Origin of the sequence: Microbacterium sp. NPDC059771, from assembly GCF_042732495.1 — a bacterium.
GTDB classification, from domain to species: Bacteria; Actinomycetota; Actinomycetes; order Actinomycetales; family Microbacteriaceae; genus Microbacterium; species Microbacterium sufflavum.
Window position 1 is genome coordinate 1011049 of sequence record NZ_JBHWHK010000001.1, and the last position, 54970, is coordinate 1066018.

General features: G+C 71.8%; 55 protein-coding genes and 2 tRNA genes (2 of these 57 running past the window's edge). 36 read left to right on the plus strand and 21 right to left on the minus strand.

What is annotated here, in order from left to right:
• The 7 genes from ACFV3I_RS04800 to ACFV3I_RS04830 all read right to left on the minus strand — a co-directional run.
• Positions 1–499 carry the 5' portion of an alpha/beta hydrolase fold domain-containing protein gene (locus ACFV3I_RS04800; RefSeq protein ID WP_240744484.1) on the minus strand. Its footprint begins 353 nt before the window's first position, so the window shows 499 of its 852 coding nt (coding positions 1–499); the start codon lies at positions 497–499; its stop codon lies beyond the left edge, outside the window.
• Between the two features lie 148 nt (positions 500–647).
• A complete protein-coding gene (gene rhaI, locus ACFV3I_RS04805) occupies positions 648–1814 on the minus strand; it encodes an L-rhamnose isomerase (RefSeq protein WP_136028674.1) in 1167 nt (388 codons plus the stop codon).
• Positions 1811–2194 carry an L-rhamnose mutarotase gene (locus ACFV3I_RS04810; RefSeq protein WP_136028675.1) on the minus strand — a complete coding sequence of 128 codons (384 nt, stop codon included), beginning with the start codon at positions 2192–2194 and terminating at the stop codon, positions 1811–1813. The genes rhaI and ACFV3I_RS04810 overlap by 4 nt, the downstream gene beginning before the upstream one ends.
• 54 nt (positions 2195–2248) lie before the next feature.
• A complete protein-coding gene (rhaS, locus tag ACFV3I_RS04815) occupies positions 2249–3283 on the minus strand; it encodes a rhamnose ABC transporter substrate-binding protein (protein ID WP_136028676.1) in 1035 nt (344 codons plus the stop codon).
• Positions 3280–4389 carry an ABC transporter permease gene (locus ACFV3I_RS04820; protein ID WP_247638343.1) on the minus strand — a complete coding sequence of 370 codons (1110 nt, stop codon included), beginning with the start codon at positions 4387–4389 and terminating at the stop codon, positions 3280–3282. Before ACFV3I_RS04820 ends, rhaS begins: the two co-directional genes overlap by 4 nt.
• A complete protein-coding gene (locus ACFV3I_RS04825; RefSeq protein ID WP_378822465.1) occupies positions 4386–5405 on the minus strand; it encodes an ABC transporter permease in 1020 nt (339 codons plus the stop codon). The genes ACFV3I_RS04820 and ACFV3I_RS04825 overlap by 4 nt, the downstream gene beginning before the upstream one ends.
• A complete protein-coding gene (locus tag ACFV3I_RS04830; RefSeq protein ID WP_247638344.1) occupies positions 5402–6919 on the minus strand; it encodes a sugar ABC transporter ATP-binding protein in 1518 nt (505 codons plus the stop codon). Before ACFV3I_RS04830 ends, ACFV3I_RS04825 begins: the two co-directional genes overlap by 4 nt.
• Positions 6920–7066: 147 nt before the next feature.
• On the opposite strand from ACFV3I_RS04830, the gene ACFV3I_RS04835 reads away from it, so the two are divergent.
• Positions 7067–8071 (plus strand): LacI family DNA-binding transcriptional regulator, encoded by a 1005-nt coding sequence (locus ACFV3I_RS04835; RefSeq protein WP_247638345.1) that lies wholly within the window; start codon positions 7067–7069, stop codon positions 8069–8071.
• 17 nt (positions 8072–8088) lie between these two features.
• Here ACFV3I_RS04835 and ACFV3I_RS04840 read toward each other — a convergent pair whose 3' ends face one another.
• Positions 8089–8793 carry a potassium channel family protein gene (locus ACFV3I_RS04840; protein ID WP_136028680.1) on the minus strand — a complete coding sequence of 235 codons (705 nt, stop codon included), beginning with the start codon at positions 8791–8793 and terminating at the stop codon, positions 8089–8091.
• Positions 8794–8951: 158 nt separating this feature from the next.
• Between ACFV3I_RS04840 and ACFV3I_RS04845 the strand changes: the two genes are divergently transcribed.
• A tRNA-Ser gene (locus ACFV3I_RS04845) sits at positions 8952–9043 on the plus strand.
• Positions 9044–9137: 94 nt separating this feature from the next.
• Here ACFV3I_RS04845 and ACFV3I_RS04850 read toward each other — a convergent pair.
• Positions 9138–9656, minus strand: coding sequence for a hypothetical protein (locus ACFV3I_RS04850; RefSeq protein WP_247638346.1), 519 nt, complete (start codon positions 9654–9656; stop codon positions 9138–9140).
• A gap of 178 nt (positions 9657–9834) precedes the next feature.
• Here ACFV3I_RS04850 and ACFV3I_RS04855 point away from each other — a divergent pair, with 178 nt between their 5' ends.
• The 9 genes from ACFV3I_RS04855 to ACFV3I_RS04895 all read left to right on the plus strand — a co-directional run bounded on the left by ACFV3I_RS04855 (position 9835) and on the right by ACFV3I_RS04895 (position 16730).
• Positions 9835–10698: an AraC family transcriptional regulator gene (locus ACFV3I_RS04855; protein ID WP_247638347.1), complete on the plus strand. Its 864-nt coding sequence runs from the start codon at positions 9835–9837 to the stop codon at positions 10696–10698.
• Positions 10699–10794: 96 nt separating this feature from the next.
• Positions 10795–11430, plus strand: coding sequence for a GyrI-like domain-containing protein (locus ACFV3I_RS04860; RefSeq protein WP_247638348.1), 636 nt, complete (start codon positions 10795–10797; stop codon positions 11428–11430).
• Between the two features lie 67 nt (positions 11431–11497).
• Entirely contained in the window at positions 11498–12301 is an 804-nt protein-coding gene (locus tag ACFV3I_RS04865) for a DUF1206 domain-containing protein (protein ID WP_136035603.1), read from the plus strand.
• A gap of 48 nt (positions 12302–12349) precedes the next feature.
• Entirely contained in the window at positions 12350–13657 is a 1308-nt protein-coding gene (locus ACFV3I_RS04870) for an aminotransferase class V-fold PLP-dependent enzyme (RefSeq protein WP_136035604.1), read from the plus strand.
• On the plus strand, positions 13654–14088 hold the full coding sequence (sufU, locus tag ACFV3I_RS04875; protein WP_378822466.1) for a Fe-S cluster assembly sulfur transfer protein SufU: 435 nt from the start codon (positions 13654–13656) through the stop codon (positions 14086–14088). Before ACFV3I_RS04870 ends, sufU begins: the two co-directional genes overlap by 4 nt.
• 58 nt (positions 14089–14146) lie before the next feature.
• Positions 14147–14788: an NADPH-dependent F420 reductase gene (locus ACFV3I_RS04880; protein ID WP_136028968.1), complete on the plus strand. Its 642-nt coding sequence runs from the start codon at positions 14147–14149 to the stop codon at positions 14786–14788.
• Between the two features lie 79 nt (positions 14789–14867).
• Positions 14868–15530, plus strand: coding sequence for a GntR family transcriptional regulator (locus tag ACFV3I_RS04885; RefSeq protein ID WP_247638349.1), 663 nt, complete (start codon positions 14868–14870; stop codon positions 15528–15530).
• A 94-nt stretch (positions 15531–15624) separates the two neighbouring features.
• Entirely contained in the window at positions 15625–15870 is a 246-nt protein-coding gene (locus tag ACFV3I_RS04890; protein ID WP_136028972.1) for a hypothetical protein, read from the plus strand.
• A gap of 8 nt (positions 15871–15878) precedes the next feature.
• Positions 15879–16730 (plus strand): hypothetical protein, encoded by an 852-nt coding sequence (locus ACFV3I_RS04895; RefSeq protein WP_240745301.1) that lies wholly within the window; start codon positions 15879–15881, stop codon positions 16728–16730.
• An 8-nt stretch (positions 16731–16738) separates the two neighbouring features.
• On the opposite strand, the gene ACFV3I_RS04900 is transcribed toward ACFV3I_RS04895, so the two are convergent.
• On the minus strand, positions 16739–17578 hold the full coding sequence (locus ACFV3I_RS04900; RefSeq protein ID WP_247638350.1) for an SDR family oxidoreductase: 840 nt from the start codon (positions 17576–17578) through the stop codon (positions 16739–16741).
• Positions 17579–17711: 133 nt separating this feature from the next.
• Between ACFV3I_RS04900 and ACFV3I_RS04905 the strand changes: the two genes are divergently transcribed.
• Entirely contained in the window at positions 17712–18296 is a 585-nt protein-coding gene (locus ACFV3I_RS04905) for an asparagine synthase (RefSeq protein ID WP_136028978.1), read from the plus strand.
• 64 nt (positions 18297–18360) lie between these two features.
• A tRNA-Arg gene (locus tag ACFV3I_RS04910) sits at positions 18361–18433 on the plus strand.
• 71 nt (positions 18434–18504) lie between these two features.
• On the opposite strand, the gene ACFV3I_RS04915 is transcribed toward ACFV3I_RS04910, so the two are convergent.
• Positions 18505–19449 carry a LysR family transcriptional regulator gene (locus ACFV3I_RS04915; protein WP_372490570.1) on the minus strand — a complete coding sequence of 315 codons (945 nt, stop codon included), beginning with the start codon at positions 19447–19449 and terminating at the stop codon, positions 18505–18507.
• A gap of 71 nt (positions 19450–19520) precedes the next feature.
• Here ACFV3I_RS04915 and ACFV3I_RS04920 point away from each other — a divergent pair, with 71 nt between their 5' ends.
• Positions 19521–21251, plus strand: coding sequence for an L-aspartate oxidase (locus tag ACFV3I_RS04920; protein WP_247638351.1), 1731 nt, complete (start codon positions 19521–19523; stop codon positions 21249–21251).
• A gap of 63 nt (positions 21252–21314) precedes the next feature.
• Here the strand turns inward: ACFV3I_RS04920 and ACFV3I_RS04925 are convergent, their stop codons facing one another.
• The gene (locus ACFV3I_RS04925; protein WP_136045091.1) at positions 21315–21674 is read right to left on the minus strand and encodes a hypothetical protein; all 360 of its coding nucleotides are present in this window, start codon (positions 21672–21674) and stop codon (positions 21315–21317) included.
• A gap of 148 nt (positions 21675–21822) precedes the next feature.
• Here ACFV3I_RS04925 and ACFV3I_RS04930 point away from each other — a divergent pair, with 148 nt between their 5' ends.
• The 5 genes from ACFV3I_RS04930 to ACFV3I_RS04950 all read left to right on the plus strand — a co-directional run bounded on the left by ACFV3I_RS04930 (position 21823) and on the right by ACFV3I_RS04950 (position 26398).
• A complete protein-coding gene (locus ACFV3I_RS04930) occupies positions 21823–23319 on the plus strand; it encodes an L-serine ammonia-lyase, iron-sulfur-dependent, subunit alpha (protein WP_247638352.1) in 1497 nt (498 codons plus the stop codon).
• 108 nt (positions 23320–23427) lie between these two features.
• Positions 23428–24183 (plus strand): AAA family ATPase, encoded by a 756-nt coding sequence (locus ACFV3I_RS04935; protein WP_136028989.1) that lies wholly within the window; start codon positions 23428–23430, stop codon positions 24181–24183.
• Positions 24184–24232: 49 nt separating this feature from the next.
• On the plus strand, positions 24233–24829 hold the full coding sequence (locus ACFV3I_RS04940; protein ID WP_136028991.1) for a TetR family transcriptional regulator: 597 nt from the start codon (positions 24233–24235) through the stop codon (positions 24827–24829).
• Positions 24830–24884: 55 nt separating this feature from the next.
• Complete coding sequence (locus ACFV3I_RS04945; protein ID WP_247638353.1) at positions 24885–25667, plus strand: ABC transporter ATP-binding protein; 783 nt, start codon at positions 24885–24887, stop codon at positions 25665–25667.
• Entirely contained in the window at positions 25664–26398 is a 735-nt protein-coding gene (locus ACFV3I_RS04950) for an ABC transporter permease (RefSeq protein WP_136028994.1), read from the plus strand. Before ACFV3I_RS04945 ends, ACFV3I_RS04950 begins: the two co-directional genes overlap by 4 nt.
• A 15-nt stretch (positions 26399–26413) precedes the next feature.
• Here ACFV3I_RS04950 and hrpB read toward each other — a convergent pair whose 3' ends face one another.
• The 3 genes from hrpB to ACFV3I_RS04965 form a co-directional block, all read right to left on the minus strand.
• Entirely contained in the window at positions 26414–28963 is a 2550-nt protein-coding gene (gene hrpB / locus ACFV3I_RS04955) for an ATP-dependent helicase HrpB (protein ID WP_378822468.1), read from the minus strand.
• Between the two features lie 254 nt (positions 28964–29217).
• Positions 29218–30828, minus strand: coding sequence for an SPFH domain-containing protein (locus ACFV3I_RS04960; RefSeq protein ID WP_247638355.1), 1611 nt, complete (start codon positions 30826–30828; stop codon positions 29218–29220).
• A 190-nt stretch (positions 30829–31018) separates the two neighbouring features.
• On the minus strand, positions 31019–31447 hold the full coding sequence (locus tag ACFV3I_RS04965) for a MarR family winged helix-turn-helix transcriptional regulator (protein ID WP_136031703.1): 429 nt from the start codon (positions 31445–31447) through the stop codon (positions 31019–31021).
• A gap of 325 nt (positions 31448–31772) precedes the next feature.
• Here ACFV3I_RS04965 and ACFV3I_RS04970 point away from each other — a divergent pair, with 325 nt between their 5' ends.
• Positions 31773–32174: an arsenate reductase ArsC gene (locus ACFV3I_RS04970; RefSeq protein ID WP_136036779.1), complete on the plus strand. Its 402-nt coding sequence runs from the start codon at positions 31773–31775 to the stop codon at positions 32172–32174.
• Between the two features lie 118 nt (positions 32175–32292).
• Positions 32293–32979 (plus strand): GntR family transcriptional regulator, encoded by a 687-nt coding sequence (locus ACFV3I_RS04975; RefSeq protein ID WP_378822469.1) that lies wholly within the window; start codon positions 32293–32295, stop codon positions 32977–32979.
• A 66-nt stretch (positions 32980–33045) separates the two neighbouring features.
• Here the strand turns inward: ACFV3I_RS04975 and aspS are convergent, their stop codons facing one another.
• Positions 33046–34347 (minus strand): aspartate--tRNA(Asn) ligase, encoded by a 1302-nt coding sequence (gene aspS / locus ACFV3I_RS04980; protein WP_378822470.1) that lies wholly within the window; start codon positions 34345–34347, stop codon positions 33046–33048.
• A 357-nt stretch (positions 34348–34704) separates the two neighbouring features.
• Between aspS and ACFV3I_RS04985 the strand changes: the two genes are divergently transcribed.
• On the plus strand, positions 34705–35718 hold the full coding sequence (locus ACFV3I_RS04985) for a TerC family protein (RefSeq protein ID WP_378822471.1): 1014 nt from the start codon (positions 34705–34707) through the stop codon (positions 35716–35718).
• A gap of 94 nt (positions 35719–35812) precedes the next feature.
• A complete protein-coding gene (locus ACFV3I_RS04990; RefSeq protein WP_136031713.1) occupies positions 35813–37099 on the plus strand; it encodes a hemolysin family protein in 1287 nt (428 codons plus the stop codon).
• A 24-nt stretch (positions 37100–37123) separates the two neighbouring features.
• Here ACFV3I_RS04990 and ACFV3I_RS04995 read toward each other — a convergent pair whose 3' ends face one another.
• The 4 genes from ACFV3I_RS04995 to ACFV3I_RS05010 all read right to left on the minus strand — a co-directional run bounded on the left by ACFV3I_RS04995 (position 37124) and on the right by ACFV3I_RS05010 (position 39730).
• The gene (locus ACFV3I_RS04995) at positions 37124–38029 is read right to left on the minus strand and encodes an arginase family protein (protein ID WP_378822472.1); all 906 of its coding nucleotides are present in this window, start codon (positions 38027–38029) and stop codon (positions 37124–37126) included.
• A 58-nt stretch (positions 38030–38087) separates the two neighbouring features.
• The gene (locus ACFV3I_RS05000) at positions 38088–38759 is read right to left on the minus strand and encodes a cation transporter (RefSeq protein WP_378822473.1); all 672 of its coding nucleotides are present in this window, start codon (positions 38757–38759) and stop codon (positions 38088–38090) included.
• Positions 38759–39094: a helix-turn-helix transcriptional regulator gene (locus tag ACFV3I_RS05005; protein WP_136031719.1), complete on the minus strand. Its 336-nt coding sequence runs from the start codon at positions 39092–39094 to the stop codon at positions 38759–38761. Before ACFV3I_RS05005 ends, ACFV3I_RS05000 begins: the two co-directional genes overlap by 1 nt.
• A gap of 84 nt (positions 39095–39178) precedes the next feature.
• A complete protein-coding gene (locus ACFV3I_RS05010; RefSeq protein ID WP_136031721.1) occupies positions 39179–39730 on the minus strand; it encodes a small multidrug efflux protein in 552 nt (183 codons plus the stop codon).
• Positions 39731–39888: 158 nt separating this feature from the next.
• On the opposite strand from ACFV3I_RS05010, the gene ACFV3I_RS05015 reads away from it, so the two are divergent.
• From ACFV3I_RS05015 to ACFV3I_RS05075, 13 genes are all read left to right on the plus strand, one after another.
• Entirely contained in the window at positions 39889–41106 is a 1218-nt protein-coding gene (locus ACFV3I_RS05015) for a sensor histidine kinase (RefSeq protein WP_378822475.1), read from the plus strand.
• On the plus strand, positions 41103–41705 hold the full coding sequence (locus tag ACFV3I_RS05020; protein ID WP_136031725.1) for a response regulator transcription factor: 603 nt from the start codon (positions 41103–41105) through the stop codon (positions 41703–41705). The genes ACFV3I_RS05015 and ACFV3I_RS05020 overlap by 4 nt, the downstream gene beginning before the upstream one ends.
• Positions 41706–41927: 222 nt before the next feature.
• Positions 41928–42707: a 23S ribosomal RNA methyltransferase Erm gene (gene erm / locus ACFV3I_RS05025; RefSeq protein WP_378822476.1), complete on the plus strand. Its 780-nt coding sequence runs from the start codon at positions 41928–41930 to the stop codon at positions 42705–42707.
• A 90-nt stretch (positions 42708–42797) separates the two neighbouring features.
• Positions 42798–44201, plus strand: a complete 1404-nt coding sequence (thrC, locus tag ACFV3I_RS05030; RefSeq protein WP_378803381.1) for a threonine synthase — start codon at positions 42798–42800, stop codon at positions 44199–44201.
• Between the two features lie 112 nt (positions 44202–44313).
• Positions 44314–45027: an ABC transporter ATP-binding protein gene (locus ACFV3I_RS05035; RefSeq protein ID WP_136031731.1), complete on the plus strand. Its 714-nt coding sequence runs from the start codon at positions 44314–44316 to the stop codon at positions 45025–45027.
• A complete protein-coding gene (locus ACFV3I_RS05040) occupies positions 45024–46307 on the plus strand; it encodes an ABC transporter permease (RefSeq protein ID WP_378822477.1) in 1284 nt (427 codons plus the stop codon). The genes ACFV3I_RS05035 and ACFV3I_RS05040 overlap by 4 nt, the downstream gene beginning before the upstream one ends.
• Before the next feature lie 3 nt (positions 46308–46310).
• Positions 46311–46901, plus strand: coding sequence for a TetR/AcrR family transcriptional regulator (locus ACFV3I_RS05045; protein ID WP_247638359.1), 591 nt, complete (start codon positions 46311–46313; stop codon positions 46899–46901).
• A gap of 118 nt (positions 46902–47019) precedes the next feature.
• Positions 47020–48360 (plus strand): cytosine permease, encoded by a 1341-nt coding sequence (locus ACFV3I_RS05050; RefSeq protein ID WP_136031737.1) that lies wholly within the window; start codon positions 47020–47022, stop codon positions 48358–48360.
• Between the two features lie 39 nt (positions 48361–48399).
• Positions 48400–49947: a hydantoinase/oxoprolinase N-terminal domain-containing protein gene (locus tag ACFV3I_RS05055; RefSeq protein ID WP_136031739.1), complete on the plus strand. Its 1548-nt coding sequence runs from the start codon at positions 48400–48402 to the stop codon at positions 49945–49947.
• A 1-nt stretch (position 49948) separates the two neighbouring features.
• The gene (locus tag ACFV3I_RS05060) at positions 49949–51049 is read left to right on the plus strand and encodes a DUF917 domain-containing protein (protein WP_206251762.1); all 1101 of its coding nucleotides are present in this window, start codon (positions 49949–49951) and stop codon (positions 51047–51049) included.
• Complete coding sequence (locus tag ACFV3I_RS05065; RefSeq protein WP_136031745.1) at positions 51046–52146, plus strand: DUF917 domain-containing protein; 1101 nt, start codon at positions 51046–51048, stop codon at positions 52144–52146. The genes ACFV3I_RS05060 and ACFV3I_RS05065 overlap by 4 nt, the downstream gene beginning before the upstream one ends.
• A 10-nt stretch (positions 52147–52156) precedes the next feature.
• Positions 52157–53185 carry a DUF917 family protein gene (locus ACFV3I_RS05070; RefSeq protein WP_378822478.1) on the plus strand — a complete coding sequence of 343 codons (1029 nt, stop codon included), beginning with the start codon at positions 52157–52159 and terminating at the stop codon, positions 53183–53185.
• On the plus strand, positions 53182–54696 hold the full coding sequence (locus ACFV3I_RS05075) for a PucR family transcriptional regulator (RefSeq protein WP_378803386.1): 1515 nt from the start codon (positions 53182–53184) through the stop codon (positions 54694–54696). Before ACFV3I_RS05070 ends, ACFV3I_RS05075 begins: the two co-directional genes overlap by 4 nt.
• A gap of 12 nt (positions 54697–54708) precedes the next feature.
• On the opposite strand, the gene ACFV3I_RS05080 is transcribed toward ACFV3I_RS05075, so the two are convergent.
• Positions 54709–54970, minus strand: the 3' portion of a protein-coding gene (locus ACFV3I_RS05080) for a VOC family protein (RefSeq protein WP_206251759.1). 149 nt of this gene lie beyond the right edge of the window; the window shows 262 of its 411 coding nt (coding positions 150–411); its start codon lies off the right edge, out of view — the gene reads right to left on this strand; it ends in the stop codon at positions 54709–54711.

Genomic DNA, 54970 nt, shown 5'->3' on the forward strand with positions numbered 1-54970 from the left:
GCAGCTCGCGGGTGGGGGCGTCCTGAACGGCCTGGAGCGTCGGGTAGGCCAGGACCGCGAGGCCCGGGACCGGTCCGCCGTCGTGGGTCAGTCGCAGGGCGGCGCCGGCGGCGAGGTTGCCGCCCGCACTCGCGCCGCCGATCGCCCATCCCCGCGCGGCGATCGGGGAGGACACGGCCCAGCGGAACGCGGCGACCATCTCGTCGTGCGGCACCGGGTAGTGGATGCCGCCGCGCTCCGGCGAGCCCAGGCGGCTCGTCCAGTCCGGGGTCATCGGCGCCAGGCGGTAGTCCACGCTCACGACGACGATGCCGTGCGCCGCGAAGGCCCGCGCCACCGCATCCGCCTCCGGCATGTCGAGGTCGCCGCCCGCGAAGCCTCCGCCGTGCGCCCAGACGAGACCCGCGCCGGTCGGCGACGCCGGGGTGTAGAGGCGTACGCGCAGCGCTCCGTGCGGTCCGTCCAGCACCCGGTCGGCGATGTGGAGGTCCGCGCTCACGGCAGCACCGTGTACAGCAGCCAGACCGCGAGCGGGGTGCCGATCACGAAGAACAGCAGACCGATGATCGCGCCGCGGCGGGAGGGCTTCTCGTCGGGGGAGGACATGCGTCGAGCATGGCAGACGAGCGACGGTTCGCGCCGGTGGGTCAGGCTCCCCAGCCGGCCTGCACGCCGCCCACGCGCTCCTCCGCGATGCGCTGCTGGTACCCGGACGCCGCGTAGGCGGCCATCGGGTCGGCCGGCAGGCCGCGCGACTCGCGCCACTCCGCGAGCGCCGGGCGCACGTCGGTCGAGAACGCGTCCATGAACACGGCGTTCGCCGTCAGCACGTCGCCCGAGCGCTGCGCGGCAGACAGCGCCTCGCGGTCCACCAGCAGGGCACGCGCGGTCATCTCCTGCACGTTCAGCACGGAACGGATCTGCCCGGGGATCTTGTCCTCGACGTTGTGGCACTGGTCCAGCATGAAGGCGACGTCGGGGTTGTTCAGGCCGCCGCCGCGGATCACCTCGAACAGGATGCGGAACAGCTGGAACGGGTCGGCCGCGCCGACGATGAGGTCGTCGTCGGCGTAGAAGCGGGAGTTGAAGTCGAACGAGCCGAGCTTGCCGAGCCGCAGCAGCTGCATCACGATGAACTCGATGTTCGTGCCCGGCGCGTGGTGACCGGTGTCGAGGCACACGAGGGCCTTGTCGCCGAGCGCGCTCACCTGGGCGTACGACGTTCCCCAGTCCGGCACATCGGTGTGGTAGAACGCGGGCTCGAAGAACTTGTACTCGAGCACGAGCCGCTGGTCGTCGCCGAGGCGCGCGTAGATCTGCTGCAGCGAGTCGTGCAGGCGGTCCTGACGACCGCGCAGATCGGCCTGCCCGGGGTAGTTGGAACCCTCGGCGAGCCAGATCTTCAGGTCGCGGCTGCCCGTGGCGTCCATGACGTCGATGCACGCGAGGTGGTGGTCGATGGCCTTGCGGCGGATCGCGGCGTCCTCGTGCGTGAGCGCGCCGAACTTGTAGTCGTCGTCCTGGAAGGTGTTGGAGTTGACGGTGCCGAGCGTCACGCCGTGGTCTTCGGCGTGACGGCGCAGGTCGTCGAAGGAGTCGACCAGGTCCCACGGGATGTGCAGCGCCACGGTCGGCGCGAGGGCGGTGTGCGCGTGCACCTGGGCGGCGTCGGCGATCTTCTCGTAGGGGTCGCGCGGGGTGCCCGGCGTGCCGAACACCTTGAACCGGGTGCCGGAGTTGCCGAAGGCCCAGCTGGGCAGCTCGATGCTCTGCTTCTCGAGCGCGGCGAGGATGTCGGGGGTGAGGATGCTCACGATGCACGGCCTTCGGTGTCGGTGGTGGCGGAGGAGTCGGTGGCGCTCGCCGCGGCGAGCTGGTCTTCGAGGTGGAATACCTCGGTGAGGGAGGTGGCGGCCTGATCGGGGCGGCCGTCGAGGCCCACGAAGAAGCGGCTCATCTCGGCCTCCCACCGCGCGGCGACGGGCGACGCGGCGAGGTACGCCTGGGCCGCCCGGTCGTCGTCGGTCTCGTAGTAGCCGAAGAGCGTGCCGCCGGCGCCGAGGAAGAGGCTGTAGTCGCGTCGTCCGGCGGCGGCGATCTCCGCCAGCATCTCCGGCCGCACGGGGGAGTGCCTGGCCACGTACTCGTCGAGCAGCTCGGGGCGCACCTGGAGCTGGAAGGCCACGCGGGTCATGAGGGTCCTTTCGGTGTCCGGCCGGTGCCACGCGGCACCGGCCGGACGGGCGACTCAGAAGTCGAAGTCGCCGATGTTGTCGGCGTCGAACACGAACGGGTCGCCCAGCAGCACGACGCCGTCGGCGCCGACCGTGTACTCGCCGAGGTCGCCCGCGTCGAACGTGTCGCCTTCCTTGCCGGTGATGTCGCCGGCGATGAGGGCGTGGGCGGCGAACGCGGCGAGGTAGCCGAGGTCTTCCGGGTTCCACAGCGCGAACGACGTGACGGTGCCGTCCTCGACGTACTCGCGCATCTGGTTCGGGGTGCCGAGCCCGGTGAGGGCCACGGTGCCCTTGTAGTCGGACGTGGAGAGGTAGCGCGCGGCGGCCGCGATGCCGACCGTGGTGGGCGACACGATGCCCTTCAGGTCGGGGTGGCTCTGCAGCAGTGCCGCCGTCTTGTCGAAGGACGTCTGGTCGTCGTCGTCGCCGTACACGGTCTCGACGATCGTGATGTCGGGGTAGTCGCTCGCGACGTACTCCTTCATCAGGTCGATCCACGCGTTCTGGTTGGTCGCGTTGGCCGAGGCGGAGAGGATCGCGATCTCGCCCGCGCCGCCGATCTGCTCGGCGATCTGGTCGATCTGCACCTTCGCGATGCCCTCGGAGTCGGCCTGGTTGATGAACAGGTCGCGGCACTCGGTGTTGGTGTCGGAGTCGAACGTGACGACCTTGACACCCGCGTCGCGGGCCTCGTTCAGGGCGTCGCAGATGGCCTTGGGGTCGTTCGCCGAGACGACGAGCGCGCCGACGCCCTGCTGCGTGGCGGTGTTGATGTAGCTGACCTGGGCGTCGGGCGTGGCCTCGGCCGGTCCCACCTCGGAGAACGTGCCGCCGAACTCCTCGACGGCCTTCTTGCCGCCCTCGCTGGACGTGTCGAAGTACGGGTTGCCGAGGTTCTTGGGCAGGAAGGTGATCGAGGCGTCGCCGCCGCCTTCTCCGCCGCTGCCGCTGCCGCCGTCGCCGGATCCGGCGCAGCCGGTGAGGGCGACCGCCGCGGCCACCGCGAGGGCGGCGAAGGCGGTCACGCGCTTGCGTGCAAACGTCATTGTTCGTTCCTTTCGTCGGGGGATGCCGCGGTCGCGGCGTCCATCGGTGCCCCTGGCGCTGTGGTGCCGGCACCGGCGGGGGTTCTGCCCGGTCGGCGGCGTGCTTTCTGCAGCCAGGCCAGGACGCTTGCGGCCACCACCGAGATCACGAGGAGCGTGCCGGTGATGATGTTGATGACGTCGGAGGTGACGTTCACCAGGCGGAGCGCGCTCGCGAGCGCCCCGATGAGGAAGGCGGCGGCGATGACGCCGTAGATCTTGCCGCGACCGCCGAAGACGGACACCCCGCCGAGGACGACGGCGGCGATCACCTGGAGCTCGAGGCCGGTGGCGTTGTCGCCGCGGGCGCTGCCGTAGCGGAGCGTGTAGAAGATGCCGGCGAAGGCGGCGACCGCGCCGGAGAGCACGAAGAGCACGAGCTTGGTGCGCTCGACGTGCACGCCGGAGAAGTGCGCGGCGTCCTTCGACAGTCCCACCGCGTACACGCCGCGACCGAACGGGGTGAAGTGCAGCAGGACCGCGAACACGGCCACCAGCACCAGGAACGGGATGGTGATGACGGGGATGGGGGTGCCGGCGATCTTGGCTTTCGCGAGGTCGCTCCAGAACTCCGGGAAGTCGGTGACGGCGGCCGTGCCGAGCAGGCCCACCGCGAGGCCGCGGTAGAGCGCGAGCGTGCCGATCGTGACCGCGAGCGAGGGGAGCCCGACGACGGTCACCAGGAAGCCGTTGAACGCGCCGCCGACGATGCCGACCGCGAGCGCGGCGAGCGCGGCGACCTCGAACGGGAGGCCGCCCTGCACGAGCGCTCCGGTGACCACGCTGGACAGTCCGACCATGCTGCCGACCGAGAGGTCGATCTCGCCCGTGATCATGATCAGCGTCATCGGCAGCGCGATCAGCAGGATCGGGGCGATGTCGAGCAGCAGGTAGGTGAGGGTGATCGGCTGACCGAAGCCGCGGATGCTCGTGGCGGCCACGACGGCCACGACGATCAGCAGCCCGACGATCGCGGCCTCGCGCGTGAGGAGCAGCCGGCGCCACAGCGGCTTGTCGTAGTCGCGGATGACGCGGGCGCTCGCGGTGGTGGTGGTCGCGGTGGTCATGACTGGTCCCTCGCCTCGATGAGCCGCCGTCTCTGCCGGACCGCGAGCACGCGGTCGAGCACGATGGCGCCGATGATGAGCAGGCCGACGACGGCGCGCTGCCAGAAGTCGGGGATGCCGAGGATCGGCAGGGCACGGTTGATGGTGAGCAGCAGCACGGCTCCGATCGCCGCACCCCAGACCGAGCCGATGCCGCCCGTGATGGCGACGCCGCCGATCACCGCGGCGCCGACCGCGTCGAGCTCCCATCCGGCTCCGGCCTGGGAGTTGATGGTGCCGTAGCGTGCCGCGTAGAACACCCCGGCGAGCCCGGCGAGGGCACCCGACAGGACGAACGCGGTCAGCACGCGGCGCGTGACGCGCAGGCCGTACAGCTCGGCGGCTGCGGGGTCGGAGCCGATCGCGTAGAACTCCCGCCCGCCGCGCGTGTTCTTCAGGTACCAGGCGGCCGCGGCGAGCACGATCACCGCGACGACCGCGAGGATCGGGATGCCCAGGAGCTGTCCGGTGCCCAGCGCCAGGAAGTCGCGGGGGAGGTCGGAGGCGTTGACGCGGTCGCTGCCGGTCCACAGCACGTTGATGCCCCGGTAGGCGTAGAGCGTGCCGAGCGTGATGACCATGGCGGGCACCTTCGCGTAGGCGACGAGGGCGCCGTTGACGAGTCCGAGGAGGGCGCCGAGCACGACGGCGGCGATCACGACCAGCACGATGGGGATGCCGGGCACGTCGATGAAGAGCCGTCCGGTGAGGTAGGCCGTGAGGCCCATGACCGAGCCGACGGAGAGGTCGACGTTGCGGGTGATGAGCACGATGGCCTGACCGACCGCGACGAGCACGAGGATCGAGGGCGTGAGCAGCAGGTCGCGCCAGCCGTCGGCGCTGAACAGGAACTTCGGGTTGTTGAGGGTCGCGGCGGTGATCACGAGCACCAGGGCGAGCAGGATGCCGAACTCGCGCGCCCTGCCGAGGCCGGAGATGCGCGTGGTGAGCGCGGAGACGGGGATGGCGGTGGTCACGAGGAGAGCTCCGATGCGTGCGTCGCGGCGAACATGACGTTCTCGGAGGTGGCCTCCGAGCGGGGGATCTCGGCGGTGATGCGACCCTCGCGCATCACCAGCACCCGGTCGGCCATGCCGAGCACCTCGGGCAGCTCCGACGAGATCATGAGGATGCCCATGCCCTGGCCGGCGAGCTGGGAGAGCAGCCGGTGCACCTCGGACTTGGTGCCGACGTCGATGCCGCGGGTGGGCTCGTCGATCAGCAGCACCCGGGGCTGCGTCGCGAGCCACTTCGCCAGGACGACCTTCTGCTGGTTGCCGCCGGAGAGGGTGGCGGCGACCGTGTCGAGCGCGTGCGTCTTCACCTCGAGGCGCGAGGCCCACTCACGGGCGGCCCGGTTCTCCATCGCGGTCGTCAGCAGGCCGAGCCGGGCCAGACGCCGGCGGATCGCGAGGGTGATGTTGCCGCCCACGCCGGACTCGATCACGAGGCCCTGCTTGCGACGGTCCTCGGGGACGAGCGCGAGTCCCGCCCGCATGGCGTCGACGGGGCGCCGCGGCGGGATGCGCCGGCCGGTCATGCGGACCGTGCCCTCGCGGTAGCCGTCCACGCCGAACACGGCCCGGGCGACCTCGCTGCGTCCCGCGCCGACGAGCCCGGCGAGTCCGACGATCTCGCCCGCGCGCACGGTGAAGGAGATGTCGTGGAAGAGCCCGGGGCTGGTGAGGCCCTCCACCTCGAGCAGCGGTTCGCCGATCGCGGCCTCCTGCTTGGGGAACAGCTCGGCGACCTCGCGGCCCACCATCTGGCGCACGAGCTCGTCGACCGTGGTGTCGGCCACGGCGGAGGTGGCGATGTACGCGCCGTCACGCATCACGGTGACGGTGTCGCAGAGGGCGAACACCTCGTCGAAGCGGTGCGAGATGAAGATGAGGCCGCGCCCCTCGTCGCGCAGGCTGCGCGCGATCGCGAACAGGCGCTCGACCTCCACGCCGGACAGGGCGGCGGTGGGCTCGTCCATGATGAGCAGTGCCGCGTCGAGGGAGACGGCCTTGGCGATCTCGATCACCTGCTGGTCGGCGATCGAGAGCCCCTCCGCGGGGCGGTCGGGATCGATGGTGACGCCGAGGCGGGTGAAGAGCCGCTCGACCTCGTGCCGCATGGCCTTCCGGTCGATGCGGCCGAAGCGTCCGAGGGGCTGGCGGCCCATGAAGATGTTCTCGGTCACCGACAGGTCGGGGAAGAGGGTCGGCTCCTGGTAGATGACGGCGACACCGGCTGCCTTGGACTGGGCGGTGGAGGTGAAGTCCACGTCGGCCCCGTTCAGGCGGAACGTTCCGGCGTCGCGCTGGTAGAGGCCGGCGACGATCTTCACGAGCGTGGACTTCCCGGCACCGTTCTCGCCGACGAGCGCGTGGATGGAGCCGGGGTCGACCGTGATCGTGCCGGAGCGCAGGGCGATCACCGAGCCGAAGGCCTTCTGGACGTCGGCGAGCTCGAGCACGGGCGCCGTCGCGGGTGAGGACATCATTTCTCTCTCCATTGAGGGAATGAATCGTTTCAAACCCTGTCGGAGATGAGATTAGGCGATGTGTTGACTGCTGTCAAGACGGCGTGAGAGTGTGAGTCCCGAGCGGAATGTGAGTCGTTTCACACGCCGGAGGACGGGAGGTCGCGGATGGCGGTCAGCGTGCGCGAGGTCGCGGAGGACGCGGGTGTCTCGGTCGGCACGGTGTCGAACGTCCTCAACCGGCCGGAGAAGGTGGCCGCCGAGACGGTGGCCAGGGTCCAGGCGTCGATCGATCGGCTCGGCTTCGTGCGCAACGACGCGGCCAGGCAGCTCCGCGCCGGACGCAGCCGCACCATCGGACTGGTCGTGCTCGACATCCGCAACCCCTTCTTCGCTGAGGTGATCCGCGGCGCCGAGGAGCGCGCCGATCAGCACGGGCTCTCGGTGCTGGTGGCCAACAGCGACGAGAAGCAGGAGCGCGAGGCCATGCACCTCGACCTGTTCGAGGAGCAGCGGGTGACGGGCGTGCTGGTGACGCCCGTGGCCGAGTCGCTGCCGCGCCTGGCACGCATGCACGAGCGCGGCACGCACGCGGTGCTCGTCGACCGGGAGTCGCAGGACGAGCGCTTCGCCTCGGTCGCCGTGGACGACGTGGAGGGCGGCCGCATCGCCATGGAGCATCTGCTCGCGGTCGGCCGTCGGCGGATCGCCTTCGTCGGGGGGCCCGTGTCGCTGCGGCAGGTGTCCGACCGGCTCAGCGGGGCACAGGCCGCGGCCGCCGACGCCGGGGTCGCCCTGGAGTTCCTCGCGACCGCCGCTCTCACGGTCGAGGAGGGGAGGCAGGCGGGGTCGCGGATCCTCGGCCGCGCCCCGGCGGATCGTCCGGATGCCGTGTTCGCGGCGAACGACCTCGTCGCGCTCGGCCTGCTGCAGAGCCTCGTGATGACCGGAGACGCCCGGGTGCCCGACGACATCGCGATCATCGGCTACGACGACATCGACTTCGCCGCGGCCGCCGTGATCCCGCTCAGCTCGGTGCGTCAGCCCGCCGCCCTGATCGGCTCCACCGCGGTCGATCTGTTGCTGCAGGGTCAGGGGGAGCGGGCGCCGGAGCCCGAGCACGTGCTGTTCCGCCCCGAGCTGGTGGCGCGGCGCTCCACGACCGGCGCGTGACCCCGCCGGCGATGCCGTCAGGCTGAGGCTGACGACCGGTGCTGGGCGCTCGCGCCGCGCATGATGCGGGCGACCGCCGTGATCAGGAACAGCTGCCCCGTGATGCCCTCGGCCACCGCGACGGCCTGCATGCCGGCACCCCGGGGGATGAGGTTGCCGTAGCCGGTCGTGGTGAGGGCGGTGAAGGAGAAAAACAGCTGATCGCCGAGCGAGTCGGTCTCCGCTCCGATGAAGAGCGGTTGCGACAGGAACTGCGAGGCGAGGTTGTACGCGAAGGCGAAGAACATCCCCACCAGGATGTACGCCGTCACCGCGGCGAGCAGCGCCTCGATGTCGAGCCCGCGTCGCGTGACCTGATGCGCGATGATCGCCCACGGTGCGACGAGCAGTGCCACCATCGAGGCCGCAGACAGCCCGACCGCCAGGGCGGGACTGCCGGTGCCGAAGAAGGTCGCCAGCAGGGCCGCCGCGCCCGCGGTGGACAGCACGACCCACGTCACCCGCTGCACGAGCGCACGGGCGCCCGTCACGCGGAACACGATCGCGACCGTCGCGAGCATGACCAGGAACGCCCACGGGCTCGGGTCGGCGCTCGGCTGCGCGGCGCACAGGCCGTACGAGACGCCCAAGAGCAGCAGCACGATCGCGTAGCCGACCGCCCGGTAGCTCCAGGCGCTGTCCTCGGTGCCCAGGGAAGCGCCGACGTGCGGGTGCGGATTCATGGCGATCCTCTCCGTCGCGGTGGTGTGACTCCCGCGCGCGGCCAGTATCCCAGCCGGTCGCGCGCGGGTCGGGAGGCGCGGCCGTGGCCGCGGTTCGTCAGGGCGCGTCGAACCCGTTACACTGGTCGAGTGCATCCGCGCTCTCGGGCCGGATGCCTGGAGACGTCGCATAGTCCGGCCTAGTGCACCACCCTGCTAAGGTGGAGTCCCCTTACGGGGACCAGGGGTTCAAATCCCCTCGTCTCCGCCAGTTCTTCCCCCTCGAACCGCGATCACGGTACGGCGCTCGATCTCGAGCGATCGCGCAGCGCGAGTAGCCTGCGGTCCGCCCGTGCGGTCGCCGCTCAGTGGCGCGGGAACGGTGCCGAGGAGCGCAGGTGCGCGGCGCCGAGCGGGTCGCACACGGTGGACTCGTCGACCACGCCGAACCGGAGCAGGGCGGCGGGATCGGTCGAGGAGGGCGGCGTGCGATCGGGTCGCGCGGAGAGCAGCACGAAGTCCGCCGCGGTCCCGGTCAGGTGCAGCGACCCCGCCGGCAGGCAGTGCAGGGCGATGCGGATCGCGGTGAGGTCGCGGTCGACCGCAGCGTCCGTGATCGACCACGCCGTGAAGCGGTTGGCCGACGCGGAGCCCGTCCACTCCTGGCGCACCGCCCCGGTCACCCGCAGCAGGGCCGTCGTGCCGCGGAGCCGGGTCGACTGGCGCAGTTCCAGCAGCACCCCGACCACGCCGGCCGGGATGTCGACGATCACGCGCGTGACCTGAGCGTCCACGAGAGCCAGGGCGTCGGCGAACGGATCCTCGGTGTCTGCGAGCGGCGGGAGGCCGGAGGGGACGCCGAAGAGGAGGTCTCTCACCTGCATGCCGACTCGCTCCCCGTGCTCCCCCAGAAACTCCGACGATACGGGATGCGTGTTCACACAGGGTCTGAACGGGGTGTGAACGGTGCACGGGGAGCGGCGGCACACGACCGGAACGGACCAGAATGATCGGGTGCCGCACCCCGATGGACGGACACGCTGGTGGGGAAAGGAGGAACCCATGATCGGCACCCTCAACGCCCTGATCGACCGCGTCGAAGCCGCGCCAGACCAGGAGCTCGACGTCGCGGCCGTCGCGCGTGCGCACGGCACGACCGAGTACCACCTGCGGCGGATGTTCTCCGCCCTCGCGGGCATGCCCGTGTCGGAGTACGTGCGCCGTCGGCGGATGACGATCGCCGCCGCGGAACTGGTCGGCGGTGCGCCGAGCCTGCTCGACGTGGCCGTGCGGCACGGCTACGGCTCGGTCGAGGCGTTCGGCAGGGCGTTCCGCGCCGTGCACGGCATCGGTCCGGCCGAGGCGCGCCGTGACGGGGGTCCTCTCCGTACACAACCCACGCTCCGGTTCCGCCTGAGCGTCGAAGGGAGCACCCCGATGGACGTCACCATCACCCCCCGACCCGCCCTCCAGCTGGTCGGTCATGCCACGCAGGTCCCGCTGATCCACCGCGGCGAGAACCCGCACATCCAGCAGCACATCGCGGCCATCCCGGCGGAGGAGCACGCGCGGCTCAAGCGTCTGAACGACGCGGAGCCCTCGGGCATCCTCGCCGTGACAGCCGACGTGGAGCCGGACGCGCCCGAGGGCACACCGCTCACGTATCTCCACGGCGTCGCGCTGGAGGAGACGACCCCGGTGCCGGAGGATCTCGACGTGCTGCGGCTCGAGGCGGGCACCTGGGCCGTGTTCGCCGCCGACGGCCCGTTCCCGCAGACCCTGCAGGACCTGTGGGCGGCCACCGCGACCGAGTGGTTCCCGTCGAACCCGTGGCGACTGCGCCCCGGTCCGTCGATGGTGCGGTATCGCGAGTTCCGCGGAGACACGGCCTCGTGCGAGCTGTGGCTGCCCGTGGAAGCGGAGTGAGTCACCGGGGCGGGGCGGCCGAGCCGTCCCGCCCCGGTGTCGGAGGCCCCTGGCACACTGTGCCGCACCGGGCAGTCCCACCCAGAGAGGCAGGCGATGGCGGCCATCGACCCCAAGAAGACCCTCGACTCCTACCGCGCACGACGCGGAGAGTTCCGCGTGCTCGAGGTGCCGCCGCTGCGGTACCTCATGATCGACGGCGCGGGAGACCCCAACACCTCGCCCGTGTATGCGCAGGCCGTGGCGGCGCTGTTCCCCCTGGCGTACACGCTCAAGTTCGCGAGCCGTGAAGAGCTCGGCATCGACACCGTCGTGATGCCGCTCGAGGGGCTGTGGCACGCGGCCGACATGGCGTCGTTCACGTCGCGCCGGGACAAGTCGCAGTGGGAGTGGACGCTGCTTCTCCTGGTGGGCGACCACGTGACCCCCGACCTCTTCGCGCGGGCGGTCGATACCGTCGAGGCGAAGAGCGCGAAGAAGCGCGAGCCCCTGCCGGCCCTGCGCTCCGTGCGGCTGGAGACCCTGCACGAGGGGCTGTGCGTGCAGACGCTCCACGTCGGCCCCTTCGACGACGAGGCCCCGGTGCTCGATGAGCTGCACCACCGCTTCATCCCGGAGCACGGACTGCGCATGACCGGTCGGCACCACGAGGTGTACCTGAGCGACATCCGCCGCACCGACCCCGCGAAACTCCGCACGATCCTGCGGCAGCCGGTCGCGCGGGTCGAGTGAGTTCACCGCGGGCGCGGACGAAAGCAACCCCCTCTTCGGCTCGGATGCCGAGCGATACGCTTCCCCCATGAGCAGCGTGAAGCATGCGGCGCGCGCGGCGAAGGACTCGACCGCGTTCCGGAGGACCGCCCGTGTCGGCTTCGTCGTGCTGGGGCTCATCCACGTCGTGATCGGCGCGATCGCCCTCAGCATCGCGGTGGGCGGTTCGGGCGACGCCGACCAGGACGGGGCGATGGAGCGCATCCGCGACAACCCCATCGGCGGGTTGCTGCTGCTGTCGATCGCGGTGGGCCTCATCGCGCTCGCCGCCTGGCAGATCGCCAGCGCCTTCCTCGCCGCCGACCCCGCGGAGACGAAGAAGTGGGGCCGCCGTATCAAGCTCGCCGGGATCTCGGGCTCCTATCTCGTGGTCGCGGTCCTCGCGACCATCTACGCGGTGGGCGGTCGTGCTGAGTCGGAGGACGCGTCGCGCACGCTCAGCGAGATCGTGCTGTCGGCGCCCGGTGGCGTGGCGCTGCTGGTGATCCTCGGCTTGTCGGTGGTCGGCGTGGGCCTCGGCTTCATCGGCAGCGGCATCACGCGGTCGTTCGAGAAGCTGATCGAGCTGCCGACCGGCGCGGGGCGCGCGGGCATCGTGGTGCTCGGGGTGGCGGGCTACCTCGGCAAGGGCGTCGCGGTCGCCGTGACGGGGGTGCTTTTCGTGGTCGCCGCGGTCACCCAGGACCCGGAGAAGGCGGCGGGACTGGATGCGGCGCTGCACAGCCTGCTCGCGCTGCCGCTGGGCGGGCTGGTGCTCGGCGCGGTGGGGGTGGGGTTCGCCCTGTACGGCGTGTTCTGCATGGCCAGGGCCCGGCTCGCGCGCATGTCGTAGCCCCAGACCCCCGCGCCGGCCGCGTCCGGGAGATGGGAGACTGGAACGATGAGCGCTTCTCCCGGAGTCGACGTGATCGCACCGCTGACCGAGACCGAGGTGCAGCGGATCCGCGGGGACTTCCCGATCCTGCGCGCGCAGGTGAACGGCCATCCGCTGGTGTACCTCGACTCCGGCGCGACGTCGCAGCGACCGGACGCCGTGCTCGACGCCGAGCGCGACTACGCGACCACGATGAACGCCGCGGTGCACCGGGGTGCGCACACGCTGGCGGCCGAGGCGACCGAGCTGTTCGAGGATGCGCGGGCCGCCGTCGCCCGCTTCGTCGGTGCCGACGACGACGAGATCGTATGGACCTCGAACGCGACCGAGGCGATCAACCTCGTCGCCTACTCCCTCTCGAATGCCTCGCTCGGACGCGGCGGCACGGCCGCGGAGCGCCTGCGCCTCCGCGAGGGAGACGAGATCGTCACCACCGAGATGGAGCACCACGCCAACCTCATCCCGTGGCAGGAGCTCGCGGCGCGCACGGGCGCCACGCTGCGGGTGATCCCGCTCGACGACGACGGCGCCCTCCGGCTCGACGTAGCCGCCGAGCTCGTCACCGAGCGCACGAAACTGATCGCCTTCACGCACGTGTCCAACGTGCTCGGCGTGATCAACCCGGTCGACGAGCTGGTCGCGCTCGCCCGCGGGGTCGGTGCCCTGACGCTGCTCGACGCGTGCCAGTCCGCCCCGCACCTGCCGCTCGACGTGCGGGCGCTGGGCGTGGACTTCGCGGTGCTCTCCGGCCACAAGATGCTGGGGCCGACGGGCATCGGTGCGCTGTACGGCCGGCGCGAGGTGCTGGCCGCGATGCCCCCGTTCCTCACGGGCGGCTCGATGATCACGACCGTCACCACGACCGAGGCCGAGTACCTGCCGCCGCCGCAGCGCTTCGAGGCGGGCACGCAGCGGGTGTCGCAGGCGATCGCGCTCGCCGCGGCGGTCGGCTACCTGGACGAGGTGGGCATGTCGCGCATCGCCGCGCACGAGGCCGCCTTCGGCCGGCGCCTGGTGGACGGGCTCCGCGCGATCGACGGCGTGCGCGTGCTCGGAGCCGGCATCGATCTGCCGCGCGTGGGACTCGCGAGCTTCGACGTGGCGGGCATCCACGCGCACGACGTCGGACAGTTCCTCGACGACCTGGGCATTGCGGTGCGTGTCGGGCACCACTGCGCGCAGCCGCTGCACCGGCGGCTCGGGGTCACGTCGTCGACCAGGGCCAGCACGTACCTGTACACGACCGAGGCCGAGGTCGACGCCGTGATCGCGGGTGTCGCCGGGGCGATCGACTTCTTCCGGAGGGGCGCATGAGCGACCTGCAGAGCCTGTACCAGGAACTGATCCTCGACCACTCGCGCACGCCGCACGGCTACGGGCTGCGCGACGAGATCCCGGCGCAGTCGCACCAGCTCAACCCGACGTGCGGTGACGAGATCACCCTGCAGGTGCACCGGGGCGACGACGGGACGATCGATGCCATCGCGTGGGAGGGGCACGGGTGCGCGATCTCGCAGGCGTCCGCGTCGCTGCTGGCCGAGCTCGCCGAGGGGCTCAGCGTGGCGGAGCTCGAGGTGCGCATCGCGGCGTTCCGCGACGCCATGCGCTCGCGCGGCACGATCGCACCCGATGAGGAGCTGCTCGGCGACGCGGCCGCGCTCGGCGGGGTCTCGAAGTACGTCGCGCGCGTGAAGTGCGCGATGCTCGCGTGGGTGGCGACCGAGGACGCACTGACGCGCCTGTGAGCCGTCCCCGATGACCGATTCACGGGAATAGAGTCGCCCGCTCGGCGTTGGGCCGAACATGACTACTCTCGGAATCATCGGTGCAGGCAACATCGGCAGCCAGGTCGCGCGCGTCGCGGTGGCGAACGGCTACGACGTGGTGATCGCGAACTCGCGCGGCCCGGAGACGCTGGCCGACCTCGTCGCGGAGCTGGGCCCGAAGGCGCGGGCGGCGACCGCGGAGGAGGCGGCGGCGGCCGCCGACGTGGCGGTGGTGACCGTGCCGCTGCACGCGATCGACCAGCTGCCGACCGAGCAGCTGGCGGGCAAGATCGTGCTCGACACCAACAACTACTACTTCGAGCGTGACGGTCACATCGAGGCTCTCGACCGGGGCGAGACGACCACGTCCGAGCTGCTGCAGCAGCAGCTGCCGACCTCGAAGATCGCCAAGGCGTTCAACCACATCTACGCGAGCGACATCACGACCGGCGGCACCCCGGCCGGCACCCCGGACCGTCGCGCGCTGGCGACCGCGGGTGACGACGCCGAGGCGGTGGCGTTCGTGACCCGGTTCTACGACCAGGCGGGCTTCGACACCGTGAACATCGGCCCGCTGAGCGAGTCGTGGCGGGTCGAGCGCGACCGTCCCGCGTACGTCACGCGCCAGAACGCCGAGGAGCTGACGGCGAACCTGGCGAAGGCGAACCGCCTGCCCTGAGTCGCCGCGGGCGAGCCCGTCCACCCCGGCTGGGATACCAAAAGTTGAGGAACCCCGGCCGGGGTGGGACAATGCCCGGATGGCGGGGGCTATGGGGGCGGGCGGCGAGCTCGAGTCGGTCAGGGTCACGAGGATCCTGCGCGACGACATCGTGCTGGGCCGGCGACCCCCCGGCGCCCGGCTCGTGGAACGCGACATCGCGGCCGAGCTGCACGTCTCGCGGCTTCCCGTCCGCGAGGCCATCCGTACCCTGGTCGCGGAGGGCGTCGTGACCGCTCGACCGCGTTCGTGGGCGGTGGTGCGGGAGTTCACGCACGACGACATCCGCGCGTTCGCCGAGGTGCGAGAGGCCATCGAGACCCTCATCTTCGTATTCGCGGCGGAGCGTCACGACGAGGTCGGCCTCGCCCGGCTGCGTCACACGTATGAGCGGGAGGCGGCGGCGGCCCGAGACGGTGACGCGGAGACCGCGCGCCGCACGGCCGCCGAGTTCCACGAGGTCGCGGTGGACCTGGCCGGGAACGAGATGCTCGGCGAGCTCATCGCGGTGTTCCTCACCCGGCTGCGCTGGCTGTTCGGGCAGCACGACGACCTGGTCGCGATGGCCGAGGAGCACCGGGTGATCCTGGAAGCCGTCGCCGCGCGCGACGTCGAACGGCTGCGCACGCTTCTGCCCGCGCACCTGGCCAGCGGGCATGCGGCCGCCGAGCGGCGGCTGTTCCGCGCCGACGTCGCACTCTGATCCGTCGCGCGACCGGCCCACGAAGCGCGGGACCGCGGCTGTATATTGGTGCGGTCGGAACCGGTCCGGTCACTGTCGCTGTCTGGGGAGCGGGATGCGCCGTCTTGCTGTCGTCATCGGGGGCCTGCTGCTGCTGGGCGGTGCCGCGCTCGTGGTCGTCGCCGATCAGGAGCGCGCCGCCTCCGTCGCCGCGGTGAAGGCGGAGATCGCGCGCGTGGAGGATGCGCTGGAGGCGTCGCGCGGAGACAACCTGGAGCTGGCCGCGCAGCTCACGGCCCTGCGCGCCCAGATCGCGGAGCAGGATGCGAAGATCGCCGACACCACGGGGTTCCTGAAGTGATCCGGCGCGTGCTCGCGGTCACCCTGTCTGCCGCCGTGCTGCTCGCCGTCGGCGTGCTCGCCCGCGCCGACGCACTGGAGCACGAGCGGCTCGACGCGATCGCCGAACTGCGCGCCCTCACCGGGCAGTACCGCGATGCCACCCAGCGCACCGACTATCTGGCCGCCTCGATCGAAGGCGCCGAGCAGACGACGTCCGATCGGGCAGCGGTGCTGGAGGTGCGCCCGGCGTTCCTCACCGAGCTCGCGGCGCTGAACACCGCCCTGCAGGGCGCCGACGGCAAGGTCGACACGGCCACGCATCGCGCTTCGGCGCTGTCGGTGCAGCAGACCGTGCTCGCCGAAGACGACGACCCCGCCACGGTGGTCGCGGCCACGGCCACGATCCATGCGATCACGGCCAAGATCGGCACCGAGGTCGCGTCGTGGCAGGCGTCGCAGAACCCGGGCCCGGGCGGCCCCGCCTGGAGCACGAGCGGGCCGGACGGCTACGCGCGCGTGCGCGCCGCCCTCGACCGCGTGGGCGGTGGCGGCGTGGGGCTGTACGAGTCGTCGTCGTGCGCCGGCGGCAACGCCCCCGCGTGCGCGAACAGCAACGGGTACATCAAGTACCGCGCCGACATCGCGGGCTGGAGCACCGGCCGCCTGAACTGGGCGATGGCGCACGAGCTGGCGCACATCTATCAGTTCCGCGTGTGGGGCGCCCTCACCTCGTCGGGCTCCTACGGGGCGCTGTTCGGCAACGATCCGGAGTTCCTCGCCAACTGCATGGCCGTGGTGCGCGGCTTCCCCGGATCGGTCGGCTGCAACGGGGAACAGCAGGCCTGGGCGTCGGGCATCTGGGTGGGCGCGGTGCGCTGAGGCTCCGCTCAGTCGACCGGGGTCCTGGTGTCGATCGCGGCACGCAGCGGCCGGCGCAGGGCCCGCCAGTAGGCGGTCGGGGCGAGCCGCACGAGCGCGTCGATCAGTCGTGCCTCCCGTCCGACCATCGTGCGGGCGGCTCGGCGCTCGGTGGCGCGGACGATGCGCGCAGCCGCGTCGGCGGGGTCGGTGTGGTACATCGCGGCCTGCGCGGCGGCGGCGCGGGCGGCGACCGCGGGGTCGATCGCGGCGGCGTACCGCCCGTGCAGGATGATGCCGGTGCGCACGCCCGCCGGGTAGACCGCGCCGACCGAGACGGTCGTGCCCTCGAGCTCGTGGCGCAGCGCCTCGGAGAAGCCGCGGACGGCGAACTTGCTCAGCGCGTACGGGATGCGGCCGGCGGGAGCGGCCAGGGCGTACACGCTCGCCAGGTGCGTGATGTGGGCGGCCGGCGCGGCACGGAGCGACGGCAGCAGGGCCTTGGTGATCGACACCGTGCCCCAGAGGTTCACGTCGGTCAGCCAGCGCATCTCCTCCATGGTCAGCTGGTCGAGGTCGCCGAGCATGGACGAGCCGGCGCACGTGATCAGGGCGGTGATCCGCGGATGCACGGCGGCGATCTGCGCGGCGGTCGCGAAGACCGCGTCGTCGTCGCGGAGGTCGACCACGTGCGTCGTGACGGTGGTGCCGGCCAGCTCGGTCGCGAGGGCGTCGAGCGCGGCACGGTCGTGGTCGAGGAGGGCCAGGTGCACGCCGCGGGGAGCGAGCAGCCTCGCGATCTCGGCCCCCATGCCGTTCGCGGCGCCCGTGATGACGGTGGTGCTGCCGACCAGGTCGAGATGCTTCATCGCCGCCTCCCTGCGCGTGCGATCCGGGCGGTCGCCGACCGATGTCGGACGCCTGCGAGATGCTGGATGCCGAACCATTCTGGCCGAGACCGGGCCGCATCGATACCGGTACGCTCGTGGAGAGGAGGTGCCGGTGGGACGGACTGCGGATGCCATCGCCGAAGGCGTCGCGATCGCGACGGCCGCCGCGCGCCTCGCCGTGAAGAACCACATCCTCATCGGCACCATCGCAGAGGGCGGCGTGTTCGATCTCGACCGCTACGTCGACGACGCGCGCGAGGCCCTGCGCGCGATGGCCGAGGAGTCGGAGGAGGCGGCGGCCACCGTCACGGCGCTGCGCAAGCGGGCCAGGGGGCGGCACTCCGATCCGGTCGGCACGCACGACTACCGCGACCGCGATGTGCGCAACCTCCGTCGCCGCGCGAAGCAGTCGACCGGGGTGGCCCAGCGGCTGCGGGAGATGATGGACGACCGGCAGCAGCTCGAGGCGATCGTCGAGGAGGCGAGGGCCGCGGCATGGGCCGACGTCCGCCACAACCTCGACCGGCGGCTGCGCGTGGAGGGCATGCGACCGGAGCAGGACCCCGACTACGCGCGGATGCGCGAGGCCCGGATGCAGGCGCTGCGCCTGGTGGACCTGCAGGCGCTGTCGTCGGCGCAGCGGGCGAAGGAGAAGCGCCGCAAGAAGCAGGAGAAGGCGGCGGCGAAGGGCGACTGACCCCTCGTTTCGCTTTCGTCTCGCGACTGTTGTAGGCTGTTCTACGGCCCGCTGAGCGGGCTGGGCGCCCGTAGCTCAATGGATAGAGCATCTGACTACGGATCAGAAGGTTAGGGGTTCGAGTCCCTTCGGGCGCACACTGTGTTGAGACAGTGACGATACGGCCTCCGCTTCGGCGGGGGCCGTTTCTGCATCCCGGCCGGATGTCTCAGTCCGTGTCGAGCAGGCTCGTGATCGCGGGGTCGCGGCGGGCGACGTCGGACGCCGTGGTCAGGATGACCTGCCGCATGGCGGCGACCGCGACGGCGGGGCTGACGTCGGACCGGTGGGCCAGGCTGACGGTGCGGGTCATGGCGGGGTGGGCGAGCCGCACGGACCGCAGCGTCGGCCGGTCGAACAGGACCATCGCGGGCACCACGGCGACGCCGAGCCCTCGTTCGACGAAGCGCAGCACGGAGTCCATCTCGCCGCCCTCCAGCACCAGGTTCGGGGTGAGGTCGGCGGCGCGGAAGGCGGCATCGGTCGTGGCCCGCAGCTCGTAGCTCTCGTCGAAGGCGATGAGCGGCAGGGTCGCCAGGTGGCTGAGCGGGATCGCGGGGGTGCGGGCGACCGGCGGGCGTGCGGCCGAGGAGACCACGACCAGTTCCTCCGCGAGCAACGGTGTGCGGGTGAGGCTGACCCCGGCCGGCGGCGGACCGTCGGACTGGGTGATGAGGGCCATGTCGACGGCGCCGACCGCGAGCTGCTCGACCAGGAGGCGGGAGCCGCCCTCGATCAGGTGCAGGTCGACCTCGGGGTAGGAGTCGTGGAACGAGCTGAGGGCTTCGGCGACGAGGCTGATGCACAGCGTGGGCGGTGCCCCGAGCCGCACACGGCCGCGCCGGAGCCCCGCGAGTTCGCCCATCTCGTCGCGGATGGCGTCGGCTTCGGCGAGCATGCGCTGGGCGCGGGGGAGCAGTGTCTCCCCGGCCGCCGTCAGCGCGATGTGGCCACGGGCGCGGTGGAACAGCTCGGCGCCGAGCTCGCGTTCGAGCGTGGAGATCTGTCGGCTCAGCGACGGTTGGGCCAGGTGCAGGTGCTCGGAGGCGCGGGTGAAGTGTCCGAGGCGGGCGACTTCGACGAACCCGCGGAGTTGCTCGAGGTTCATGGCCATAGCCTACCCGTATGGTTTCCACTCGAACTATGCATTGGAGTTATTAGGTTGTCCTAACTAGCGTCGAGATCATGACTGCACCCGAACGACAGATCTCCACCACGGTCCTCGTGATCGGCACCGGCGGCTCCGGCCTGCGGGCGGCGATCGAGGTCGCCGAACACGGCGTCGACGTGCTCGCCGTGGGCAAACGCCCCCGTCAGGACGCCCACACCTCCCTCGCGGCGGGCGGCATCAACGCGGCCCTCGGCACGATGGACGCCGACGACAGCTGGCAGCAGCACGCCGCCGACACCATCAAGGAGAGCTACCTCCTGGCCAACCCGCACACCGTCGAGGTGGTGACGCGCGGCGCCGAGCGCGGCATCCGCGACCTCGAGCGCTGGGGCATGGACTTCGCCCGCGAGGACGACGGTCGCATCTCCCAGCGGTTCTTCGGCGCGCACACCTACCGTCGCACCGCGTTCTCGGGCGACTACACGGGGCTCGAGATCCAGCGCACCCTGGTCCGCAGGGCCGAGCAGCTCGACGTCCCGATCCTCGACAACGTCTACATCACCCGCCTGCTCGTGCGCGACAACGTCGTGTTCGGCGCGTACGGCTTCGACCAGGCCGACGGCACCCGCTATCTCATCCACGCCGACGCCGTGATCCTCGCGGCCGGAGGCCACAACCGCATCTGGCGGCGCACCTCCTCCCGACGCGACGAGAACACGGGCGACTCCTTCCGGCTCGCCGTCGACGCGGGCGCGCGACTGCGCGATCCCGAGCTCGTGCAGTTCCACCCCTCCGGCATCATCGAGCCGGAGAACGCGGCAGGGACGCTCATCTCGGAGGCGGCGCGCGGCGAGGGCGGCATCCTGCGCAACGCGCTCGGCGAGCGATTCATGGAGCGCTACGACCCCGAGCGGAAGGAGCTCTCCACGCGCGACCGCGTCGCGCTCGCCGCGTACACCGAGATCCAGGAGGGGCGCGGCACCGAGAACGGCGGCGTGTGGCTCGACGTGTCGCACCTGCCGCGCGAGACGATCATGACCCGGCTGCCGCGCGTCTACCAGACGATGATGGAGCTGCAGATGCTCGACATCACGACCGACCCGATCGAGATCGCCCCCACCGCGCACTATTCGATGGGCGGCGTCTGGGTGCGGTCCGAGGACCACGGCACCGATGTCGAGGGCCTCTACGCGATCGGCGAGGCGTCGAGCGGGCTGCACGGTGCGAACCGGCTGGGCGGCAACTCGCTGATCGAGCTGCTCGTGTACGGGCGGATCGTCGGTCAGGCGGCGATGGCGCACGCCGCGGGGCTCGACGCCCAGCGGCGGTCGGCGGGGGCGGTCGCGGCGGCCCGCGCCGAGATCGACGACCTGCTCGCGGCCGAGGGGCGCGAGAACGTGCGCGCCCTGCAGCGCGCGATCCGCAACCTCATGACCGAGTACGCCGGAGTGGTGCGCTCGGAGGAGGGGCTGCGGGCCGGGCTCGCCGATCTCGACCTGATCGAAGGGCGCATGGAGGACATCGGCATCCACCCGGACATCGCCGGGTTCCAGGACCTCGCCCACGCGTTCGATCTGAAGGCCTCCGCGCTCGCCGCCCGTGCCACGCTGGAGGCGGCGCGGGAACGGCGCGAGACGCGTGGCTGCCACAACCGCAGCGACTACCCCGACACCGATCCGACGCTGCAGGTCAACCTGGTGTGGTCGCCCGCGACCGGCGTCACCCGCGAGGAGATCCCGCCCGTCCCCGCCGAGATCGCCGAGCTGATGCGCGACGTCGACACCGCCGGGAAGCTCGTGGAGTAACCATCTGGCCCGTCGCTCCTCCCGTTGTTCGTCAGAGCGATCCAGGGAGGAGCGACGGGGGCGTCACTGCCCCGAGGGGTCGTTCTCGCCGACCTGGGGCTGTCCGATCACGCCGATGCCGACCGCCTCGTGGTCGGGTTCGGGGTCGCCCTTCCGCTCCGGTGCCTTCGGCTCCTGGCCCGGGGCCTTCTCGGTGCTCGGCTCTTCGAGCTCCTCCGTGCTCGGCACCTCGGACGGGTCGGCGTCCTCCGGCGACTCGGCCTCCGGCGGAGTGCTCGCCTCGCCCTCGTCCGCGTCGGCGGTGGGGGCGTGCGTGGTCTGGCCCTCCGACGCCGGGGTCGGGGTGGGCGTCTGCGCCTCGGCCGAGAGCTCGTCCGTGGACTCCGGCTCGGGGGCTTCGGGTTCGGGAGTGCTGGTGGTCATGATCGTCCCTTCCTGCGCTGTCGTGCCTCCAGCGTGCCCCGCCGAGCGGCCGAGCTGAAGGGGCTTGACGGGCGGGCGGCCGGGTCCCCGACGCGCTCGGGTTAACCACGATGAACCGAGATGCCGGAACCCGGCGTAGCCTGGAGGGGTGACTGCGTACGTCTCGGCCTTCGACCTGTTCTCCATCGGAGTGGGGCCGTCGAGCTCGCACACCGTCGGCCCCATGCGCGCGGCCGTCGACTTCGCGCAGCGGCTCACGGCGTCGGGCGAGCTGGGCCGCGTCACCCGCGTCGGCTGCACGCTGTACGGCTCCCTGGGCGCGACCGGCATCGGCCACGGCACGCCCGACGCGGTGGTCGCCGGGCTCCGCGGCCTCCGCCCCGAGACGTGCGACCCGGCCGCCGTGCGGGCCGCGTGGCAGGAGTTCCCCGACGGCGCCGCCCTGCGCCTCGGCAGGGTCCACGACGTGGCGTTCGCGAAGGACGACATCGTGTTCGCGCCGCGCACGCGTCTGCCCGGTCACCCCAACGCCATGACCCTGACCGCCACCGCCGCGGACGGCGCCGTGGTGGCCGAGGACACCTACTACTCCATCGGCGGCGGGTTCATCCGGCGCGACGGCGAAGCGGCGAAGATCTCGACGGGCGCGTTCCCCTACCCGTACGCCGATGCCGCGTCGCTCCTGGCGCTGTGCGACGAGGAGGGCCTGTCGATCGCGGAGGTCGCGCGCCGCAACGAGATGGCGCTGCGCAGCGAAGCGGAGGTGGCGGCCGGGCTCGACGCCATCTGGGATGCGATGTCGGGGTGCGTCGATGCGGGGCTGCACGCCGACGGTGTGCTGCCGGGGATCCTCAAGGTCAAGCGACGGGCGGGCACGATCCGCGGCCAGCTCGAGGCGGTCGAGGCCGAGGGGCACCGCGAGCTCCCGGGCGAGTGGCTCGGGGCGTTCGCGCTCGCGGTGAACGAGGAGAACGCGGCGGGCGGCCGCGTCGTGACGGCACCGACGAACGGCGCCGCGGGGATCCTTCCGGCCGTGGCGATGTACTGGTGGCGGTTCCTGGCGGACTCCGGCCTCGGCGCCGGCAACGCCGTCACCCCGTACGGCGAGCTCGTCGGCAGCGCACTGCTGGGCTTCGAGGGCACGCCGCCACCGGTCACCGCGGCCGAGGAACGCGAAGACCCGGCGGTCGCCGAGGCCAACCGCCGCCGCGGCATCCGTCGCTTCCTGCTCACCGCGACCGCGCTCGGCTCGCTGTTCAAGGCCAATGCCTCCATCTCCGGCGCGGAGGGCGGGTGCCAGGCCGAGGTCGGCTCCGCGTGCGCGATGGCCGCCGGCGGGCTCACGGCCGTGATGGGCGGCACGAACCGGCAGATCGAGAACGCGGCCGAGATCGCCATGGAGCACCACCTCGGCCTCACGTGCGACCCGATCGGCGGGCTGGTGCAGATCCCGTGCATCGAACGGAACGCGATCGCCGCCTCGACCGCGGTGACCGCGGCCCGCCTCGCCCTGCGCGGTGACGGCAGCCACTACGTCTCGCTCGATGCCGTGGTCGAGACCATGCGGCAGACGGGGGCGGACATGTCGACCAAGTACAAGGAGACGAGCGAGGGCGGTCTCGCGGTCAACGTCATCGAGTGCTGAGCGGGCGGGTGTCGGAGCCGACGGATAGCCTCGGAGCGGACGTCGACGCGCGGCCTGTCGGACCCGGCGGATACCCTCGTGGCGGGGCCGGAGAGCGGGAGGGTGCGGATGGACTCGTTCTGGGAGCCGACGTCCACACGGCGAAGGCAGCAGCCGGTCGTCTCGGTCCGGGCGTCCTCGGATGCCCCGCCCATCGATGGCCGCTGGCCCACGAGCATTCCCGCGGTGGCGCAAGTGCTGCGGGAGGGCATCGACCTCGACCCCGGTGTGACCTTCCTCGTCGGTGAGAACGGCAGCGGCAAGTCCACCCTGGTGGAGGGCATCGCGATCGCGTACGGCCTGTCGCCCGAGGGCGGCTCGCGGCAGGCGCGACACCGCACCAGGGCGACCGAGTCCGAGCTGTCGAGCTGGTTGCGGCTGCAGCGCGGTATCGGCGCCGATCGCTGGGGCTTCTTCCTCCGCGCCGAGACGATGCACTCCTTCTACACCTACCTGGAGGAGAACCCGTCGACGAGCGGCGCCGAGGTGTCGTTCCACGAGATGAGTCACGGCGAGTCGTTCCTGGCCGTGCTCGAGAGCCGGTTCGACGATCCCGGGTTCTACTGCCTCGACGAGCCGGAGGCCGCGCTGTCGTTCACGTCGACGCTGTCGCTGATGGCCGTGCTGCGGCGCATCGCCGACGAGGGAGGCCAGGTGCTGTGCGCGACGCACTCCCCGGTCCTCGCCGCTCTTCCGGGAGCGACGATCCTGGAGGTGGGGGAGTGGGGTCTGCGCCCGGCGGCCTGGGAAGACCTGGAGCTCGTGCGGCACTGGCGCTCGTTCCTCGGCGAGCCCGGCCGGTACCTGCGACACCTGCTGGACTGAGCCGCGTCCGGCGGGAGGCCGCCGTCGTGCGGGTCGTAGGCTGGCGGGCATGACCGAGCACACCGCACCCCGCCGACGCGGTCGCCCGCGCGGGGGGACGGACTCGCGCGAGCGCATCCTGGCGGCCGCGGTCGACGAGTTCGGCGAGCAGGGGTACGACGGCTCGACGGTCCGCTCGATCGCGGGGCGCGCCGGGGTGGACTCGGCACTCGTGCACCACTACTTCGGCACCAAGGCCGACCTCTTCGCGGAGGCGGTCGGGATACCGCTGCGACCCGACATCGACGTGCCCGGCATCGTCGCGGGGCCGCGGGACGAGGTGGGCGAGCGGCTGGTGCGCTACGTGCTGGAGGCGTTCGAGCGCCCCGAGGTGCGGCGCCGCGGTGTCATGCTGATCCGCACGGCGCTCGGCAGCCGCGTCACCTCGCCGCTGCTCGCGGGCTTCCTGGCGCGCGAGCTGATCGGGCGCATCGCGAAGCTGCTGGCCGTTCCCGATGCGGAGCTGCGCGCGACGCTGGTGGCCTCGCAGATCGCGGGACTGATCGTGACGCGCTACGTGCTGGCGCTCGGGCCCCTCGCGGCGGCGGACATCGGCGACCTCGTGCACCGCGTCGGTCCCACGGTGCAGCGGTACCTGTTCGACTGAGACCGCGGCTCCTCGCCGTTGACCGTGGGGGCACAGCGGGCGCATAATTCATCGCATGATGAATAACGCGGCGGTCGCGATCGCGCAGCTCCGGGTGCGACGGGGAAAGGTGCGGGTGTTCGACGGCGTCGACCTCACCATCCCGCGCGGACAGGTCACCGGACTGCTGGGTCCCTCCGGCTGCGGCAAGACCACCCTCATGCGCTCGATCGTGGGGGTCCAGCGCGTCGAATCGGGCGACGTGACCGTGCTGGGCGAGCCGGGCGGATCGCGACAGCTCCGGAACCGGGTGGCCTACGGCACCCAGGGTGCGGCGGTGTACGGCGACCTCACGGTGCGGCAGAACCTCGTCTACGTCGCCGCGCTGCTCGGGGCTCCCCGGGGCGATGTGGAGCGCGTGATCGACGAGGTCGGGTTGCGGGGCCAGGCGGGCCAGCTGGTCGAGTCGCTCAGCGGCGGGCAGTCCACGCGCGTCTCCCTCGCGATGGCCCTCGTCGGCGCGCCGGAGCTGATCGTGCTGGACGAGCCGACCGTCGGCCTCGACCCCGTGCTGCGCGCCGACCTGTGGACCCTGTTCCGCGGCCTGGCCGACCGCGGCGTGACCCTGATCGTCTCCAGCCACGTGATGGACGAGGCGCTGCGCTGCGATCGGCTGCTGCTGATGCGCGACGGGCGGATCATCGCCGACACGACGCCCGCGTCGCTGCTGGCCGACACGGGCGCCGCGGATCCGGAGGCGGCCTTCCTCACGCTGATCGAACGGGACCGTGCGGCAGAGCACATCACGCGCCGATCCCGACGCGGTGCCCGGGAGCACGGAGAGGAGCAGGGGGAATGAACGGCCGCCGCATGTTCGCGACCGCGGCCCGCGTGCTGACGCAGCTGCGGCACGACCCTCGCTCGATCGCGCTGATGCTCGTCGCCCCCAGCCTGCTGGTCGGACTGTTCGCCTGGCTGTTCGCGGAGCAGGAGGGCGTGTTCGACCAGTTCGGCGGGGCGATCCTGGCACTGTTCCCGTTCATCGTGATGTTCCTCATCACCTCGATCACCACGCTGCGCGAGCGCCGCTCCGGCACCCTCGAACGGCTCATGACCACCCCGCTCGGCAAGGCCGACTTCATCCTCGGGTATGCCCTGGCCTTCGGGCTCATGGCACTGCTGCAGGCGGTGATCACGGTGTCGTTCGCGGTGGGGGTGTGCGGGCTCGACGTGGAGGGCGAGCTGTGGCAGCTGGGCCTGGTCGCGGTGGTCGACGCCCTGCTCGGCACCGCGCTCGGGCTGCTCGCGAGTGCGTTCGCGCAGACGGAGTTCCAGGCGGTGCAGTTCATGCCGGTGCTGGTGTTCCCGCAGATCATCCTCGGCGGGCTGTTCATGCCGCGCGACCAGATGCCCGACGTTCTGCACACGATCTCGGACTGGCTGCCGCTCAGCTACGCGATCGACACGATCAACGCGGTCGCCGCGGGCGACGGCGGGTGGGACGTGTACCGCCCGCTGCTCGTGGTGGTCGCGTTCTGCGTCGGAGCGCTCGTGCTCGCGTCGCTCACGCTGCGGCGTCGCACGGCCTGACCAGGCGGCCTCCGCTCAGCGCGGCGTGCGGTTCTTCGTGTGTCGGGTGGGGGCGGCCGACCACGGGTCCTCCGGCCAGGGGTGCTTGGGGTAGCGTCCGCGCATCTCGGCGCGCACCTGCGCGTACGGCCCCGACCAGAACGACGCGAGATCGTCGGTGACCGCGAGCGGACGCCCGGCGGGGGACAGCAGGTGGAACAGCACGGGCACGCGGTCGTCGACGAGTCGGGGAGTCTCGGCCCAGCCGAAGCACTCCTGCAGCTTCACAGCCACAACGGGGCGCGCGGACGTGTCGTCCGCGTCGGGATAGCCGATCCGCACGCGCGAGCCGCTGGGCACCTCGAGCCGCTCGGGGACGAGGGCATCGAGGCGCGACGCCTCGGGCCAGGGGAGCAGCCGGCGCAACGGCGAGGCCAGGTCGATCCGTGCCGCCGGAGTGCCGGCGGCGAGGGCGTCGAGCTCGGGCCCGAGCCACGCGTCGAGGGTCGCGAGCAGGCCGGCATCCGACACGTCGGGCCACGGGTCGCCGAGCTCGCGCCGCACCAGCGACAGACGACGACGCAGGGTGTCGGCCGCCTCCGACCACGCGAACACGCCGAGCCCGTCGCGTTGCAGCGCCCGGCGAACGGCATCTCTGCCCTCGTCGGCGGAGGCACGCACCGGCACCGAAGCTCGCAGGATCGCGCCGATGCGGCGCTCGCGCCTGGCCTGCACGCGTCCGTTCGTGAACGCGGCCTCGACCCGGTCGGTCATCAGGTGCTGTGCGGCCCGCTCCATCTGCGCCTCGGACAGCGCCGCAGCGGCACGGATGATCGCTCCCGACCCTGCCGCCGCACGCCCCGCGGCGCGCGTGACGTCGGCGACCGCGATCCACTCCGACGCCGCGAGCGGTCCGCGCATCCCCGCCCTGGTGCCGGACGCGAGCAGGAACGTCGCCCCGTCGGCCGTGCGCTCGACTCGCTGCGCGATCCGCTCGGGGAAGGCGAGGGCGATCACGAGACCCGTGCCGTCGAGACCGGAGCGGACGCCCGGCGTCGCGGGGACCAGTCGTCGGAGGCGATCCGCGTCGGTGCGCCACCGGGCGTCGGGAGTGCGTCCGCTGCGGAGAGCGACGAGCGCCTGCGCCGCGTCGGCATCGGCGATGCGCACGTCGCCGCTCAGCAGGGCGACGACCTCGGCCGCCAGCGCCGCACCCACGAGCGGACTGCCGTCGCGGAGCGCGCGGGCGAGCCGCGGGTCGGTCGGGATCCGCGCCAGGTCACGGCCCTCGACGGTGGCGCGTCCTTCGTCGTCGATCGCGCCGAGTGCGCCCAGCACCGTCAGGGCGTCCGCCAGGCTGTCGGCCGGCGGTGGGTCGATCAGGCGCAGTCCCGCGCCGCCGGGCGCACCCCAGCACGCGAGCAGCAGTGCGGCATCCGTCAGATCGGCCACCGCGATCTCGGGGGCGGGGCGGGCGGGTGCCGCGGCGTAGGTGCGTTCGTCGACGCAGCGCACCACGATGCCCGGTCCCTGACGCGTGGCGCGGCCGGCGCGCTGCACGCACGAGGAGCGGGGTGCGGCGGTCGTGACGAGTCCTGTCATCCCGCGGGCGGCGTCGCGCTGCGGCTGTCGCGCCAGGCAGCTGTCCACCACCAGGCGCACCCCCGGCACGGTGAGCGACGATTCGGCGAGCGACGTCGTGACGATGATGCGCGGCGGCTCGGAGGCGCGCCTCCCGCGGATCACGGCGTCCTGCGCGGCGGCGGGGAGCTGACCGTGCAGCTCGCGCACGTCGTACGACCCGTCGGCGTCACGGACGCGGCGGGCGATCTCCGCCACCTCGCGAGCTCCCGGTGCGAAGACCAGCACGTCGGCGGTCGGATCGTCGCGGGTCAGGTCGCGCGCGGCGGAGACGGTGGTGCGGGCGACGTGATCCAGGAACCCCCACGTCACCCCGCGCTCGTCGAGCCGCGGGCCGGGGCTCGGCGCCCAGCGCTCGGTGAGCGGAAAGGCGGGCACCGCGTGCTCGACGACGGCAGCCGGACGCTCGTCTGTGCCGATGACGCCGGCGATGCGGGCGGCGTCGAGGGTCGCGGACATCGCGACGAGCGTCAGGTCGTCGCGCAGCTGCCGCACCTCCGACAGCAGCCCGATCAGCAGGTCGGTCTCGAGAGCTCGCTCGTGCACCTCGTCGATGATCACGGCGTCAACGCCGTCGAGGCCCGGGTCGTCGAGCAGCCGCCGCAGCAGCACCCCGGCCGTGACGAACTCGACCCGGGTCGACGGTCCGACGGAGCGCTCGCCGCGCACGGTGAATCCCACGCGCTCGCCCAGGGTGGAGCCGTCGAGCTGCGCGAGTCGTCGGGCCGCTGCGCGTGCCGCCACGCGGCGGGGTTGTGTCACGATCACGCGGCCGGGAACGCGAGAGGCGAGCAGGGGCGGGACGAGTGTGGTCTTGCCGGTGCCGGGCGGAGCGCTCACCACGACCGCATGGTCGACGTCGAGGGCCGCAGCGACGTCGGGGAGGGCGGCCGCGAACGAGAGCCCAGCGCCGATCGCGGCGAGGTCGAAGGCGGCGGACGTCATCGCCCCAGTCTGCCGGTTCACGACGTGTCCCCTCCTGCGCCGCCGGCCTCCGATCGGGCCCTCAGCCCACCCGAGGCTCAGGAATCGAGGAGTCGTGTACGTCGCCGGACGCAGACAGCGGATGCCGCGACCCGGTGGGCCGCGGCATCCGCTGTCCTGTCGCGCTTACTCCGTGGTGGCAATCGCTCACTCCGCGGTGGCAATCGCGCTCACTCCGCGGTGGCTGTCGCGCTCACGTCACTGTCCTGTCGCGCCTACTCCGTGGCGGCTGCCGGGGGCGCGGGGGGCGGCGGCGTGGTCGGGGCGGGCGTACGCGGCGCCGACGTGGGCGCGGCGGGGGCACCCGCCTCCGCGACGCCGGCACCGATGCCGCGACCGACGGCCTGGCCCTGGATGATCCCGGCGAGGTCGAGCCCGGTCGCGGAGTGCACGCTGTCGAACACCGAGCGCAGAGCCTTCGCGCTGTCGGCGCCGACGACCTGGGAGGCCCCATCGTCGCCGGAGCCGCCCACGATCGAGACGTTGCCGATCGCGGCGTAGCCCTTGGCGAACTCGGCCATGATCGACGGCAGCACCTCCAGCACGCGCTGCGACAGGAAGGCGTCCTGGTTGGAGGCGATGGCCTTGGCCTCGGCCTCGACGGCGGCCGCGCGCGCCTCACCCTCGGCACGGATGGCCTCGGCCTCGGCGTTCGCGCGCAGGCGGCGGGCCTCGGCCTCGGCTTCGGCCTGTGCCCGCAGCGCATCGGCGTCACCCGTGGCCTTCGCGATGGCGGCCGCGGCCTCACCGTCGGCCCGGGCCTTGTCGGCCTGCGCCTGCTGCTCGGCGATGCGCGTGCGGGCCTCGGCCTGCTTGACCTGCTCGATCGCGGCGGCCTCGGCGGCGCGCTCACGCGTGTAGAGCTCGGCCTGCGCGCGCGTCTCGGCCTCGTAGCGCTGGGCGTCGGCCACGCGCTTCACGTCGGCGTCGAGCTGAGCCTGCTTGTTCTCCGCCTGCTGCTGCAGCACGGCCTGCTCGGCCTGCGCGCGGGCGAGCTGTTCGGCCTGCTCCGCCTCGGCACGCGCTCGTCCGATGCCGGCGTTCGCGTTGGCGGTGTTGGTGTCGAGCGCCGTCTGCTCGACGAGGTTCGCCTCCTGGTTGGCGATGTTCTTCTGGTTGATCGCGCGGTCGGCGTTGGTCTGCGAGATCTCGGCGGCCTGTCGCTTCGCCTGGATCTCCGGCGCCCCGAGCGACTGGATGTAGCCGACCTTGTCGGTGATGCCCTTGATCTGGAAGGAGTCGAGGATGAGGCCCTGCTCCGCGAGCTCCTGCGAGACGTCGGCCGCGATCTGGTCGGAGAACTTCTTCCGTTCCCGCATGAGCTCGACGACCGAGAGTGTCGCGACGATGCCGCGCAGCGCACCCTCGAGCTGCTCGGTGGTGAACTGCTCGATCGCCTTGTCCTGCGACGCGAAGCGCTCCGCGGCACGCCGCACGAGCAGCGGGTCGGAGCCGATCTTCACGATCGCGACGCCGTCGACGTTGAGGGTGACGTTGTCGAGCGACTGCGCCTCCGCGTTGAGCGAGACCTGACGGGAGCGCAGGGAGATGATCTCGTGGCGCTGCGTGATCGGGTTGACGAGGGACTTGCCGTTGACGATCACCGTGACCGGCGACTCCGACAGCTCCGAGCGGCTCGTGCCGTCGGCGGCGATCACCGCGCGCTGCACCTTCTGCTTGCGGCCCGAGATGACGAGCGCCTCATCGGCCCTGGCCACCTTGATCCAGCTGCGGGCGAACAGCAGCAGGATCAGCAGCAGGATGACCGCTGCGACGACGGCGATACCGATGATGATGAGGATGCCGACGATTCCGGCGATCTCCATGGATGACCTCCCTTGGTCCCCCCGAGGGGGCGGTCTGACGGGCCCGCGCGGTGTGCCGGGACTCGGTTCCACCCTGCCAGAAACCCCGGAGGGCCCGCTCTGCGCGGGGGTGATCGCCGACACATCGGGGAGAAGATGCGGCAGAGGCGGGGTGGGGAGAAGGGCTCATGCCCCGTTCACGCGGTCGCGGTCAGCGGTTGCGGAGCTTCTCCGCGAGGTCGCGCAGCTGGCGCAGCTCGTCGTCGTCGAGCCGAGACATGCGTGACGCGATGGAGCGGCCGTGCACCGTGGCGAGGGAACGGAAGGCCCGGGCGCCGGCGTCGGTCGCGCGGATCAGTGCACCGCGGCCGTCATCCGGGTCGGGGCACTTGGCGACCAGCCCGCGGGCGACCATGCGATCGACGAGGCGGGAGACGCTGGGCTGGCTGATCAGCATGTTCGCGGTGATGTCGCGCAGTCGCGCCGTCATGTCGGGGGAGCGGGTGACGGTGAGGAGCACGTCGTATTCGGCCTGCGCGAGCTCGTTGTGATCGAAGTCGGCCATCATGTCCGTGAACAGCTCGTGCTGCGCGCGGAACAGGCTCTCCCAGGCCTCCAGGGCGAGCTTGCGATCGGTCATCCTCACAGCGTAGCGGCCACAGTAAAGGGCCGGTCGGAGAGGCTCCCGACCGGCCCTTGTCCCTTGCACCAAGAGTGTCCTGCAATCACATGCGGTGGATGCCACAGCAAACATTCACCGTGCGATCACTGTATAACGACGAGGTAACGAATGCAACGGTTTGATCACGGAATCTTCGCGCGACGCGTGAGGCCGATCCGACCGAGTCGGCCGGAACCCGCCGCGGGGCGCTCGCGGCTTGCCCTTTATATCGATAGTCATCAATATGGAGTCACGCCCATCTCGCGGTCTCAACCACCCGTTGACCCATCCACCCAGGAGCGCAATGACCGCCACCACCCCCTCCGTCCTCTTCGTCTGCGTGCACAACGCCGGACGCTCGCAGATGGCCGCGGGGTTCCTCCGCGAGCTCGCCGGTGACCGCATCGAGGTGAGGTCCGCGGGGTCGCTGCCCGCGGACCGCATCAATCCCGTCGCGGTGGAGGCCATGGCCGAGGTCGGGATCGACATCACCGCCGAGCAGCCGAAGGTGCTCACCGTGGACGCCGTCAAGGCGTCGGACGTCGTGATCACGATGGGATGCGGCGACGCCTGCCCCATCTTCCCCGGAAAGCGCTACGAGGACTGGACGCTCGAGGATCCGGCAGGGCAGGGGATCGAGGCGGTGCGGCCGATCCGCGATGACATCCGCACGCGGATCGAGGCGCTCGTGGGAGAGCTGATCTGAGCCGAGCTCCGGGCTCACCGTCCGTGGGCGTGGGCGTTCCTCGCCCTTTCCCTCGAAGTGGGATATATTGCTGAAACGTAGAACTTCACTCTCCAATACTCCCCAACTGGAGGAACGCGTGACACTCTCAGGTGGTCCGCTCGAGCGTCGGTCGATGAGCGACGAGGCGTTCGTGCGGCTGCAGGACGCCATCATCAGCGGAGAGCTGCCCCCGGGGGAGCGACTGCGCGACTACGAACTCGCGGAACGCCTCGGCACCTCCAAGACACCGATCCGTCATGCGCTCGACCGCCTGGCCGACAACGGGCTCGTCGAGATGCAGCGCAACCGCTACACGCGGGTCGCCCCCATCGATCTCAACCGGGTCCGCAATGCGGTCGACCTGTTCGGCGACATCTGGATCGGCTCGGTGCGTCACGTGCTGCCGGTGATCCAAGACGACGACGTGTCGTATCTGGTCGAGCTCGCGGACGACATGGCGACGGCGGTCAATTCCCGAGACGTCATCGGGTTCGGCGCCGCGCTGCGCGGTGCAGCGACCGGGTTCGCTCGCATCGAGGGCAACGCGGCGCGGGCGACGGTGATCGAGCGGCTCGGTCCTCAGATCCGCCGCTTCAGCCAGCACTCCAAAGACGTGTTCGACTGGGCGGCGGTGGGCGACGTGGTCGCCTCGATCCGTGACGCCCTCGAGGAGCGCGACGCCGTCAAGATCCGCGCCGTGCTCGTCACGCTGTTCGACGAGGTGCTGCCCTCCATCATCGACCGCGCGGAGGCCGAGGGCCTCGCCGGCACGACGGCCGGGTAGGACGAGGACACCGAACGAGGGCGGCCGCGCGGTGCGGCCGCCCTCGTCGTGTCCGGCGCTCTCGCGCTACGGCGTCAGGCGGTGCAGGTCGCGCGGGAACAGCGTGACCTCGCGGACGTTGGGCGCGTCGACGAGTCGCGCGATCCAGCGCTCCAGGCCGATCGCGAACCCGCCGTGCGGCGGCATCCCGTGCGCGAACGCCTCGAGGTAGCCGCGGTAAGCGTCGGGCGATTCGCCCCCGGCCTCGATCGCGGCGACCAGTTCGGAGTGACGGTGCCGCCGCTGCCCGCCCGTCACCAGCTCCAGCCCCCGGAAGAGCAGGTCGAAGCTGTTGCTCCAGCGCTCGTCGTCGGGTTGCGGGTGCGTGTAGAACGGACGCTTGGCCATCGGGTACCCCTCGACCGCGAGCACGTCGCTGCCGAACTCGGCCATGGCCCACTCGCCGAGCGCGCGCTCGTGCGCCGGTGCCAGGTCGGGCTCGTCGTCGGGCGCCCCCACCAGGCGCAGCGCGTCGCGGAAGTGGATAACCGGGATCTCCTCGGGGATCGTCGGCAGCGGCACCCGGAGCTGCGCCACGGCCGCGGCCGCCTCCGTGCGGATCCCGTCGAGCATTCCTCGCAGCACCTCCCCCAAGAGCGACAGCACGTCGCGGTGGTCGCGGACGAAGCCGAACTCCACATCGAGGGACACGTACTCGGCCAGGTGCCGCACGGTGTCATGGGGCTCTGCGCGGAACACCGGCCCCACCTCGTACACGCGCTCGAACACCCCGACGAGCTGCTGCTTGTAGAACTGCGGGCTCTGCGCCAGGTACGCCGGACGGCCGAAGTAGTCCACGGGGAACACGTTCGCGCCCGACTCCGTCGCGGTCGCCACGATCTTCGGCGTGTGGACCTCGGTGAAGCCGGCGGCGTCGAGCGTGCGGCGGAAGGCCCTCAGGCTCGCGGCCGCCAGTTCCCAGGTCGCCCGGCGGGCGGGGTGGCGCCACAGCACCGGCGCGTGGTCGAGCAGCGTGGGCAGCGTCGCGTCGAGGGTCGGCCGCCACAGGTCCACCACGGGGGTCGCTGCGGGCTCGGACAGCAGCTCGATCCGAGGCGAGGCGACCTCGACGCCACCGGGCGCCTGCGGGTTCGCGGATACGGTGCCCGTAACGCGGACGACGGTCTCCTCGGGCGGCAGGCCGCCGTCGGGCAGCTCTCTCGGCCGCAGCACGACCTGCGCCAGCCCGGAGCGGTCGCGCAGGATCAGGAAGGCGACGGAGGCGAGCTCGCGGCGGCGGTGCACGTGGCCGAGCAGCGTGACGCTCCGGCCCGGCGCGGTGCGGGACAGTTCGGTCGCGAGCGTGCGACCGGGGTCGGGTGATCTCATTCTTCCTCCAGGTTGTGGAAGCCCTGGAGGTGCGGGCGGGGGCTAGGTCGCGGTGCCACCACACCTTCGCCGGTGAGACACCGGCCTCTCGTCGGTACGCCGGACGCGCGGGGACCGCTTGCCGTCGAGGCCGGGGGTCGTCACGCCCCGCAGTCGCCACCGCCAGTCTAGGGGACCGGGTTCTCGGCAGATCCACAGCATTCCGATATGGGCGTCTCGTACTCTGGGACCTCCAAGGGGAGTACTCCGACACGGTCTGGTCGTCATTACGGATGCATCGCATCCCGGCCCACCGGTCCCGATTCGGGATGGAGAAGACTTTGGCGCTGTTCTGCCACGCCGAATCTGGAGTATCCCTTGGACGTCACCCCTCTCATCTGGGTCATCACGATCGCGGTCACGATCGCGTTCTTCGTGTACGAGTTCTTCGCCCACGTGCGCACGCCGCACGAGCCGACCATCGGTGAATCCGCCCGCTGGTCCATCTTCTACATCAGCCTGGCGCTGCTCTTCGGCGTGGGCATCGGCATGGTCTCCGGGTGGACGTACGGCGGCGAGTACTTCGCCGGGTACCTCACCGAGAAGGCCCTGTCGATCGACAACCTCTTCGTGTTCCTGATCGTCATGACCGGGTTCGCCGTGCCGAAGATCTACCAGCAGAAGGTGCTGATGATCGGCATCGTGATCGCCCTGATCCTGCGCGGGATCTTCATCGCGGTCGGCGCGACGCTGATCGAGAACTTCTCCTGGATCTTCTACGTGTTCGGCGCGCTCCTGCTCTTCCTCGCCTACCGGCAGGCGTTCAGCAACCACGAGAGCAACCCCGCGAACGGCCGCTTCATGACCTTCGTGCGCCGTCACCTCCCCGTCAGCGAGGAGTACAACAACGACCGGCTGACCGTCATCAAGAACGGGAAGCGCTTCGTCACCCCGATGCTGCTGACCATCATCGCGATCGGGTTCATCGACCTCGTGTTCGCCGTCGACTCGATCCCCGCGATCTACGGTCTCACCGATCAGGCGTACATCGTGTTCACCGCCAACGCGTTCGCCCTCATGGGGCTGCGCCAGCTGTACTTCCTCATCGGCGGACTGCTGGAGCGCCTGGTCTACCTGGCCCAGGGCCTCGCCGTGATCCTCGCGTTCATCGGCGTGAAGCTGGTGCTGCATGCGCTGCACGTCAACGAGGTCCCGTTCATCAACAACGGCGAGCCGATGCTGTGGGCGCCCGAGATCCCGATCTGGTTCTCTCTGCTCTTCATCGCCGCGACCATCGCCGTCGCCACCGTCGCGAGTCTGCTCAAGACCCGCAAGACCGCTTCTCTTCCCACCACGACCGGCACCACCCCTATCGACAAGGAGCACTCTTGAGCGCGCAGCGCTGTTCTGACTCTTCGGACTCTGACAGTACGGGCGCCCGGTTCATCCCGGGCGCTCACCCCGCACCCGGAGAGGAAGCCCGCTGATGGGCGACCTGCTCCTGAACATCGCCCTCGTCCTCGTGTTCGTGCTGATCGGCGGCGTCTTCGCGGCGACCGAGATGGCGCTGGTCACGCTGCGAGAGAGCCAGATCAACGCGATCGGCCAGCGCGGGAAGCGTGGCGCCAAGGTCGCCGGGCTGGCCCGCAACCCCAACACCTTCCTCTCGGCGGTGCAGATCGGCGTGACCGTGGCGGGCTTCGCGTCTGCCGCCTACGGCGCCACCTCGATCGCTCCGTCGCTCGCGCCCCTGTTCGAGAGCTGGGGACTCGCCCCCGCCGTGGCGCTCACGGTCGCCACCCTCGTGCTCACCCTCGTGATCGCGTACCTGTCGCTCGTGCTCGGCGAGCTCGTGCCGAAGCGTCTCGCGATCCAGCGCAACGCCCAGTTCGCGTATGCCGTCGCCCCGGCCCTGAACGGCTTCGCGACCGTCATGCGACCGGTGATCTGGCTGCTGTCCGTGTCGACGAACGCCCTCGTGCGCCTGCTCGGCGGCGACCCGCACAAGACCAGCGATGAGCTCACCGACGAGGAGGTGCGTGACATCGTCGCGACGCACCAGGGGCTGCCCGACGACGAGCGCCGCATCCTCGACGACGTGCTGTCGCTGCGCGGCCGCCAGGTGAGTGAGGTCATGCGACCGCGACCCGAGGTGGTGGCGCTCGACCAGGCCGCCACCGTGGGCGCTGCCATGCAGCAGGTGCGGGAGCTGCCGTTCTCGCGCTACCCGGTGTCGGACACCTCGATCGACGACATCACCGGGTTCGTGCACGTGCGCGACCTGTTCGAGGCCGCGGCTGACGACCCGGAGCGACCGCTGGCGGCCCTCGTGCGCCAGATCCCCTACATCCCCTCGACCGCCCGGGTGCTGCCGACGCTGACCCGCATGCGCGCGGAGGGCCACCACATCGCGGTCGTCGTCGACGAGTACGGCGGCACGGACGGGCTCGTGACGCTCGAGGACCTGGTGGAGGAGGTCGTCGGCGAGATCTTCGACGAGTACGACGCCGAGGTCTTCATCTCGGCCGACGACGGGCTCGACGGACGCCTCAACCTGCAGGACTTCGAGGAGGCCACCGGGCTGGCCATGCCGCGCGGATCGTCGGACACCATCGCCGGATTCGTCACGGAACAGCTCGGACGCCTCGCGGTGGTCGGCGACACGGTCGAGGTGCCCGGCGCGACCATCCAGGTTGCGGAGGTGGATCGGCGCCGGATCGCCCGGGTGCGGGTGACGCTGCACGCCGAGCCGGAGCCCGCCGCGGAGCACTGAGCGCGGGGCGTCCGGCCGGCATGGTCAGGCCGGACGCACCGCGCTGCCGAGCTCGCTCAGCCCCTCGCTCAGAACCTCGACCAGCAGCCGCGCATAGCGGCCGTCGGGGTCGAGGTCGGGATCGAACACGGTGATGCTCGCACCGATCGCCCGCGGAGCGAGGCCCCGCAGCAGCGCCGTCAGCTCGTCGGCGGAGAGGCCGCCGGGATCGGGGCTGTCCACCGCGGGCATCACCGTGGGGTCGAGCACGTCGACGTCGAGCTGGAGCCAGTACGCCTCACCCGCCGCTGCGGCAGACTCGGACGCGACGGCCTGGGCTCCGCGCGCGGAGACCTCGGCGGCGGGGGTCACGCGTGCCAGGAGGCCGCGAACCTCCTCCTGCTCCTCGTCGTCGTCGCGGTGTCCGACGTGGGCGGTGCGCCCCGCCGGGAAGTAGGGCGACAGGCCGTCGATGTCGGCGATGGCCGGCCAGTGCAGGCCGATCGCCGCCGCCAGGGCCTCGCCGGCGACGGCCGCGCACTCCTCGCTGTTGCCGGGGTGGCGGAAATCGGTGTGGCCGTCGATGTGCACGAGTCCCGCTCCGCCGCGTCTCTTCAGAGCGATCCCGGCCCCGACGAGGATGCCGCAGTCGCCGCCGATCACCAGGGGTGCCTGCCCCGCGTCGATCGCGTCGCCGATGCGCGCGGCCAGGCGCAGGGAGTGGTCGACGAACGCGGCCTCGTTGCGCACCCGAGCGGCCGGACGCACGTCGTCGTCGGCCACGTACCGGCCGGGAAGCACGACGCCGGAGTCGGTCGCTCCCCGGGCGGTGAACCGCTCGTAGAGCCCCGCCTCGCGCAACGCCTCCGGCGCTTTCGCCGAGCCCGGCACGCTCCCGGGCTCGGGCGGACGGAGGCCGAGGTTGCTGGGAGCGGACAGAAGAGTGATCATGCGGTCCACTCTGGCGAGGGCGACCGACATTCGCTCCGCCCGCGCGAGGGGAGTGGATTCAGCGCTCGTGGTCGTGCTCGTGGTCGTGGTCGTGCTCCTCGAGGAGCATGCCGACCGAGGTCGCGCACGCGTCACCGCGCCAGGCCTCGATCCCCTCGCGGACGGCGAAGCCCGCGATGACGAGCCCCGCGACCGCGTCGGCCCACCACCACCCCAGCAGCGAGTTCGCCACGAGTCCGACGAGCACGGCGGCGGACAGATACGTGCAGATCAGCGTCTGCATCGAGTCCGCGACCGCGGTGGCCGACCCCAGCTCGCGCCCCGCCCGGCGCTCGGCGAGGGAGAGGAACGGCATCACGACCACGCTCACCGCGGTCAGCACGATCCCGACCGTGCTGTGCTCCGGCCGCTCCTGCGCGATCAGGGCCAGGACGGAACTCGCCGTCACGTACAGCGCGAGCGCGAAGAACGCGACCCCGATGACCCGCAGCGTCGGCTTCTCCCAGCGCTCGGGATCGGGCCGCGTGAACTGCCAGGCGACCGCCGCCGCCGAGAGCACCTCGATCGTGGAGTCGAGCCCGAACCCGATCAGTGCGGCGGAGGAGGCCACGGAGCCCGCGGCGACGGCGATGATGGCCTCGATCACGTTGTAGCCGATCGTGACGCCCACGATCACGCGGATGCGGCGGTGCAGCGTCTGCCGGCGGGGCTCGGCGACCACGGCCGCCATCAGCAGGTGCACCCCTCGCCGTCGCAGCAGTCCGGGTCGACGATCAGGGTGACCCGCATCAGCATGTCGAGCGCGGGAGCGAGGTGGCGGTCCGACAGGCGGTAGAGGCTGCGTCGCCCGTCGGCCGTGCTCTCGACGAGTCCGCAGCCGCGCAGGCACGCGAGATGGTTCGACATCGCCTGCCGCGAGACGCCGAGCGCCTCCGCGAGCTCGGCCGGGTACCGCGGCGACGACCGGAGGGCGAGCAGGATCCCGGCGCGCGTCGTGTCGGACAGCGCGTGCCCGAGGCGGGCGACGGCGGCGGTGTGCGGAGTCGAGGCGAGCGCAGTGGTCACCCCTGAACAGTACAGAAAGAAGTGAATTCAGAAAAGAGTGAAGCGGGAGGGGCAACGGATGCGACCGCCCCTCCCGCCGCGATCTCAGCGGATCGCGTACACCGCGCCGCCGACGATCACGGCCACCACGGTGGTCCAGCCGATGATCGCGACCGCCTGCCACACGAGGATCCGTCCCTTGCCCACGCCCGACGCCGCGAGCATGGTCGCGGTGAAGTGCGTGGGCAGCAGCAGCGGTCCCAGCAGGCTCACGCCGGGGACGCCGTAGCGCTCGAACGCCCGCTGGAACTTCTCGCGCCGTGCGGAGCCGCGCCCCTGCTCGGCCGCGGGCGCGGGTGCTACGTCATCCTCCAGGCTGCTCCCGCCGCCCGCGAGTGCGGCCTGCCGCGCCCTCGACCGGTCGACGATGGCGCGCCGCGCCCCCGAGCTCGCGAGCACCAGGACGGCCACGCACACGAAGTTGCCCACCATCGCCGCGACGGCCGCCACCACCGGGGGGATGCCGCCGATGATCCCGATGCCCGCGGCACCCTCGCCCTCGATGAACGGCACCGCGCCGGCGAGAGCGACGATGAGGGGCTGCACCAGGTCGGGGACCTGGGCGACGAGGTTCTGGAACGTCTCGACGAGGTTCATGGGAGGGGCCTCCGGGAGTTTCGGCGGACGGGCTCTCCGTCGCCATGACCCCAGTCCACCGGAGGCGGGACGGCTGTGACAGTGCCGCGGCGTCACCTCTCTCCGGGCGCTTCACCCGCCGATCCCGTGACATCTGTCACGGCCCTATCGTGGGGAGCGTGACCCGCATCCCCCCGGCCTCCACCGTCGAACCAGCGCCCGGCTCCCGGCAGCTCGCCCGTGGCATCACCGCCACCTGGTGGTACACGGTGACCGCGGTGCTGTTCATCGAGCTCATGCTCGTCGGGGCATGGACGGGCATCGCGGCCGCGGTCGACCTGCGCGGCGGCGTGCTGCTCGTGGTGGGGCTGGGCGGCGTGGTGTGGTGCGCGTCGACGCTGCTGCTGCTGCTGGACTACCGCCACCGGCTGGAGGCCGGTCCGGGGGTGGAGTGGCGGCGCCTGGTGCTGCCGTTCGCGGTGGCGGTGGCCTACGGGGGCACGGCCGGGCTCCTCGTGGGCAGCTGGGAGCTGGCGGGCATGCCGATCGTGCAGTTCTTCGTGCTGCTGCGGTGGCCGCGCGGTGTCCGCGTGCGGGTGGTCGTCGCGGCGACGGTCGTGCTGGTGGGGCTCGCCGTGATCGACACCGCCGCCGACGGCTTCGGGGTGGGCATCCCGTGGTGGCTGCCGATCGTGTACGCGGCGATGCTGCCGGGGATGACCGTCAGCTCGCTGTGGTGGTGGGACGTGCTGGTGACGCTCGACCGCGCTCGAGCCTCGGAGGCCCGGCTCGCCGCGACCCAGGAGCGGCTGCGGGTCGCCACCGACGTCCATGACCTGCAGGGGCATCACCTGCAGGTGATCGCGCTGCAGCTGGAGCTCGCGGAGCGGCTGCTGCCCGTGGACGCGCCCGCCGGAATGGAGCAGCTGCGAGCGGCGCGGGTGAGCGTGGACGAGGCGCGCCAGGGGACCAGGGACCTCGCGACGCGGTTCCGGTCGGTCCCGCTGGGCGATGAGCTGGCGAACGCGCGCGACCTGCTGGGGGCAGCAGGGCTGGACGTCGAGGCGCGCATCGCGACCGACGCGAATGCGGCGCCCGCGGCCGACCTCGGCCCGGTGATCCGGGAGACGACCACGAACGTGCTGCGCCACGGCGGTGGAGAGCGCGCGCGGCTGGTGCTCGAGCGCACGCGCGACGGGTGGCGGTACGAGATCGCCAACGGGGTCACGGACGGGGACGGGGGCGCGGGCGACGTGGAGGACGGGCACGGCGGCTCGGGGCTGGAGGGTGTACGGCGGCGGATCGCGGACGCGGGCGGCACGCTCGACGTGCGCGGCGACGCGGATGAGTTCGTGGTCGTGGTGACCGTGCCGTCCGCGGGGGAGGGCGCGCGATGATCCGGGTGCTGCTGGCGGACGACGAGGGGATGATCCGGTCGGCACTCGCCGCGCTGCTGCGGCTGGAGGACGACATCGAGGTCGTCGCGGAGTGCGCCGACGGGGAACAGGCCGTGGCGGAGGCGCTGCGGCTGCGACCGGACGTGTGCCTGCTCGACCTGGAGATGCCGGGGCTCGACGGGGTGCAGGTCGCGGAGCGGCTCGGCCGGGAGATCGCGACCCGGTGCGTGGTGGTCACCCGTCACGCGCGACCGGGCGTGCTGCGGCGTGCACTGGCCTCCGGGGTGTCGGGGTTCCTGCCGAAGTCGCGCGGGGCGGACGAGGTCGCGGCGGTGATCCGGCGGGTCGCCGCGGGAGCGCGCTACGTCGACCCGGAGATCGCGGCGGATGCGCTGAGCGACGAGCGCTCGCCGCTGACCGACCGCGAGCTGGACGTGCTGCGGGCCGGGCGGCGGGGTGAGACGACAGGGCAGATCGCCAGGGCGCTCTCGCTCGCACCCGGAACGGTGCGGAACCACATCTCGGTGATCCTCGGCAAGCTGTCGGTGGCCACACGTCAGCAGGCGGTGCTGCTCGCGGAGGAGCGCGGCTGGATCTGAGCGGCCGATATGCTGGCTCGCATGGGAACAATATGCGCCGCGCCCGTGATGGGGCGCACTCTCGTGTTCCGCGACCGCCGCGCCTGACGGCGCGCTCGCTCTCCGCACGCCTCCGCGCGCCGTCCACAGAGATGTCATCGCACCTCGGGACGGGCTCTTTTCGCCGACTCCGCTCGCGCGTCCCTCGCCGAGGTGCTCCGATCCTCTTCCCGGAGCGCACCCATGCCTCGCAACCGTCCTCGTTCGATCCACGGCGGCCGCCACGAACTCGGCCAGAACTTCCTCCATCACGCCCCGACGCTCGACCACATCCTCTCGCTGGTCGAGCGCACGTCCGTCCCCATCCTCGAGCTCGGCGCCGGTGACGGTGCCCTGACGCGTCCCCTCGCCCGCCTCGGTCGTCCCCTCACCGCGATCGACGTGGACGAGCACCGCGTACGTCGGCTTCGATCCGACCTCCCGCAGGTACGCGTCGAGGCCGCGGATGCGACACGTCACCCGTTCGACGCCGAGGTGGTGGTGGGCAACGTCCCCTTCCACCTGACCACGCCGATCCTCCGTCGTCTGCTGGCGACGGGGCGATGGCGACACGCGGTACTGCTGACCCAGTGGGAGGTCGCTCGGAAACGCGCCGGAGTCGGCGGCGGGACCCTGATGACCGCACAGTCCGCGCCGTGGTTCGTGTTCGCCCTGGAGGGCCGTGTTCCGGCGTGGGGCTTCCGGCCGCAGCCGAGCGTCGACGGGGGGCTGCTGACGATCGCCCGGCGCGGGTCGCCGCTCGTGCCCGCGACGGATCGCCGCGCGTACGAGGCCTTCGTTCGGCGCATGTTCACCGGGCGCGGGAGCTCGCTCCCCGCGATCGTGGCCTCCGCAGGCGGCCTGTCGATGCCCCAGGCGCGCCGGGCCGTCGCCTCGGTGCGAGCGCAGGACCGCCGCCTCCCCCGTGATCTGGGCCCGGAGCAGTGGGCGGGGCTGTGGCGCGAGGCGGGGCGGAGGCCATGAGGGGTGGTGGCGCCCCCTCCGTCACGCGTCCGGCGGCGTCTTCGCGGCCTGCGAGAATGGAGGCGCCGAGTCCCGAGCCGAGGAGCCACCGTGCCGTTCATCTCCACCCGTGGCGGCATGCAGCCGCAGTCCTTCAGCGAGACCCTGCTCGAAGGGCTCGCGCCCGACGGAGGCCTGGCGGTTCCCGAGGTCATGCCCGAGGTCGACGGTGAGACCCTGGAGCGCTGGCGCGCACTCACGTACCCGCAGCTCGCGACCGAGGTGCTGGGGCTGTTCGCGACCGACATCCCCCGCGAGGATCTGGCGCGCATGACGGCCGCCGCCTACGCCGACTTCCCCGACGGGGTGGTGCCGCTGCGCCGCATCGACGACGACCTCACGCTGGTCGGTCTCTCCGAGGGGCCGACGCTGGCGTTCAAGGACATGGCGATGCAGTTCCTCGGGCAGGTGCTCGAGTACACCCTCGAGCGTCAGGGATCGGTGCTGAACATCCTCGGCGCGACCTCGGGCGACACCGGGTCGGCGGCCGAGCACGCCCTCCGCGGCAAGGAGCGGGTGTCGGTGTTCATGCTGTCGCCGCAGGGCCGCATGAGCGCGTTCCAGCGGGCGCAGATGTTCTCGCTCGACGACGCCAACGTGCACAACATCGCGGTGGAGGGCGTGTTCGACGACTGCCAGAACCTGGTCAAGAAGCTCGCCGGCGACCTCGACTTCAAGCGCACCCAGCACCTCGGCGCCGTCAACTCCATCAACCTCGCGCGCATCACCGCGCAGACCGTCTACTACTTCTGGGCGTGGCTGCGGGCCACCGACGCGGGCGGCTGGGCCGAGGTGTCGTTCACCGTGCCCTCGGGCAACTTCGGCAACATCCTGTCGGGCTTCTTCGCGAAGCAGATGGGCCTGCCGATCCGCCGCCTCGTGCTGGCCGCGAACGAGAACAACGTGCTCGACGAGTTCTTCCGCACGGGCGTCTACCGGCCGCGCAGCGCCGCGCAGACCCTCGCCACCTCGAGCCCCTCGATGGACATCTCGAAGGCGTCGAACCTGGAGCGCTTCATCTTCGAGCTGGTCGACCGCGACCCGGCGCGGGTGGTCGGCGCGTGGGACGACCTGGAGGCGCAGGGCTACGTCGACTTCTCGGCGGAGCAGGAGCGGTTCGCGGAGGAGTTCGGCATCGTCAGCGGCACCTCGACCCATGAGGACCGGCTGGCCACCATCCGCTCCGTGTACGAGGCCTCGGGCGAAGTGATCGACCCGCACACCGCCGACGGCGTCAAGGTCGCGCGCGAGTACGTGGAGCCGGGCGTTCCGATGCTCGTGCTGGAGACCGCCAAGCCGGAGAAGTTCGCGGAGACCATCCACGAGGCGATCGGCGTCGAGCTCGGCTACTCGCCCGAGCTGCGCGCGATGCTCGACGCCCCCCAGTACGTGACGGAGATGGCCGACGACGAGCAGGCCCTGCGCGCGTTCATCGCGGAGAACGCCCTGCACTGACACCGAGGCCCTTCATCGCGAAAGACCCCCGACCGCCGGCGCGGTCGGGGGTCTTCGTCCTTCCACGGGAACTTATCAGGCAGTAACTGCCAAGAGTTGTTACTGTATCTGCATGAATGAAAGTGCGGACTCCGTCCCGACGGCCATCGAGGCGCGTCATCTGTCCAAGTCCTACGGGAAGGGCGAGAGCAGATTCCTGGCTCTCGACGACGTGTCGTTGCGGGTGCGGCGGGGCGAGTCCCTGGCCATCGTCGGCAAGAGCGGGTCGGGCAAGTCCACGCTGATGCACCTCCTCGCTCTCCTGGACCGCCCCGACGCCGGAGAGGTGCGGGTGGACGGCGCTGATGCGGCGACGCTGTCGCCGCGGGCGGTGAACCGGATCCGCAACCGCCGCTTCGGCTTCGTCTTCCAGCAGTTCTTCGTCACCCCCGGTGCCTCGGTGCTCGACAACGTCATCCTCCCGCTCACGATCGCGGGGATCCCCGCCGCCGAGAGGCGACGCCGCGGCATGGAGGCCCTGCGCCGCTTCGGCCTGGAGGACAAGGCGCGGGGCCGTGCGAACGACCTGTCCGGCGGGCAGAAGCAGCGCGTCGTGCTGGCTCGGGCGCTCGTGTCCGAGCCCGAGGTCATCTTCGCCGACGAGCCGACGGGAAACCTCGACAGCGCGACCGGCGCCGTCGTCGAAGATGAGCTCTTCGCGCTCCAGCGCGACCACGGAATCACCCTTGTCATCGTCACGCACGACGACGACCTCGCCGCACGATGCGACCGCCGGGTCGTGGTGCGCGACGGGCGCCTGGAGGATGCGACGGGGGTGGCGGCATGAACGCGCTCGACCTGGTGCGCACCGCCGTGTCGCACACGTTCCGCAGCAAGCTGCGCACCACGCTGACCGTGCTGGCGCTGTTCGTCGGAGCGTTCACGCTCACCCTCACGACCGCACTGGGCGCCGGTGTCTCCGACTACGTCGCGAAGCAGGTGGCGTCGCTCGGCGCCGACAACGTGCTGCTCATCTCGGCGGGGACGGGGACGGCGACCGACGCCGGGCCCCAGCCGTACGATCCCGCGACCTCCACGGCCTCCGGGGGGCCTGCCAATCCACTCACCGGCGGGGGAGCGCTGACGCCGCAGGACATCTCCGCGCTCGAGGGCATCGACGGACTGCGTGACGTGTCGCCCGTCTCGGCCGTCGCGGTCGACTGGATCCAGGGACCGGGGTCGCAGAAGTACGAGTTCGCGATCGCGCCCACCTCGTCGATCGCGCGGGCGGACCTCGTCGCCGGCTCGCAGCTGGATGCCGAGGCCACCGAGAACCAGATCACCCTCCCGCTCGACGACGTCGAGCCGCTCGGCTGGGCCGACCCCGGCGACGCGGTCGGTGCACGGGTCGAACTGGGGTTCACCGACGTGCTCGGCGGCCCCCACACCATCGAGGCGACCGTCGTGGGCGTCTCGAACACGAGCCTGCTCAATGCCGGCGCCGGGGCCAACGCCGCCCTGGTCGACGCGATCGCGGCGGAGCAGCGCGCCGGGTCGTCGGCGCCGGAGCGCTTCCAGGTCGCGGTGGCCTCCTTCGACCCGAACGCCAGCGCCGACGACGTGCGCGACCTGAAGGACCGGGTCGCTGACGCGGGTATGACCGCGCAGACGATCCAGGACCAGCTCGGCATCGTGCAGACGGTCATCGGCGGCATCACCGGTGTGCTCAACGCGTTCGCCGTGATCGCTCTGCTCGCGGCCGCTTTCGGCATCATCAACACGCTGCTGATGAGCGTGCAGGAGCGCACGCGCGAGATCGGGCTCATGAAGGCCATGGGGATGAGCAACGGACGGGTGTTCGCGCTCTTCAGCATCGAGGCGGCGATCATCGGCGTGCTCGGCAGCGTGCTCGGCGTCGTCGTGGCCGTGCTGGTGGGACTGCCGCTCAATGCGGCTCTCGCCCAGGGGCCGCTCTCGGGTCTCGCCGGTCTTGACCTGCTGCTCTTCCAGCCGCAGGGGATGCTGGGCGTCGTCGCGCTCATCGTCGTCATCGCATTCCTGGCGGGCACGCTACCGGCGCGACGCGCGTCGCTGAAGTCACCCATCGACGCGCTGCGATACGAATAGAGCATGCCCGCGCCCGCAACCCCGCACAGCAGCAACGCCCGCGGACGGGCGACGGCGCGCGCGATCGAGACCGCGGCGGTGCGGCTGGCCCTGGAGAAGGGGCCGGCCGCACTGACGGTCGACGAGATCTGCGCGGCGGCCGGCGTCAAGCAGCGCACGTTCTTCAATCATTTCCCGACCAAAGAGGACGCGCTCCTCGGCAGCGCGCTGCCCCGGCTCAACGAGCAGCGGGTGCGCGAGTACCTCAGCGATGCGACGGTGGGCGTGCTCAGCGGCGCTCTGGGTCTGGTCGAGCTGCCGGCGTCCCCCGACGGGCAGGAGGACCTCGCGGCAGCTCGCATGCGCGTCCTCGCCGCTTCGCCGGCCCTCGCCGAGCGCCAGGCGGGTCGGCTGCTGCCGTTGGCGCGCGAGGTCAACGAGGTCATCCGCCTCAAGCTGGGTGCCGTCGGCCCCGACCAGGCGGCGGAGCGCATCGACGCCGCCGCGTCCGTGCTCACCCGCATCGCGAGCACGCTCGTACTGCAAGCCGGGCGGGCGGGCGAGGCGGAGCCCGGCCTCGACGATCTCCGGTGGATCTGGGACCGCCTGCTCTGACGTCGCGTGCAGAGTGCACAGCGACGGGCGATGTTCGTGCGGATCGCACATGTCGGGCGGGGAGGCGCGGTGGCTACGGTGGCGGCAACCCGTTCCCCCCTCCTCCCGAAGGATCCTCATGGCACGCACGGCGCACGCAGACGACTTCGCGCTCTCCCGAGTCACACCGGAGGCCCGCAAGCCCTGGTTCGGAATCGCAGTGCAGCGATTCGGACAGGTCTCGGCCCTCTCGCAGTTCCTCCTCGGCGCGACCCTCGGCTACAGCATGACGTTCGGCGAGGCCGTCCTCGCCTTCCTGTTCGGCTCGATCATCCTCGAGGTGATCATGTGCGTGGTCGGTTTCATCGGCCAGCGCGAAGGCCTGAACACCGCCCTCCTCGCCCGCTGGACCGGCTTCGGCGAGATCGGCGCCTCGCTGGTCGGCCTCGCGATCGGCATCAGCCTGATCGGCTGGTTCGGTATCCAGTCGGCGATCTCGGCGCAGTCGCTCGACGCCCTCATGCCCGGCGCCCTGCCGGTGTGGGCGTGGAGCCTCATCTTCGGCCTCGCGGTGACCGCGATCGTGGCCTTCGGCTTCGTCGGCATGCAGTGGCTCGCGAACATCACGGTGCCGCTGTTCCTGATCCTGGTGGGATGGTCGGTCATCTCCGAGCTGAGCCGCCACGACATCGGTGAACTGCTGACCGGTCCGGCCCCCGGCCCCACCATGAGCGTGTGGGCGGGCACCGGCATCGTCGCGGGCGGCCTCATCGTCGGCGCCATCATCACCGGCGACATGACCCGCTTCAACCGCTCGCGCGCCGACGTCGTCAAGCAGACCGTGCTGGGCGTCTCGCTCGGCGAGTTCGTGATCGGCCTGGCCGGCGTGCTCCTCGCGCACGCCGCCGCCACCGGCGACATCGTCGCGATCGTCACCTCGTCGGTGGGCTTCATCGGCCTGTTCATCGTGCTGACCGGCACGCTGAAGATCAACGACTGGAACCTGTACTCCTCCACCCTCGGCCTGGTGAACTTCATCTCCACCGCGTTCGGCAAGAACCTGCACCGCGTGACCACCACGATCGTGCTCGGCGTCGTCGGCTCGGTGCTCGCCGCGGTCGGCATCCTCGGGCAGTTCACCGAGTTCCTGATCGTGCTCAGCGTCGCGTTCCCGCCCATCGCCGGCATCATGGTCGCCGAGTACTACGTGGTGCGGCGCTGGCGTCCCGAGCTCGACGCGACCCGCGAGCAGGGCACGCTTCCAGCCACCGCTCCGCGCATCGTCCCCGCGACCATCGTCGTCTGGCTGGTCTCGTCCCTCGTCGGGTACTTCGTCACCTGGGGCATTCCGTCGCTGCTCAGCCTCTTCCTGTCGATGGTGCTGTACATCGTCGTCGGCAAGCTCGGCTGGGTGCGCGGCGTCGGCGTCGCCACCACGCGCCAGGCGAGCCCCGTCGACAGCGCCCCCGCGGCGGTCTGAGCGACCGCGACAGAACCACCCCACACGAAAGCGAGCATCATGCACATCGGCATCGACGTCGGCGGCACCAACACCGACGCCGTCCTCATGGACGGCACCCGCACCCTGGCGGGGGTGAAGCACTCCACGACCCCCGACGTGACCCGCGGGATCGTCCAGGCCATCGAGGACCTGCGCGCCGGCCACTCCTTCGAGGGCGCGGACATCGATGCGGTCATGATCGGCACGACGCACTTCATCAACGCGCTCGTGCAGGCCAGCCGGCTCGCGCCGGTCGCGGCGCTCCGGCTGGGGCTCCCCGCCACGCGCGCGCTGCCGCCGCTGATCGACTGGCCGGAGGTGCTGGTGGAGGCCACGCAGGCGCGCAGCTACCTCGCCCACGGCGGATACGAGTTCGACGGGCGACCCATCTCGCCGCTCGACCCCGACGAGATCCGTGCGCACGCCGAGGACATGAAGGCCCACGGCATCCGATCGGTCGCGATCTCCTCGGTGTTCAGCCCGGTCAACCACGACCTCGAGGTGCGGGCAGCCGAGATCGTGGCCGACGTGCTCGGGGCGGATGCGGCGATCTCGCTGTCGCACGAGATCGGACGCATCGGGCTGCTGGAGCGGGAGAACGCGACCATCATCAACGCGGCGCTGCGCGAGCTCGCGTCCGAGATCGTCGACGGGCTCACCTCGGCCGTGCGCGCGCAGGGCATCGAAGCGCCCATCTTCCTGAGCCAGAACGACGGCACGCTCATGGACGAGGACTACGTGCGCCGCTACCCGGTCGCGACGTTCGCCTCCGGCCCCACGAACTCGATGCGCGGTGCCGCCGCCACGAGCGGCCTCGACGACTGCGCCGTGATCGACGTCGGCGGCACGACGGCCGACATCGGACTGCTCATCAACGGCTTCCCGCGCGAGACCGCGAACGAGGTGAAGGTCGCGGGCATCCGCACCAACTTCCGGATGCCCGACGTGCTCTCCCTCGGCATCGGCGGCGGCAGCATCGTCGACGAGGAGACCGCGGAGGTCGGCCCCGCATCGGTCGGGTACAAGCTGACGACCGAGGCGCTGGTGTTCGGCGGCTCCACCCTCACCGCGACCGACATCGCCGTCGCGGCCGGCCGGGCACAGGTGGGCGACCCGAGCCGCGTGGCCCACCTCGACCCCGCATTCGTGCAGCGCGTGCTCGACCGCATCGCCGAGCGGGTGTCCGAGGCCGTGGACCGCATGCGCACCTCGCCCGAGCCGATCGCGGTCGTCGCGGTCGGCGGCGGCTCCATCCTGCTGCCCGACGAGCTGCCGCTGTTCGGCACCGTGCACCGCCCGGAGAACTACGCGGTCGCCAACGCCATCGGCGCCTCGATCGCCCAGGTCGGCGGCGAGATCGACAAGGTGTACGCGATCGAGCCGGGCCGCCGCGAGGAGACCCTCGCCGAGGTGCGGGCCGAGGCCGTGGACAAGGCCATCGCCGCGGGAGCCAAGCCGTCCACCGTGTCGATCATCGACTTCGACGAGGTGCCCATCCCGTACCTTCCCGGCAACGCCACGCGCATCCGCGTCAAGGCCGTCGGCGACCTCGACATGGGGGTCTGACATGAGCTGGACGATCACCCCCGCCCACATCGACGGACTCGCGCGCGGGGCTGCCGTGCTCGGCACGGGTGGCGGCGGCGACCCGTACATCGGCGCGCTCCTCGCCCGGCAGGCCCTCGCGAGCGGCGACGTCACCGTGGTCGCCCTCGACGAGGTGCCCGACGACGCCCTGGTGCTGTTCGTCGCGATGATGGGCGCGCCCACCGTCATGGTCGAGAAGCTGCCGAGTCTGGCCGAGGTCATCGAGCCCGTGAAGGCGCTGGGCATCCACCTCGGCCGCCCGGTCACGCACATCGCGTGCGCCGAGGTCGGCGGCGTCAACTCCACGATCCCGATCGCCGCGGCCGCCGCGCTCGGCCTGCCGCTGGTCGACGCCGACGGCATGGGGCGCGCGTTCCCGGAGCTGCAGATGGTGCTGCCGACGCTGTACGGCGTGACCGCGTCGCCCCTCGCCTTCAGCGACGAGAAGGGCAACACCGGGGTGCTGCAGACGGCCGACAACTCCTGGACCGAGCGCATCGCCCGAGTCGCGTGCGTCGAGATGGGCTGCTCCGTCATGATCTCGGGCTTCTCGATGTCGGGCACCGCCGCGCGGGAGTCGCTCGTGGCGGGGTCGCTGTCGCGCTGCATCGAGATCGGCCGGAGCATCGCCACCGCGCGCGACGAGAAGACCGACCCGGTCGCGGCGGTCGTCGAACTGCTCGGCGGGCGCGAGCTGTTCGGCGGCAAGGTCGTCGACGTCAACCGCGCCACCACCACCGGGTTCGCCCGCGGGCGCGCCCGTATCGACGGCGACGGCGGCACCACGCTCACCCTCCGGTTCCAGAACGAGCACCTGGTCGCCGAGGCCGACGGCGCGGTCCTCGCGACCACACCCGACCTCATCATGGTGCTCGACGGCGAGTCGGGCGAGCCGATCACCACCGAGGGGCTGCGCTACGGCCAGCGCGTGCGCGTGATCGCGGCCCCCGCCGACGAGCGCTGGCACTCCGCGGAGGCCCTCGCGATGGTCGGCCCCGGCTACTTCGGCTACGACCTCGCAGCCCACCGCTTCGACGGCACCGTCTCCGCCGCCGACGCCTCGACGGGGGCGGCCGCATGAGCTGGCAGCTCACTGCGGCCGACCTCCCCGACCTCGCCCGAGGCGCGACGCTGCTCGGCACGGGCGGCGGCGGCGACCCGTACATCGGGAAGATGCTCGTGGAACGGGTGCTCGGCGACGGCAGCATCACGATCCTCGACCCGGACGAGCTGACGGACGACCTCTTCGTGATCCCCACCGCGCAGATGGGCGCCCCGACGGTGATGGTGGAGAAGATCCCCGCTGGCACCGAGCCCACGCTGGCGCTGCGCACGCTCGAGGAGCACCTGGGGCGGACGGCCGATGCGACCATGCCCATCGAGTGCGGCGGCATCAACTCCATGATCCCGCTGATCGTCGCAGCCGAGACCGGGCTGCCCGTGGTGGACGCGGATGGCATGGGACGAGCGTTCCCCGAGCTGTCGATGGAGACCTTCGCGGTGTACGGCGTGCACGGCTCGCCGCTCGCGCTCGCCGGGGAGCGGGGCGAGAAGGTCGTGATCGACACGGGCGACGACGACCGGCAGATGGAGTGGCTCGCCCGCGGCATCACGATCCGGCTGGGCGGCGTCGGCCACATCGCCGAGTACGCCATGACCGGCGCCGACGTGCGGCGCACGGCCGTGCCACGGACCATCTCGATGGCGCTCGCGCTCGGCCGCGCCATCCGCCTGGCCCGCGAGGAGCACCGGTCCCCGTTCGAGGCGATCGCCGACACCCTCGCGACCACCCTCTACCCGCACGTGCGGGAACTGGGCGTCGGGAAGGTCGTGGACGTCGAGCGGCGGACGACGGAGGGCTTCGCGAAGGGCCGGGCCGTCATCGCTCCGCTGGGGGCCGAGGGCGACGCGGTCGAGATCGCGTTCCAGAACGAGAACCTCACGGCCTACCGCGGTGGGGAGCTGCTGGCGATCGTGCCCGACCTCATCTGCGTGGTCGATCACGAGACCGCGGAACCGATCACGACCGAGGGGCTGCGCTACGGGCAGCGGGTGCGCGTGCTCGGCATCTCCACGCCCGACATGATGCGCACGCCCGAGGCGCTGGCCGCGTTCGGTCCCATGGCGTTCGGCCTGACGGAGCCGTTCCGCCCGGTCGAGGGGACCCCCGCGTCCTAGGCTGGACGGCATGAGGCTGGAGCGGGACGACGTGGCGGCGCTCGCCCGCGGCTACGCGCTCCTCGGCTCCGGCGGCGGTGGCTCGACCACGATGCTCGAGCTCATGCTGGGCGCCGCCGACCACGGGCCGATCGACGTCACGCCGGTGTCGGCGCTCGACCCCGCGACCCCGTGCCTCGGTGTCGCGTTCGTCGGCTCCACCATGCTCCTGAGCGAACGGATGCCGGGCGCAGAGCCGTTCGGGGCACTGCTGCGGGCGGTCGAGCGCTGGCTCGGACACCCCGTGCCGGCGGTCTGCTCGCTCGAGGGCGGGGGGATGAACGGGCTGGCGCCCCTCACCCTCGCGAAGACGCACACCGTGGTCGACGCCGACTGCACGGGTCGCGCGGTGCCCGGTCTCGACCAGCTGTCGCTGTTCGTCGACCGCGTGCCCGGGCTCGTGTTCGCGTGCGAGACCGGCGCGGACGGAGTCGCCCTGGTCGAGGCGACCAGGGCGATCGACGCGGAGCGGGTGGTGCGGTCGGCCATCATCCAGGCCGGGGGAGTGGGCTGCGCGGTGCTCGCCGGCTTCACGGTGGGCGACCTGCGGGAGCACGCGATCGAGGGGCACCTGGCTCGGGCGCTCGACCTGGGGCGGGCGTTCCTCGCGCACGCCCGGCTCGCGCCGCCGCTGCTGGCCGAGGCCCTGGGGGGCGAGCTGCTCGCCGAGGGCCGGATCCTGTCGGTCGCGCCGTCCGTGACGGATCCGCACGTCAGCGCCATCGAGGTCGCGGGCATCGGCGGTACCGTGCACCGGGTGGTTGCGCGCTCGGAGACGCTCGCGGTGCTCAGCGACGGGCTGCTGGTCGCCGCGGCCCCCGAGGTGATCGTGGTGCTGGACGCCGTGTCCCGCGAGATCCTCGAGGTCACCGACCTCAGCCTGGCGCGGCACGTCGTCGTGCTCGCCCTGCCCGCGCCCGACTGGTGGAGCGAGCGTCCCGAGCGCCGCGCCCGCATCGTGCCGTCGGCCTACGGTCTCGACGGGCTGGACGCGGCATGAGCGCCGCGCTTCCCCTCACCGCACTGCTCGCCCAGGGCGAGAACGGGGCTGTGCGCCTCGTCGCCGGGCCCGCCGACGCCGAGTGGGACGCGGTGTCGGTGGAGGCGGAGGAGGCCGACCTCCCGGCGCAGAGCCGCGGCGGCCTCGCGATCCTCACGGCCGCCGCACCACGCACGACCTGGCAGCAGGACGCGATGCTGCGCCGGGTGCGCGACCGCGGCTTCACCGGACTCGCCCTGCCCGGCGCGGCCGACGTCGACCGCGGCGCCGTCCGGCTCGCGGCCAGGCTCGGGCTCACCCTGCTCGACGTCGAGCGGCCGGTGCAGCTCGCCAGGGCCTGCTGGATGCTGATCGAGGCGCGCGACGCCCTCACGCTCACCCGCGTGCGCAAGGTCGCGCAGTCGTTCGAGTACGCGGCGGACGACCTCGGCGACCTGCTCGGGCACCTCGCGGCGAACCTCGGGCTCGGCGTCGCGCTCATCGACGGCGCGGGGGTTCTGCGCGAAGCCGGGGGACACCTGGCCGATGCACTCCGCCACCGGATCCGCTTCGACGCGTGGACCGATGCCGCCCGGGCCGACGGCGACGCTGCGGCCTCGGTGCGCGTGGACAGTCCCGGCCGTTCCGGACTGCGGCTCGTGCTGTTCGGTCGCGGTCTCGGCGAGGCACAGCTGCAGTCGCTCATCGTCGCCGCCGAGGTGGCGATGCCGGCCGTCGCCGCGCGGATCCTGATCGACGAGATCGCCGCGGTCAACGACGTCGCCGCATCGTCGGGGCTGCTGCGCGACTTCGTGGAGCTGCGCGGCACGGCCGACACCGACGTGGAGCGGCGGATGGCGGAGCGCGGGTGGCGCACCGGCGGGCATCACCTCGGTTTCCGCACGGTCGCGCGCGGCCGGCTCGACCCGCTCGCGCTGCTGCGCTCGATCAGCCCGGCCCTCAGCGCGATCGACGCCGAGGCGCACGCCACCACGGCGGGGCGCGGCGTGAGTGGCTGGCTGTCGTTCGCCGAGGCTCCGGGGCCCGACCGGGTGGAGCGCGCGGTCGGGGCGCTGCGCGACGTGCACCTCGGCGCGCTGCGCGACTTCGCGGTGGCGACCGGTGTCGGCTCGCTGCAGAGCGGCCCGGAGGGGCTGGCCGCCACGCTCGACGAGGCGGGCGACGCGGCACGCATCGCGGCCGACCGCTCCGCCACGGGGTGGTTCGTGCGGGTGGACAGTCTCGGTCTGGAGCAGCTGCTGCTCGCCTGGACCGGAAACGACACGTTCGTGCCGGCGGCGCAGTCGCTCCTGGCGCCGCTCGCGGACGGGGGCGGCGAGCTGCTCACGACGCTGTCGGCCTACCTGGACCACGAGTCGGGGATCGCCGCGACCGCGGCCGCCCTCGGCCTGCACCGCAACACCGTCATGGTGCGCATCCGCCGGGTGCAGGAGCTGCTCGGGATCGACATGAGCGATCCGGAGGCCCGGCTCGCGCTGCACCTGGCGTGCCGGGCCGTGCTGCCGCGCTGACCCCGCCGCTGCCTACTCCGGGTCGCCGTGCAGCATCCAGGCGATGCCGAACCGGTCGACGAGCATGCCGAACGTCCCGCCCCACGGCGGCACATCCAGCGGCATCGTGATGGTCGCGCCCTCGGAGAGCGCCTCCCACACGCGCTGCGTGACCTCCTGGGTGTTGCCGCTCAGCGACACGGAGATGCCCTGCGGCTTCTCGTAGGTCATGCCGTCGGGGGTGTCCGAGGCCATCAGCACGAGCCCGTCCGGGGTGGTGAGCTGCGCGTGCATC

Excerpts from the sequence above, each read along its gene's own strand:
- ACFV3I_RS05000 (WP_378822473.1), bottom strand. The coding sequence starts at position 38,759 with ATGGCGGCCGTGGTCGCCGAGCCCCGCCGGCAGACGCTGCACCGCCGC.
- ACFV3I_RS04865 (WP_136035603.1), top strand. The coding sequence starts at position 11,498 with ATGAGCAGCGTGAAGCATGCGGCGCGCGCGGCGAAGGACTCGACCGCG.
- ACFV3I_RS05065 (WP_136031745.1), top strand. The coding sequence starts at position 51,046 with ATGAGCTGGCAGCTCACTGCGGCCGACCTCCCCGACCTCGCCCGAGGC.
- ACFV3I_RS05035 (WP_136031731.1), top strand. The coding sequence starts at position 44,314 with ATGAATGAAAGTGCGGACTCCGTCCCGACGGCCATCGAGGCGCGTCAT.
- ACFV3I_RS04880 (WP_136028968.1), top strand. The coding sequence starts at position 14,147 with ATGACTACTCTCGGAATCATCGGTGCAGGCAACATCGGCAGCCAGGTC.
- ACFV3I_RS04915 (WP_372490570.1), bottom strand. The coding sequence starts at position 19,449 with ATGGCCATGAACCTCGAGCAACTCCGCGGGTTCGTCGAAGTCGCCCGC.
- ACFV3I_RS04855 (WP_247638347.1), top strand. The coding sequence starts at position 9,835 with ATGATCGGCACCCTCAACGCCCTGATCGACCGCGTCGAAGCCGCGCCA.
- ACFV3I_RS04885 (WP_247638349.1), top strand. The coding sequence starts at position 14,868 with ATGGCGGGGGCTATGGGGGCGGGCGGCGAGCTCGAGTCGGTCAGGGTC.
- ACFV3I_RS04940 (WP_136028991.1), top strand. The coding sequence starts at position 24,233 with ATGACCGAGCACACCGCACCCCGCCGACGCGGTCGCCCGCGCGGGGGG.
- rhaS (WP_136028676.1), bottom strand. The coding sequence starts at position 3,283 with ATGACGTTTGCACGCAAGCGCGTGACCGCCTTCGCCGCCCTCGCGGTG.
- ACFV3I_RS05070 (WP_378822478.1), top strand. The coding sequence starts at position 52,157 with ATGAGGCTGGAGCGGGACGACGTGGCGGCGCTCGCCCGCGGCTACGCG.
- ACFV3I_RS04890 (WP_136028972.1), top strand. The coding sequence starts at position 15,625 with ATGCGCCGTCTTGCTGTCGTCATCGGGGGCCTGCTGCTGCTGGGCGGT.
- ACFV3I_RS04900 (WP_247638350.1), bottom strand. The coding sequence starts at position 17,578 with ATGAAGCATCTCGACCTGGTCGGCAGCACCACCGTCATCACGGGCGCC.
- ACFV3I_RS05075 (WP_378803386.1), top strand. The coding sequence starts at position 53,182 with ATGAGCGCCGCGCTTCCCCTCACCGCACTGCTCGCCCAGGGCGAGAAC.
- ACFV3I_RS04925 (WP_136045091.1), bottom strand. The coding sequence starts at position 21,674 with ATGACCACCAGCACTCCCGAACCCGAAGCCCCCGAGCCGGAGTCCACG.
- ACFV3I_RS04840 (WP_136028680.1), bottom strand. The coding sequence starts at position 8,793 with ATGAATCCGCACCCGCACGTCGGCGCTTCCCTGGGCACCGAGGACAGC.
- ACFV3I_RS04830 (WP_247638344.1), bottom strand. The coding sequence starts at position 6,919 with ATGATGTCCTCACCCGCGACGGCGCCCGTGCTCGAGCTCGCCGACGTC.
- ACFV3I_RS04820 (WP_247638343.1), bottom strand. The coding sequence starts at position 4,389 with ATGACCACCGCGACCACCACCACCGCGAGCGCCCGCGTCATCCGCGAC.
- ACFV3I_RS05020 (WP_136031725.1), top strand. The coding sequence starts at position 41,103 with ATGATCCGGGTGCTGCTGGCGGACGACGAGGGGATGATCCGGTCGGCA.
- ACFV3I_RS05055 (WP_136031739.1), top strand. The coding sequence starts at position 48,400 with ATGCACATCGGCATCGACGTCGGCGGCACCAACACCGACGCCGTCCTC.
- ACFV3I_RS04935 (WP_136028989.1), top strand. The coding sequence starts at position 23,428 with ATGGACTCGTTCTGGGAGCCGACGTCCACACGGCGAAGGCAGCAGCCG.
- ACFV3I_RS04960 (WP_247638355.1), bottom strand. The coding sequence starts at position 30,828 with ATGGAGATCGCCGGAATCGTCGGCATCCTCATCATCATCGGTATCGCC.
- ACFV3I_RS04970 (WP_136036779.1), top strand. The coding sequence starts at position 31,773 with ATGACCGCCACCACCCCCTCCGTCCTCTTCGTCTGCGTGCACAACGCC.
- aspS (WP_378822470.1), bottom strand. The coding sequence starts at position 34,347 with ATGAGATCACCCGACCCCGGTCGCACGCTCGCGACCGAACTGTCCCGC.
- ACFV3I_RS04850 (WP_247638346.1), bottom strand. The coding sequence starts at position 9,656 with ATGCAGGTGAGAGACCTCCTCTTCGGCGTCCCCTCCGGCCTCCCGCCG.
- ACFV3I_RS05060 (WP_206251762.1), top strand. The coding sequence starts at position 49,949 with ATGAGCTGGACGATCACCCCCGCCCACATCGACGGACTCGCGCGCGGG.
- ACFV3I_RS04965 (WP_136031703.1), bottom strand. The coding sequence starts at position 31,447 with ATGACCGATCGCAAGCTCGCCCTGGAGGCCTGGGAGAGCCTGTTCCGC.
- ACFV3I_RS04870 (WP_136035604.1), top strand. The coding sequence starts at position 12,350 with ATGAGCGCTTCTCCCGGAGTCGACGTGATCGCACCGCTGACCGAGACC.
- ACFV3I_RS04920 (WP_247638351.1), top strand. The coding sequence starts at position 19,521 with ATGACTGCACCCGAACGACAGATCTCCACCACGGTCCTCGTGATCGGC.
- ACFV3I_RS04990 (WP_136031713.1), top strand. The coding sequence starts at position 35,813 with ATGGGCGACCTGCTCCTGAACATCGCCCTCGTCCTCGTGTTCGTGCTG.
- ACFV3I_RS05045 (WP_247638359.1), top strand. The coding sequence starts at position 46,311 with ATGCCCGCGCCCGCAACCCCGCACAGCAGCAACGCCCGCGGACGGGCG.
- ACFV3I_RS04950 (WP_136028994.1), top strand. The coding sequence starts at position 25,664 with ATGAACGGCCGCCGCATGTTCGCGACCGCGGCCCGCGTGCTGACGCAG.
- ACFV3I_RS05010 (WP_136031721.1), bottom strand. The coding sequence starts at position 39,730 with ATGAACCTCGTCGAGACGTTCCAGAACCTCGTCGCCCAGGTCCCCGAC.
- ACFV3I_RS05040 (WP_378822477.1), top strand. The coding sequence starts at position 45,024 with ATGAACGCGCTCGACCTGGTGCGCACCGCCGTGTCGCACACGTTCCGC.
- ACFV3I_RS04810 (WP_136028675.1), bottom strand. The coding sequence starts at position 2,194 with ATGACCCGCGTGGCCTTCCAGCTCCAGGTGCGCCCCGAGCTGCTCGAC.
- ACFV3I_RS04995 (WP_378822472.1), bottom strand. The coding sequence starts at position 38,029 with ATGATCACTCTTCTGTCCGCTCCCAGCAACCTCGGCCTCCGTCCGCCC.
- erm (WP_378822476.1), top strand. The coding sequence starts at position 41,928 with ATGCCTCGCAACCGTCCTCGTTCGATCCACGGCGGCCGCCACGAACTC.
- hrpB (WP_378822468.1), bottom strand. The coding sequence starts at position 28,963 with ATGACGTCCGCCGCCTTCGACCTCGCCGCGATCGGCGCTGGGCTCTCG.
- ACFV3I_RS04860 (WP_247638348.1), top strand. The coding sequence starts at position 10,795 with ATGGCGGCCATCGACCCCAAGAAGACCCTCGACTCCTACCGCGCACGA.
- sufU (WP_378822466.1), top strand. The coding sequence starts at position 13,654 with ATGAGCGACCTGCAGAGCCTGTACCAGGAACTGATCCTCGACCACTCG.
- ACFV3I_RS04835 (WP_247638345.1), top strand. The coding sequence starts at position 7,067 with ATGGCGGTCAGCGTGCGCGAGGTCGCGGAGGACGCGGGTGTCTCGGTC.
- ACFV3I_RS05050 (WP_136031737.1), top strand. The coding sequence starts at position 47,020 with ATGGCACGCACGGCGCACGCAGACGACTTCGCGCTCTCCCGAGTCACA.
- ACFV3I_RS04945 (WP_247638353.1), top strand. The coding sequence starts at position 24,885 with ATGATGAATAACGCGGCGGTCGCGATCGCGCAGCTCCGGGTGCGACGG.